We start from the raw sequence: 49,361 nt of genomic DNA, 5'->3' as shown, positions 1-49,361 counted from the left end.
GGCAACGACACACCCGGCAAAGGCCCGGCACCGTCACACCCCGATTCCGAAACCCCACCACCCCAGGGGACTTACCCCGTAATCGTCGGATCGTGTGTGGAAGTCCGTCAATGCCTAGACGCCGTACCCGCGCATCGGTATCGATGCAGTGGCATGCTAATTCGTCGATCGGGCAGCGCCAGCGGGCGATCATCGCGACGCCTCCGCGTGTCCGGCGTACCAGAACATCGCCGGCCGCATTGCCAGCATCCCGTAGGCTCCGTTTGGCATTTGTTCGATCCTTCCCTTTGTGCGCTCGCAGGGCGGTCGTATAGCTGCGCCTCGAACTTCGCTCGGCTGAGGGGGTGATTGGTTGTCGACTACCACGGTCGCCGTGCGTACAGCGCAAAACCATCACCCAGAGGGTGATGTTTACGGCCGGATGGATGCAGTACTAAACGGCCCCGAATTAAACGAGTCCGTCAATTAGAGCCGCGCATGAGCTGGGCCAACTGGGCGCGCGAAGTAATGCCCAACTTGGCGAAAGCGTTGTGTACGTGAGTTTTCACGGTGTGCGGAGACACGTGCAGCTCGGTGGCGACGTCGCGATTGGTCGCGCCATCTGCGATCAGGTTGATGACCTTGAGTTCGGCGTCGGTCAGGCTGTCCCAGCCAGTCTTTGCCCGTGGGTGCGTGACGATGCGCCGTTCCACGCCCAAGCGACGCAACGTGCGGCCGACCCGGCGGGCATCGGCGGTGGCGCCGCACTCGATGTAGGTGTCGAATGCCGCATTCAGCTGGTCGAGCGCCTCGACGTTGCGCTGTGCGCGACTCAGCTCGGCGCCGGCGTCTTCGGCGGCGCTTGCGTAAAGCAGCGGCCGCGCCAACGAGCGAAGCGACTTCGCTGCAGCCACCAATGCCTGGGCATCACGTTCGAGTATCCCGCGGGCATACCCGGCCACTCCCGCGAACAGCGGCGCGGCAGGCTGCTCGCACTCCAGCATTTCGATGGCCTGCAGGACCCGTGCGCGCAATCCGGCATCAGCAGCGACCGAAGCCACTTGCGCGCTCAAGATCAGCCGATCCAAGGCGTAGACCTGCAGGGGTGTTCCGAGTAAGGCGATGTCGCCGCCGAGCCAGCGCACCGCTTCATGGATGTCGTCGCGTTGCCATGCCGCCAGCGCGAGCGCATACGCCGCTCCGCGACGGATTGCAGGTGAGCCGGTGGAGTAGGCAAAATGTGCGTCATTGGCCACCTGCTGCAACATGTTTCGATCATCCGTGCGCACCGCCACCGAAGCCACAATCACGATGCGTAGCAAGTCCGGCTCGCTCACGCCCGTCGGCTCTGGGCGCGGGAGGGGGTCAGCTGCGTCGAGAGCGGCCGACAACCGGCCCGCAGCGAGGTGGAAAACCCCACCGATGACAGTCCACATATTGAGGACCATCGCGTTGCCTTCCCGGCGGGCCTGCCGCGCACCGTCGGCGACCCGGTCCGCCGCATCGTCCAACCGGCCGAACACTGCCAGCAGAATTGCGTAGTACATGGCGGCGTAGTGATGCGCGAGGGCGGCATCATTCGTGTAGCCCCGCGAGCAAAGCTGTTCGAAACGGCCGAGGGCGCGGACCCGATGTCCCTCACCAACGTCGAGCAAAGCGAGGGTGATCTCGGCCATGATCGTGGCCTCGAGATCACCTGTGGCTGCTGCTGAGGCGGCGGCTGCGCTTGCTGCGGTGCGCTGTTGCCCTTTTTTGTCCTGCAACACGAGGTTGTAGGCCAGCCATGCCAGGTGCCGTGCCCGGGTGACCTCGCTGATGTCGCTCAACTCGAGGGCTCGGCGATTCTCCTCCGCCCGCCGCTGGGTGCTGTGTTTGGTGTGAGCGGGGAGCCGAAGGCGGATTTCGGCCTCGACTTCGGGCGAGACGGCCTCTGAGAGCGCCGCGACGGCCAAGTGCTCGGCCTCGACGTGGCGGCCGGCCCGGTTGAGCCACTCCACCGTTTCGACGACCAGCGGTCCGCGCTGAGCGTCGTCGGCTGGCAGCAGCTCCAGTGCCTGCTTGCTCAGGTCCGCGGCGGCGCTCGCGTCGCTCCGGCCAACCGATCGGGCGGCTTGACGCAGCGCCTCGATCGCCTCCCGGTCGCCTGGTTCGGCGCTACGTGCTAGCTGGGTGGCCACCTCGGCCGGGCTCGCGCCGATACTCAGCATGACCGACGCGGACTGGCGCTCCATCGCCCGCCGCAACGACTGTGGCAACGACTGTCGGGTCGCCTCACGCAGCAAGTCGTGCCGAAACCTCAACTGCTCACCGTCTTCGACGAAAAGATCCGCGCGGACCGCCTCCTCCAGCGCCGATAGCAACGTCGTCGGCGGCCGGTCCAGCATCGCGGCCAGCAAGCCTGCCGAGAACCGATCCGGCAGCACACCTGCCACCCGCACCACCTCCGAAGCACTATCGGAGAGCAGATCCAGTCGCTGCTGCATACCCACGCCGAGACGTCGAGGCAGCGCATCTCCGGTGGCCACCGCGCGTCCGCCGCTAACGTTCAGTCGGTCTTCCTCGTCTAGACCCTGCACGAGCTCGCTGACCAAAAAAGGGTTTCCGTGAGCCTTGACGGCCAGATTCAAAAGAGACTCATCCGCGGTCGCCCGCACGGCGTCTTGGACCATGTCGGCGACGGCATCCGGCGTCATGGCAGCCAGTCGCAGAATTGTCGCGTTAGCGCGTTGCAGCACCGCCAACGTCTCTTGCACCGCCGAGCCGCCGGCCCCGGTGCGGGCAGTCAACACCCACAACACCGCCGCATCCGGCCGCGCGGTGGCCAGCGACCGCAGCGCCAGCAGCGTGCCGTTATCGGCCCAGTGAATGTCCTCCAAGAGAATCGCCAGCGGGGTCTGCACAGCCGCGGCATGAATCGCGTCGGCCAAATCGTGCACCACCCAGTAGCTCAGATCGGCCGAGCCACCTAGTTGGCGCAGCCCCTCGGCGTCTCCCACCGGGGGATCAGCGTTGAGCGTGGCCATGAACAACGAGAAGAACGGCACCGTCTGCTGGTACTCGAACGCCTCCCCGAACAAGGTGCGTGCTTTGCACTTCTCGGCCAGCACTAACACCTCGGTCAGCAACCGACTCTTCCCGATGCCGGGCGGCCCTTCGATGACTAGCACGCCCCCGCGCCCCTGGGCCAACGCGTCAATATGCGCGCCGATCGCTTTCAGCTCGTCTGCCCGCCCTCGAATCGGCGGAGTGACCAGGCGTTGGCCGCCGGCGTCAAATAGGCCGGTTGGAGGCCGCATCGGGTGTCCTGTCTAGAGCTCAATTACCGGACTGCCGTCGCAGTGCACGTCATTGTAGGCCGTGCACGGCGTCCAGCGGTTTTGCTGTCGACTATTCGGCGCCGCGGATGAGCTGGGTCAATTGGGCGCGGGACGCGATGCCGAGCTTGGCGAAGGCGTTGTGCACGTGGGTCTTCACCGTGTGGGGCGACAGGTGCAGTTGCGTGGCGACGGAGCGGTTGGTCGCGCCCTGTGCGATGAGGTTGACGATTTTGAGCTCGGAATCGGTGAGGCTGTCCCAGCCCGTTTTTGCGCGCGGGTGCATGACGATGCGGCGCTCCACGCCCAATCGGCGCAGTGCGCGGCCGACCCGGCGGGCATCGGCAATCGCTTCGCACTTGACGTAGGTGTCGAACGCCGCGTTCAGGTGCTCGAGCGCATCGGCGTTGCGCTCTGCGCGACTCAGCTCCACGCCGGCGTCCTCGGCGGCGCCTGCGTAAAGCAGCGGCCGCGCCGACGAACGAAGCGACTCCGCGGCAGCCACCAATGCCGAGGCGTCACGTTCGAGTATCCCGCGTGCATATCGGGCGACCCCCGAGAACAGCGGCACCGGTGGCTGTTCACGCTCCAGCGCCTGGGCATCCTGCAGGACACGTGCGCGCAAGCCGGCATCGCCAGCGGCCGACGCCACCCGGGCACCCAAGATCAGCAGATCTAAGACCTCAGGCGTGAGGGGCGTACTGATTAGCGCGATGTCGCCGAGCCAGCGCATCGCGTCGTGGACGTCGTCGCGCTGCCATGCCGCCAGTGCGAGCACCTGCGCCGCTGCCCGACGAACCATCGATGCGCCGGTGGGATAGGCATCTCGGGCGTCGTTAACCATTTGCTGCAGCAAGACCCGGTCATCGGTATGCACCGCCACTTCGGCCAGCAGCGCCATGCGGATTGTCTCGAGGTCAGTCGCGCTTGTCCGTTGTTGGTGTGGCAGGGATTCAACCTCGGAGCGGGCTGCGGACAACCGCCCCGCCGCGAGATGGACCCACCCGGCAATGTTGACCCATATATCAAGGGCCATAGCGTTGCGTTCCCGGCGGGCTTTTTCTACTCCGTTTTCGATCTGGGTCGCAGCGTCGTCTAACCGGCCGACCACCGCCAGGAGGTTCGCGTGGTGCGCTGCCAGCAAGTCATGCGCTGCGGTCGGGTCACTCGCGTGGGCGAGCGCGCAAGCCTCTTCGACGCGGAGGAGGGCGCGGCGGGCATGTCCTTCTGCACAGTCGAGACAGGCGACGGTGACGTCGGCGACGATCTTCGCCTCGAGGTCTCCTGTCGCCGCCGCGGCCGCGACGGCCTCGTCGGCTACGCGGCGATCTTGACCGCGTTGGTCGTAGAGCAGGTTGTACGCCAGCAAGGCCAGATGCCGCGCGCGGGTGACCTCGCTGATGCCGCCCAACTGCAGCGCCTGGCGGTTTTCCTCCACCCGCCGCTGGGCACTGTGGGTCTTGATCGTCGGGAGCCGGAGGCGAATCTCCGCCTCTTCTTCGGGCGAGGCCGCCTCCGAGAGCGCCGCGACGGCCACTTCTTCCGCCTCGCCATAGCGGCTTGCCCGGTTGAGTAACTCCACCGTTTCAGCAACCAGTGATCCGTGCTCGTCGTCATCGGCGGGCAGCAGCTCCAGTGCACGCTTGCACAAGTCCGCGGCCGCACCCGCATCGCCGCGGCCCACCGACTGAGCGGCCTCCCGCAGCGCGGCGATCGCCTCCCTGTCCCCGGGCTCTGCGCTTCGCGCGAGCTGGGTGGCCACCTCGGCGGGGGCCGCTCCCATGCCCAACATGACCGACGCCGATTGGCGCTCCATCGCTCGCCGCAGTGACTGGGGTAAGGACTGCTGAGTGGCCTCACGCAGCAGGTCATGCCTAAACCTCAGCCGCTCGCCATCTTCCACGAGCAGGTCCGCGCGCACTGCCTCCTCGAGCGCCGACAGCAACGACGCCGGTGGCCGATCCAGCATGGCGGCAAGCAAGCCGGCCGAAAACCGGTCGGGCAGTACGGCGGCTATCCGCACCAGTTCCGACGCCTCGCCGGAGAGCAGCTCCAGCCGTTGGTGCATCGTTGCGCCCAGACGCCGCGGCAACCCGTCTCCGGTGACCAACGCGCGGCCGCCGGAGAGATTGAGCCGGCCCTCCTCGCCGAGCCCCCCAACCAACTCGGTGACCAAAAACGGATTGCCGTGCGCCTTGGCGGCCAGATGCAAAAGCGGCGCATCCGCCCTCGCCCGCACCGCGTCGCAGACCATGTCGGCGACGGCCTCCGGCGTCATGGCCCCCAATCGGACGAATTTGGCGTTCGCGCGATTCAGCACCGACAACGTTTCCTGCACCGCCCGCCCGCCCGCCCCGGTGCGGGTGGTCAACACCCATAGAACAGGCACATCCGGGCCCGCCGTGGCGAGCGATCGCAGTGCCAGCAGGGTGGCGTTATCGGCCCAATGGATGTCCTCCAGCAGCACCGCGAGCGGGGTCTCCGCGGCCGCAGCACGAATCGCGTCGGCCAGATCGTGCACCACCCAGTAGCGCAGATCGGCAGACGTGCCCAAGCGGCGCAACGCCTCGGCATCACCGACTGGGGGATCCGCGCGCAGGGTGGCCATGAATAGCGAGAAAAACGGAACCGTCTGCTGGTACGCGAAAGCCTCGCCGAATAACGTCCGAACACCGGCATCCTCGGCGCGCGCCAAGACCTCGGTCAACAAGCGGCTCTTCCCAATGCCCGGCGGCCCTTCGATGACCAGTACGTCCCCGCGCCCCTGGGCCACTGCATCAACCAGCTCGCCGATCACTTTCAGCTCGGGTGCCCGCCCCCGGATCGGCGGGATGTGCACCTTCCCTGACGGCCTGGTCGTGTTCACGCGAAGCCCCGCCCGCTGCTGTGAAGAAGGCGGGCGGAAGACCTCACCATTGTGTCGTCCACAGTTCTCGCCACCGCTAGCGCTGAAAGCCAGTGTATGCGTTTTCCTTCGTCCGATTTGCTGGGGATCGCGTTCGACCATTTGTTGTGATGAACCCCGCACATTGTCTGGCCTGGGTGCGCGGGCACGATTCACGGGAACATACATGGCAGAAGCCGTTGGCTTGATGGTCATCGGAGCGTCCTTTGAGACGGGACGGTGTCGCCAATTCCACGCATGAACCACCCCGACGCAGAGTCGGCAGCGGGTCCAAAGCGACCGTCGATTGCGGCGACTGGACGCCATCGGAAAACTGCTTCCTTACGACCATCGATTCGCCGCAGGGGTTGCAATCGGCATAGGTGCCCGCGCCTGAAGCCACGTGGTCTTTTTGACAGGCGAGCAATAACAGCGGAGATTTCGGACCCCGATGTCATGCGGCCACCTGGACTTCCACAGCGAGGTAGGTCGCGATTTCATGCGTTGCAGGCCAGTCGCCATCGCGCACCGCTCGGCTGAGCAATTCCACCAATGGACTGCAGGCGCCCAACTCGGCCAGCCAAGAGGCCACCGTCGCCCCGACCTGATCTGTTTGGACGCGTACGGTACGGCCGTCGTGTAGGCGATCGGTTAGCTGATAGGTAGTCATTCTCGCCCCTTTCGCCGGATCATGTTGTGCTTGTCCCGTTGAACTTGCCGCTCGTGCCGTGGTGGCCGTCGCCGGATCGCTGGCAGTAGAGCCGCCGTTGCGTTCGACGATGTGCGCGGTTGCTTCCACGAGCTCACCTTCCGATCCGTCTGGTGCATTAGCTGACATGACCAATGACACCGCTGCGGGCGTATACTGAGCGTCTCAATCTGAGCAGGGTTGCGCGTCTCAATCTGAGACGCCGGCACTTGGGGGCAGCTGGGCCGTGCGGTCCGGGAGCGAGGTCCATGCATTCATGAGCTTGCGGGCCGACAGCCAAACCGATGTTCGCCGCCTCAGGGAACGGTTCTTGTGCGAGGTCACCTCGGAGGCGGAGGCCGACAGCGAACAGTTTCTGTCCGTCGAGACGCTTGGGCCGGTGCACTCAGCCGGTGAGGAAGACCTTCTGCAGCCCAGTGTCCTGGACTCCTGGCGCCGGTCGCAGACCCTTCGCGTGCACCCCGACCGGGTCGAGCTCCCGTACGTGCGGGAACCCAATACCGACTCGCGGTTGGCGCGTGCGGCCGCGCCGGTGCTGCAGCGCGTCACCGACGACCTGGCTGCCCAAGCGGTCAGCGTCATTCTGACATCTACGGACGGGGTGGTGGTTGAACGGACCGCCGCAGAGGTGTCCATCCTCAATGCGTTGGACACGGTGAGCCTCGTCCCGGGCTATAGCTTGGCTGAAGAAGTGGCTGGCACCAACGGGATTGGCACCGCGCTGGAGACCGGGCGGCCGGCGTTCATCCGTGGTGGCGAGCACTACGTCGCGATGTTCACCGGTTTCTCCTGTGCGGGGTCGCCGATACGAGATCCCCTCACGCACAGGGTAATCGGCGCCGTCAACCTGAGTTGCCCTGCCGACGAGTCCTATCCACTGTTGCTCGCGTTGGCAACCAGCGCCGGCCGCCAAATCGAGGATCGCATGCGCTCGGTGGCCCATGAGGGCGAGACGGCGCTGCTGGAGGCCTACCTACGGCACGCGCGACGGTCGTCGACTGGTGTCGTTGCGATGGGGGGGGACGTGGTGTTGATCAACCCCTATCTGCGTCGCACACTTCACGGCAACGATCAGACCGTGCTGCTCGAACACGCCTCGGATCTACTCAGCTCCACGCTCTCGGGCGCGACGCTGGCTGTTCTGCCAAGCGGGCACATCGCCAAAATCACTGTCGCCGACCGCTCCACGATACGCGCCGGCCGGACCAATGCCGTATTCCATGTTGACGTTTCCTCCCAGACACGCTCGCAAAGCGCGAACATCGCCCGCTCCGCGCGCGCTGACATCATCCCCGGATTGGCCGGTCGCGACGGCGCCTGGTTACGCTGCTGCCAACAGGTGCGGCAGTGCTGCAGCGACCGACACTGGGTGATGATCGAGGGAGAGAAAGGATCTGGTCGGGCGCGGCTGGGCCAGGCGGTGGGGCAGTACGTGGAACCGGGCCGCACCGTTCGGGTGCTGCGCGCCGAGACATTTCCCAGCGCGGCGCGTCTTGTCGCGGAGCTGGCGGCCGAGTCCGGCGATGAGGACTTCATGGTGGTGCTCGCCGACGTAGATGAAATCGATAACGACACAGTCGAATCGATCACCTCGATGCTGGCCACGCGCGCGGGCAGGGGCTGGATCGCGGCGACCAAGAGTTCCGCGCCTGCTTCGGCACCGATCAAGCAGCTGCTCCCACTGTTTACCCACACCGTCACAGTGCCGGCGCTGCGACACAGGATTGACGACCTCAAGGATCTGGTGCCGCTGTTGCTGCGCGATATCACCCGGGGTGCCGATGTTCAGCTGGCGCCCGAAGCTATGCGCCAACTCAGCAGGCTGCCGTGGCCGGGCAACGTCGCACAGCTGCGGCGGGTTTTGACCGAAACCGTTGCCCGCCAAAGATCGGGCATTATCGGCGCCGACAAGTTGCCACCGGAGTGCCGTTCCATCACGCGGCGGAAGCTGACCCAAATGGAAGCCCTCGAGCGGGATGCGATCGTTCGTAGCCTGCAAGACAACGGCGGCAACAAGCAAGAGGCGGCTCGCGCCCTGGGAATGTCGCGGGCGACGATCTACCGCAAGATAAGCGACTACGGCATCGCCTGAGACCAGTCGGGCCCTCGCGTCGACACATCGCAGTCCGATGCGACCGTCACCGCCTTCGGTGTCCTCACCCGGGTGATTGACGAGGCGGGGTGACGACAGCTCACCCTGGGGGCGGCCAGGATGCACGGAGTACCAGGTGATCCGGGAAGGGGACTGAGCTATGGGTCCCGTCGCCCTTCGGTTCGCCACCTCCGCCGGGCTGTCTTGAGCCGGCTTGGAAACCACTGCAACGTTGGAGCGCCATGACGATCTTCGATAAACGCCTTAGCCGCCGCGTGGGGTCGGTGCGCCAGTTGCCGCTCGGCCGACATCGGACCGCGGACGTCCCCGGCACCTTGCCATGAGGCATATCCTGCGGTGGGCGATCGTGTTCCTGGCATCGTGGGGGATCGGCATGCTGGCTGCGGCGTGGGTTGTTCCCGGAGTTTCGTTGTCGTTGCCGGGGTTCGCCGTGGGCGTGCTGACGTTCGCCGCATTGCAGGGGGGGTCGTCCTTCGCGATCTTGAAATTGCCCCGTGAGTACGCGTCCCTGCTCCTTGGGGCCGCCGGCTTCGCGTTGACGATCGTCGCGTTGGTCGTCGCGTCAATATCGACGCGCGGACTCACCATTAACGGCATGGCATCGTGGCTGGCCACGACGCTGGTGGTATGGCTGGTGACAACGATTGGGGCGATTACGCTGCCGGAGTTGCTCATGCGCGCCGGGTCCTGCGCGGCCTGACGAGCGCCAGGCTTGAACGGATGTACCGTGGCGGCCCGCGCGCAAAGATGCCGCGATGCGGCTCCCCCATCGACGAATTTTGAAATGTTGTCGGCCGACGAAGGGAGTGGTGATGGGAGACACGCATAACGATCCGACGGATCATTCCCGGACTACGCAACCGCACGCGGGTATCGCCGTGAAGGACAACTTCTTCTGGCCCGGCTTGGTCCTGCTGACCGTAGGCACGTTTGGGATGATCAGCACCGCGGCAGAAGCCGCGTATGAACATTACGAATGGCTTCCCACGTCAGTGCTCATCGCCGTTCTCGGTGTGGTCGCGGGAGTGCTTTGGCTCGTCATAGAGCTTCGCCGCGTCACCTGCATCGACGCGCAGTGGGACGCTGCGCACACAAATAGTAGGACGCGCCCGCGCACTCGCCAATCGCATTAGCCGAGCAGCCGGCCGGCGTCGTCCACGGACGCCCACAGGGAACCACTTCCACGCAGCTGTATCCTGTTATATTTCAGAATATTTCGCTATTTGCTTCGGAAATCGACATCCCAATCATTTTCAGTCGCAAAGAGATGGGCGACACTGGCGGTCCGTAGATGCGGCAGGGCGGCGTCGGACGCTTCTTCCCTGATCGTCATCGAGCACTAGCAAAGTTCGAGATCTCCCTCGGTGGTCGTAATGGCCACAACGCTGGCCGAATCGCCCGGGTGAATCAGTTTGCCGGGTGATGACCATTCATCCCGCGGCCATGAATGCTGGCTTGACGGTGGACAACCGTGCGGCCGACGACCGCGGACCACTGCCACAAGTTGGAGAAACCAGATGAAGCCTCGCCAAATTCAACCATCGCCTACCAAAGGCGGCTCGGTCGCCGCGCGAACACCCCGGATGCTGGATCGGATCCGGGAGGCCGCCGCCTTCGCCCGGCGTTGGGCGCATCGGAAAGGAGATACCGCGGTGGGCACTGTCCCGGCGATCGAGGATCAACTTCATGCGCTGCAGCCGGTCTGTAGTGCCCAGGGACTCTCGAATGGCTTCACCTGCGGTGCGCCGGCGGTGGCGGTCGCCGAAATCCACGCGGTCGACGGATGCGATCAGCTGGGACTCACCCCGGACGGCGACATTGTCGAGACGCTCTGCCAAACCTGCCTGGATATCGTCGAGTGGGCGATGGCGACTTACGTTGGAGACAAACGCGAGATGGCATCCCGGTGCGGCACCCACCCGGTGTGCGCTACCTGCGGACGTCCCACCGGATATTTGCGCAGCATCTTCGCAATGCGCCCGATCGGGCCCGGGGGCCTGGCATCGTGAGCCGACTACGGATTGCCACCCTGTTTATGGCTGTGGTTTCCGGGGATTACGCAGCCCTCAGGCTGATTTATGGTCAGCTAGCCGACTTCGGCGTCTCTGTCGCGGTATGCGCGGGATCCCTCGCCGCGGCGGGGTTGATCGCCCGTGCCGACAACCGGCGCCGCAATGCGATGGCGCGGGGACGCGCGGCCGTATGGGAACGCCGTGACCGGCAAGCGGCCGCCACCGGCCAGCAGTGCCCGTCATGCGGAGGTGCGGGCCAAAAACATAATGATTCACCAAATTTCGTTGACCGGCAGGTCGCGCGCCTGTGCCGAGCATGTGCGCCGGCCATTAACCCGGTTCGATGAGCCGGGTGCGGAAGTTCTGACATGAGCACGCCAGCCATCGTGCCGGGTTCAGCCCATTTAGGTCCGAGAGCGCCTGGGGCGCGGAAACCTCGACGGCACGCGTTCCGCCCGGAAGCCGCCGTGGACGTCATCCATGACCGTCCGAGCATGGCCGCGCGCATCGCCTTACTCGGCGCCCGGCTGACGATCCGGCCCGCGCTGAGCTTGGGCAGCTTCCTGCCATCGGCGCCGTGGCCCTGGGGCGTAGTCGATTTCAGCGCCCGCGCCGTGACACCGGCGCCCGGCACGGTGCGCATCGGCGTCGAGCTCAGGCACTGCACCGCGCAGCTGATCCGCGCCGCCGGTGTGCTACCAGCCGACGGTCGCCGTCGAGTTGTGCTTTATCTGCACGGCGGGGCGTTCTTGACCTGCGGCGCGTACTCACACGGGCGCCTAGCGAGCATGCTCTCCAGTTTCGCCGACAGCCCACTACTGGTCCCCACCTACCGCAAGCTTCCCAAGCATTCGATCGGTGATGCGATCGACGATTGTCACGACGGATACACGTGGTTGCGCCAAAAAGGCTATGCGCCCGAGCAGATCGTGCTGGCCGGTGATTCTGCCGGCGGCTATCTGGCCTTTGCGCTGGCCCAGCGTCTGCTCGAGTACGGTGAGCGGCCCGCCGCGCTGGTGGCGATGTCACCGCTGCTGCAACTGGCCACGCGACATAAAACGGCCCACCCGGGCATCGGCTCGGATGCGATGTTTCCGCCCAGAGCGTTCGCCGCCCTACATGGTTTGATCTCCCGCGCTGCGACACACCGCGACGCCAACGGTTATCCCGACTCGCTCTACGAGCCGCTCGACCACATCCAACCCGGATTGCCACCCACGTTGATACATGTGTCGGGCTGCGAGGCGTTGCTGCACGACGCAAAGCTGGCGGCTCACCGACTTGCCGCCGCCGCTGTACCGGTCGAGGTGCAAGTATGGCCGGGTCAAATACACGTATTCCAATTCGCCGCACCGATGATCCCCGAAGCCACCCGATCACTACGCCAAATCGGTGTGTACATCCGCGAAGCGACCCGATGACCAAGCGATCCAACCCTCATGGCCACCTCCCACTCCTGACGAGCGTCGTGGAGTCACTCACCCGGGTGAATCGGCCCGCGGGGTGATGACGACTCACCCCCCGTCGGTGAACGCTGAATCAGCAGCTGGCGAGCGGAGGTTTAAGTGCAGCCCACAAGGTACCGGATCTGCATTCGAGGCCGCGTCACCGAGCGGCTGGGATCCGCCTTGGAAGGGATGCGCCTCGAGTCCGGTGCGACCGAAAGCGGGTTCACAGGTGAAATCCGCGACCAGTCGCAGTTGTACGGGCTCCTCGACCGGGTCCGCGACCTAGGCCTTGAACTCGTCAGCGTGCAACCTCAGCCCGCGGCTGAGCCTACGACAACTCACATCGGGAAGGACCTGTAATGCAAGCCATCACAGTTTCAGATCGTGACGCCGGTGTCGCCGGCCTATCGCTGACGGAGCTGCCCTACCCACAGGCTGCCGACAACGATGTTGTCGTGCGGGTACACGCCGCCGGTTTCACACGCGGAGAGCTTGACTGGCCGCACACTTGGGTCGACCGCGCGGGTCATGACCGGACGCCGAGCGTCCCGGGCCACGAGTTGTCGGGCGTGGTGGTTGAGTTGGGCTATGGCACCACGCTTTTGAGCGTCGGCCAGCGGGTTTTCGGGCTCGCCGACTGGGCCCGCAACGGTTCGCTCGCCGAGTACGTCGCCGTGGAAGCGCGAAATCTCGCACCGCTGCCGATGGACATCGACCATACTGTGGCCGCGGCCCTCCCGATATCTGGATTGGCCGCCTGGCAGGGACTGTTCGACCACGGCCGCCTCGCAGCCGGGCAAACGGTCCTGATCCACGGCGCCGTGGGTGGGGTAGGGACGATCGCGGTGCAGCTCGCCCGCGAGCTCGGTGCGCGCGTCATTGGTACCGGCCGGACCGCAGATCGAGACCGCGCGGCGGAGCTCGGCGTGAACACCTTCCTCGACCTGGAGACCGAAAACCTCGAGGACGCCGGCGAAGTCGACGTGGTGTTCGACGTGATCGGCGGAGACATTCTCGCCCGCTCGGCGGCTCTGGTGCGGGCCGGTGGAACGCTCGTCACCATCGCGGAGCCGCCGAAGACTCTGCCACAGGATGGGCGGGCAATTTTCTTCCTGGTGGAAGCAGACCGCGCCCAACTCGCCGGCCTTGCCGCGCGAGTCAGGGATGGACGCCTCAAACCGGTCGTTGGAGCCGTATTGCCGCTCGCCGAGGCTGCCGCCGCGTTCGCTTCCAACAAACGCATTCCCGGCAAGACGATCCTTCGGGTAGCTGAAGACTGGGCAGGAGCGACCACAGAGCCCACCGCGGAAAGGAAGGGCAGGTAGAAATGGCATTGAAGTCGTCGCTCGTCGCACTTACCGTCGCCGTGATGCTTGCTCCACCGGCACATGCCGATCCGGTGCCACCAAACACACCTGAAAGGCCTTTTGTCCGAACGGTTTTCAACGATCCGAGCAATATCCCGGACAAATCGATCGAAGCAGTCGTCGTCAGCTATTCGCCCGGAGCTAAAAGCGCACCTCACCGCCACGCGAAATCGGCGTTCATCATGGCATACGTCATCTCTGGGGCGATCCGCAGCCAAGTCGAAGGCGAGCCTGGACGTGTCTATCACGCCGGTGAGACGTGGAGGGAGATCCCCGGTGCGCATCACACGGTGAGTGAAAATGCCAGTGCCACCGAACGTGCTGAGTTACTCGCGGTCTTCCTGGTCGATACCGGAGATGGCCCGCTCACGACCGACGACACCACCGAATAGAGCCGCCACGCCGGCGACGTGTTCACACGGTTTGACACCACAGCAATCAAAGGCATTGCCTTCGACCATAAACGACTCAACGGTAGGAGCCCCATGCACACGCCAAGCGCTGTTCGGGTTGTCCGGCCCGCATTACGCTTGTCGCTTGCCGCGGCGTTTCTGTCGGCTGTGGCCGACCGATTCGGCTGGTGGCAGCCGTTGGGGCAGGGGAGCTGGGGGAGCATGAGTGCCTTCGCCGACTACACCCACCAGCTTGTTCCCTTTGCTTCTGGATGGCTGTTGACGCTGGTTGTGTGGGCCGTGACCGGCGCCGAAGCGACCTTGGGAATCTTGCTTCTGGCCGGCTGGTGGCCGCGACTCGTCGGCGCGGCGGCTTGCCTGCTACTCACGGTATTTGGGACCGCTATGGCCATATCCATCGGCCTGGAAGCACCGCTCAGCTACAGTGTCTTCTCCGCGGCAAGCGCGGCCGCGGCCTACTCGGTGCTCGGCCCAATATCGTGGCCGCACACCAATGCCAACACACAGCGGCGGCGCCGGATCCAACTCGCGGACTCGAAGCACGCCGACGGCCAGCGCTACGGCCGCCCAGTGTCGCCGATCATCGGAAGTGACGGGAGATGAAGGCTGGCAAAGACTTCGACGTGATCGTCGTGGGCGGCGGGGTCGGCGGCATGGCCGCCGTGCGGAAGCTTGCGTCGGCGGGCTTTTCGGTCGCACTCGTCGAGGATCGTCTGGTCGGTGGGGAGTGTCATTACTGGGGCTGCAACCCGAGCAAAACATTGCTACGCCCGATCGAGGTGTTCAATCTCGCGAAAGCGGTACCCGGTGTGCGCGAGACGATTTCGGTCGACGAATTGGATATCGCCGCTGTCTTTGCGAAACGCGACGCGATCATCGAGTATCTCTCAGATCAAGACCGGCTGGCGTCCCTGCGGCAAGCCGGTGTAGCAGTGTTTCATGGGTTCGGCCGGTTGAGCGGCGAACGAACAGTGCGCGTGGCGCGTGCCGATCACGCGGACGCCGTATTGGAGGCACGCCACGCGGTCGTACTGGCCACCGGCACCCGGCCTAACGTGCCGGAGATACCCGGTTTGACGGACATGCACCCGTGGACCAATCGGGACTTAACAACCATGGCAGAAGTTCCATCTCGCGCGCTGGTGGTCGGCGGTGGCCCCGTAGGCGTGGAGTCCGCGACTATCCTGAACGGTTTGGGTTCAGCGGTAACACTTCTGGTACGGGGAAACGCCCTGCTTCCCGGCTGCGAACCTGAAGCCCGCGACTTGGTAGCGCAGTCACTGCGAAGCCGAGGCGTCATGATTTTTTTTGAGACGGGGTTGTCGGCCGTAGCCCGCCCAGTGGCGGGCGGGCCCGTCACCGCAACTTTCGGCCGCGAGACCATCGAGGTCGACGAGGTCGTCTTCGCGACAGGACGGCGTACCAACACCGACGACATCGGACTGGAAAACCTTGGTCTACCGCGCGGCGGGTTCGTTTCTGTCAACGACCATCTGCAGGCGGTCGGCGTCACAGGCGAGTGGCTCTACGCTTTGGGAGATACCACCGGGCGTGCTCGGCTGTCTCATATCTCCACCTACCATGGCCATCTCGCGGCCGAGATCATCATGGCCCGGGCCGCGGGACGAGAACTGAGGGCGGACGAGTTGGCGGCCCGTGATGCGGGGAGCCTCGCGCAGGTGATCTTCACCGAGCCTCAAGTCGTTAGGGTCGGGCGCACGGAAAGTCAGGCCCGAGCAGACGGGTTCGCGGTACGCACTCGAACTGCCCGCTACCCGGGAACCTTGTCGTTCCTGGCCCTATTCAGAGAGGGCTTCGAGGGATGGGCGAAGCTGATCATCGACGCCGAGGCCAACACATTGCTCGGAGCGACATTTGTCGGCCCGGAATTCTCGGAGCTTGCTCAAGCAGCCACCTTGGCCATCGTCGCTAAGGTCCCGGTCAGTCTCCTACGCCATGCTGTCGCGCCACACCCGACGGTCAATCAGGTTTGGGATCTATTGGTCGCCCAGGAGTCCGAACTCGCTTTCCTACCGATGGCCGAGGCGCGAGGAGCGCAGAAGAGCGCTTAAGCCCATCGAACCCGTCAAACCTCGATATCGAGAGGAACCACAATGAGTTACGCCCGGCCGGTCGTCGCGCTGTGACCATGGTGATAGCTGGGGTCCGCGCGTTCGGCGGCGAAGTCGAGACCATCGAGGTGGGCGAGGCGCGGCCATTGGCGGCTGACGAGGCCCTCATCAAAGTTTACAGTGCCGGGATTGGCAACTGGGACGACATCATTCGCACCGGCGGTTGGGACGTTGGCGCGACGCCACCGATGGCGCTCGGCGTCGAGGCTGCCGGTGTCATCAAGGCCGTTGGCGCCCACCCGAACGGATTCGGTGTGGGCGATGAGGTGCTGTGCCACCCGGTGCCGCTGCGCGCCCAGGGCGCGTGGGCGCCGTATGTGATCGCGCCCGTGGGATCGCTGGCCCACAAACCGCACGCGATGTCGTGGGCGACTGCGGCGATCTTTCCCGTCCCCGCGTTGACCGCCGAGCAGGTGGTGGGCGAGGCGCTGGACCTGCACGGTGGAGAAACGTTGCTCGTTCATGGCGCTGGTGGAATCACCGGTGGGCTCCTTGTTCAGCTGGCCGCCCTGCGCGGGGTCGATGTGATCGCCACGGCCAGCCCCCGCAGCGCCGATCGACTCCGCTCGAATGGCGCCCGTGAAGTGATCGACTATCGCAATCCGACCTGGCCACAACGCGCAAGGGCATTGGCGAAAGGCTCCATCAACGCGGCCGCCAACGCCGCCCCCGGGGGTGCGGCTGCGGCGATGACCGTGCTTGCCGACGGCGGCCGCCTGGCCACCATCACCCCGAGCCCACCCGCATCGACCCGCGACATCGGCGTGACCGCGGTTTACGTCCGCTCGGACGGCGCGCGACTCGAACGTCTGGCCGCGCTGCTCGATTCCGGTCGGTTGAGCATGCCGACGCCGCGTACCTGCAGCCTGGGTCAGGCCGGCCATGCCCTCGCGCAAGTCGTCGCGGGCCACGAGCCCAACGGCGTGGCCATCACGAAAGGCATCTAAAGACATTGCCGTCACACGCCGAAGAAATGTCACACCACAAAGGAATCTCGAGATGACCGCGATTAGCCGGATTCGTACCGGAGCGGCCGATCACATCGGCGGGTACACCGATGCTGTCGCCGTATCCGGGCGCGGCACACAGATTTTCGTCTCCAAAACACCCGGTGTGCGTGACGACGGCACCCTGCCGCAAAGACTTCACCGACGAAGCCCGGCAGTGCCCATGAGCGATTACCCCATCCTCGGCGATTGCGACGACACCGGCCCGACGCCCGCGATAGGTTACCGGTCATCGTCGGCCACCGGACGGCCCGGGCGGTGACGTTACGGGACGCGGCACCGACCAGCCGCGCGATGGTGGTCGCGGTGGCGGTGTCAGTGGTCGCGTTCCTCGACTCCACGGTGATCAACCTGGCTTTGCCGGCCATCGAGAACGACCTCGGCGGCGGCCTGGCGCTGCAGCAATGGATCGTCGATGGCTACCTGTTGGCAATGGCGGCCGCGATTCTCCCGGGCGGATCCATATCGGATCTGTTCGGCCGCGTTCCGGTGATGAGGTTCGGGCTGTTGACGTTCGGGGCCGGGTCGATCCTGGCGGCGGCTGCCACCGCGCCGGCGATGCTGATCACCGCGCGCCTCATCCAGGGCCTGGGTGCGGCGTTTCTCGTTCCGGGCTCGCTAGCACTGATCAACACGGTGTTCGGCAAAGCACACCGGTCCGCGGCCATCGGCGTCTGGACGGGATGGACGGGAACCGCCTTTGCGTTGGGTCCCCTGCTGGGCGGCCTGTGCGTCGATTTGCTTGGCTGGCGTTGGATTTTCGTGTTGTCAGCGATCCCCATGGCGGCCGGATATGTGCTGACCTTCTGGCTGTGCCCGCTGTCGGGGCGAGTCGAAGGCGCCCGTGTAGATTCCGCCGGGGTGGGCCTGTCGGCGCTAGGGCTGGGTGCCGGCGTGTATGCGTTGATCGAATCGCAACGGGACGGCTGGACACGCCCGATGGTCATCGCATCGTCGGTGCTGGGGATCGCCGCCCTGGCCGGCTTCGTGGCCTGGCAGCATCGCAGTACGTGCCCGATGCTTCCGTTGCCGCTGTTCACCTTCCGCAACTTCGCTGCCGCCAACCTGGTCACGGCCTTTGTCTATGGTGCGTTGACGCTGGGGTCGCTGGCCATCGCCCTCTACACCCAAGAAATCGCCCACTACTCAGCCACCGCCGCCGGACTGGCCACGCTGCCGATCCCGGTGCTGTCGTTCGTCTTCGCGCGTCATGTCGGCCACATTGCCGCGCGGGTGGGGCCACGCGCGTTCCTCATCGCCGGCCCCGCCCTGGCCGGGACCGGATTGATGCTGATCCGCCCGAAACACGATGGATTCCACGCGATTACCGACCTGGTCCCCGGGATAACCGTGCTGGCGATCGGGCTGGTCGCGACGATCACACCTCTGACAACCGTGACGCTGGCATCGGTGCCGATCGAACACAGCGGCCTCGCGTCGGCCATCAACAACGGCGTCTCGCGGCTGGCCGCGCTGATGTCGATCGGAGCAATTGGCCTGGTCAGCGCCGGGACGGCGAGTGCCATCGGATTCGCCCACGCGTTAGAGGTGAGCGCAGCACTATTCGCCCTGGGCGCGCTGTGCGCCGCGCTGCTGATAACAAACCCCCCTACCGGACGCCAAACCGCGCCCTGCGACATCGCGGCGCTGTGCCGCGACCGGCCCGGTGTGCAACCCTCCGTCGCCAGCCGGGGTGAACCCATCGGATGATGGCCCGTGGTCCGAATCCCGTTCTGTCCAGGCAACGTCGGCTGAAACAAGCCAGCCACACGGTTGAAGCGGAAGAAGTCACCAACCAAAGGCAACTCTGAAAGGGTTCATCATGAAGATCGTAGTCATTGGCGGGCGTGGGCTGATCGGCTCCAAAGTAGCGTCCAAGCTCAGCGCGCAGGGACATGACGTGATCCCCGCCTCTCGTCGATCGGGCGTCGATTCGCTCACGGGTGAGGGTCTCGCCGACGCCGTCGCCGGCGCGGACGTGCTTGTCGATGTCGCCGATTCACCAGAGTTCGACGACGAACCTGTGATGCACTTCTTCACCACCGCGACCACCAATCTTCTCTCCGCCGAACGGGAAGCGGGAGTCAAACACCACGTCGCGCTGTCAGTGGTGGGCGCGCAGATCATGCCGGACAGCGGCTACAACACCGCCAAAGCGGCTCAGGAAAGGCTGATCAAGGAGTCGGGCCGGCCGTATTCGATCGTGCGGGCCACTCCATTCTACGAATTCGCCGTTGGCTTAGCCGATTCCGCCACCGACGGGGACATCGTCAGGTTGCCCCCCGCGTTGTTCCGTCCTATCGCCGCCGACGATGTCGCCACCGCAGTGGTCGACGCGGCTGTCGGGCGCCCCACCAACGGAGTGAAGGAGATCGCCGGACCAGAAGCAATCGGGATGGACGACTTCGTCCGCATAGGTCTTGCCGCCATTGGTGATCGACGCCGGGTCGTGACGGACGCCCAGGCGCCGTACTTCGGCGCGCTGATCGACGATCACACCCTTGCGCCCGACGAGAGCGCCACCATCTTCACCACTCGATACTCCGACTGGATCGATGCACACTGCAGCGGCCGCTGGGCGCCTGAGCCGTGAGCCTTTGGTAAACGGCCCGTCACATGCGAGGCTGCTGACATGGTCATCGAGATCGCCCGCCCCAAGCTCGAGGGAAACGTCGCCGTCGGCGAGGACCGCCAGATCGGCTTCGCCGAATTCGGCGACCCGCAGGGGCGCGCGATGTTCTGGCTGCACGGCACGCCCGGCGCCCGCCGACAGATCCCGGTCGAGGCGCGGGTCTACGCCGAGAACCACGGCATTCGGCTGATCGGCCTCGACCGTCCCGGCATCGGCTCGTCGACGCCGCACCGGTACGAGAACATCCGCGCTTTCGGCGACGACCTGCGCACCATCGCGGACACGCTCGGCATCGACAAGATGGCCGTCATCGGCCTGTCCGGCGGCGGGCCGTACGCGCTGGCGTCCGCCGCCGTGCTGTCCGATCGGGTCGTCGCGCTCGGCGTGCTCGGCGGCGTCGCGCCCTTCTTCGGCGACGAGGGCATCACCAGCGGCCTGATGAACCTGGGCAAGCGGGTGGCACCCCTGCTGAAACTCGGCGGTGACCCGCTGCGGATCGGTGCCAGCCTGGTGGTCCGGATGATCCGGCCGGTCGCCAATCCCGCCCTGTATCTGTATGCCGCGATATCGCCCGAGGGCGACCGGCGCCTGCTGACCCGCCCGGAGTTCGGCGCCATGTTCCTCGACGACCTGCTCAACGGCAGCCGCAAGCAACTGGCGGCCCCGTTCAACGACATCATCCTGTTCACTCAGGACTGGGGGTTCCGGCTCGACGAGGTCAAGGTCCCGGTCCGCTGGTGGCACGGCGACAGCGACCACATCGTGCCGTTCGCGCACGGCGAGCACGTCGTGTCCCTGCTGCCCGACTGCGAGCTGATCGTGCTCCCGGGCGAAAGCCACCTCGGCGGCCTGGGCCGCGGCGAGGAGATCCTGTCCACCCTGACCAAGATCTGGGACGAGCAGAACTGACGCCGTGACCTCCGGGTAGCCTGCTGACGTGCTGCTGGCGTCCCTGAATCCCGCGGCGGTCACCGCCACCGACATCCCCGACGCGGTACGCGTCGACGGCGTCGTCTTGAGCCGCAGCGACCTGGTCGGCGCCGCCACGTCGGTGGCCGAGCGGGTCGCCGGCGCGGACCGGGTGGCGATCCTGGCCACGCCCACCGCGGCGACGGTGCTCGCGGTGACCGGTTGCCTGATCGCCGGCGTCCCCTTCGTCCCGGTGCCCGCCGACGTCGGTGCGGCCGAACGCCGGCACATGCTCACCGATTCGGCGGCGCAGGCCTGGCTCGGCCCCGTCCCGGACGAGGCGGAGGGGCTGCCGCACATCCCGGTGCGGCTGCACGCCCGATCGTGGCACCGCTACTCCGAGCCGCCGCCCGACGCCACCGCGATGATCATCTACACCTCCGGCACCACCGGGCTGCCCAAGGGCGTGGTGCTCAGCCGCCGTGCGATCGCCGCCGACCTCGACGCCCTGGCGCAGGCCTGGCAGTGGACGGCCGACGACGTGTTGGTGCACGGCCTGCCGCTGTTTCACGTGCACGGGCTGGTGCTGGGCCTGCTCGGGTCGCTGCGGGTGGGGAATCGCTTCGTGCACACCGGGAAACCGACGCCGGCGGGTTACGCGCAGGCCTGTTCCGAGGCCGGTGGCACGCTGTACTTCGGCGTCCCCACGGTGTGGTCGCGGGTGGTGGCCGACGAGGCCGCGGCCCGGGCGCTTCGCCCGGCGCGGCTGCTGGTCTCCGGAAGCGCGCCGCTGCCCGTGCCCGTCTTCGACGGGCTGGCCCGGCTCACCGGCCATCAGCCCATCGAACGGTACGGCGCCTCCGAATCGCTGATCACGCTGTCCACCCGCGCCGACGGCGAGCGCCGACCCGGTTGGGTGGGGCTGCCGCTCACCGGCGTGCAGACCAGGCTGCTCGACGACGCCGGCGCCCCGGTCCCGTACGACGGGGAAACCGTTGGGCGCCTTGAGGTTCGGGGCCCGATGATGTTCGACGGCTACCTGAACCGTCCCGACGCCACCGCCGAGGCGTTCGACGACGACGGTTGGTATCGCACCGGTGATGTCGCGGTGGTCGACGCCGAAGGCATGCACCGCATCGTGGGCCGTGAGTCGGTCGACCTGATCAAGTCGGGCGGCTACCGGATCGGCGCCGGCGAAATCGAGACGGCGCTGCTCGGCCACCCCGGGGTGACCGAGGCCGCCGTCGTCGGCATGCCGGATCAGGACCTGGGTCAGCGGATCGTCGCGTTCGTGGTCGGTGCGCCGGAGTTGAACGCCGACGACTTGATCGACCACGTCGCCCAAGAGCTTTCGGTGCACAAGCGGCCCCGCGAGGTGCGCCTGGTCGATGCGCTGCCGCGCAACGCGATGGGGAAGGTCCTCAAGAAGGAGTTGCTGTCCGGCGGCTGACCCACGGGCACGCAGCCGGACACGCAGCAAATTGCCAGCCGGCGCGGCGAGCGTGACCGTGCGGCTTCACCTACCGTCGTAACCGTGTGTCGATGCGACCGGACAGCGAGCGGCCAGCGTGGGTGAGCCGACTCGGTCCGTCACCCCCATGCGGCGGATCGCCGCCGCCTGTCTCGTCGGCTCGGCCATCGAGTTCTACGACTTCCTGATCTACGGGACCGCGGCCGCGCTGGTGTTTCCCACGGTGTTCTTCCCGCGCCTCGGCCCGACGCTGGCCACCGTCGCCTCCATGGCGACCTTCGCGACTGCGTTCCTGTCCCGCCCCTTGGGCGCGGCCGTCTTCGGATACTTCGGGGACCGGCTGGGCCGCAAGAAGACGCTGGTCGCCACGCTGTTGATCATGGGGGCGTCGACGGTCAGCGTGGGCCTGGTCCCCAGCACGGCGTCGATCGGCATCGCGGCGCCGTTGATCCTCATCGTCCTGCGGTTGTTGCAGGGGTTCGCGGTCGGCGGCGAGTGGGCGGGCTCGGTGTTGCTGAGCGCCGAGTACGCCCCTACCGGCAAACGCGGCTGGTACGGCATGTTCACCCTGCTCGGCGGTGGCACCGCGGGAATCCTGGCCAGCCTGACCTTTCTCGCCGTCAACCTCACCATGGGGGAGAAAAGCCCCGCGTTCATGGACTGGGGATGGCGGGTTCCGTTCCTGATCAGCAGCGGCCTGATCGGCATCGCCCTCTATGTGCGGCTGAACATCGACGAGACCCCGCTGTTCGTGGAGGAGAAGGCCCGTCACCTGGTGCCCAAGGCGCCGCTTGCCGAGCTGGTGCGGTTCCAGCGGAGGGAGATCGTGCTCGTCGCGGGCAGCTTCCTGGGCGGGATGGGCTACGTCTACCTGGGCAACACGTTCCTGGTCATGTACGCCCACAACCACCTGGGCTATTCGCGGAGTTTCATCTGGGGCATCGGCGCGCTGGGCGGGCTGACCAGCATGGTTTGCGTGTCGTTCTCGGCGTGGATCTCCGATCGGGTCGGGCGGCGAAAGGTGATGTTGTGCGGCCTCGCGGCGTGCCTGCCCTGGGCGTTCGCGGTCATCCCGCTGTTGGACACCCGCAAACCGGTGCTGTACGCGGTCGGCGTCCTCGGCATGTTCGCCGCCGCGGCGGTGGCCAACGGGCCCACGGGGGCGTTCGTTCCCGAACTGTTCGCCACCCGCTATCGCTACAGCGGTGCGGCGGTGGCGATGAACCTCGCCGGCATCCTCGGCGCGGCCGTGCCGCCGCTGATCGCGGGCACGCTGCTGGCGAGCTACGGCAGCTGGGCGGTCGGGCTGATGATGGCCGGCCTGGTCGTGGCCAGCTTCGTGTCCGTTTATCTGTTGCCCGAAACCCGGGGGACCGCGCTGCGCGCCGCCCCGACCGACGAGAAGGTCGCCGCCGGCCTGTACTAGTTGGCGTGCAGGTCCTCGTTGAGGGCGATGCCCTGACCGCCGCGCGCGACCACCTCGACGGCCCCGCTGACCGAATTGCGGCGAAACAGCAGATTGTTGCCGCCGGACAGCTCCGAGGCCTTCAGCACCTGGCCGTCGGGCGTGGCGACCTTGGTGCCCGCGGTGACGTACAGGCCGGCCTCGACGACGCAGTCGTCGCCCAGCGAGATGCCCAGGCCGGCGTTCGCGCCGAGCAGGCACCGCTTGCCGATCGAAATCACTTCCGTGCCGCCGCCGGACAGCGTGCCCATGATCGAGGCGCCGCCCCCGACGTCCGACCCGTCGCCCACCACCACGCCGGCCGAGATGCGGCCCTCGACCATCGAAGCCCCGAGGGTGCCGGCGTTGTAGTTGACGAAGCCCTCGTGCATCACGGTCGTCCCCGGCGCCAGGTGGGCCCCCAGCCGCACCCGGTCGGCGTCGGCGATGCGCACCCCCGTGGGGACCACATAGTCGACCATCCGGGGGAACTTGTCGATGCCGAAGACGGTGACCGGGCCGTGCCGGCGCAGCCGCGCGCGGACAGCCTCGAACCCTTCGATCGCGCACGGCCCGCGGTTAGTCCACACGACATTGGTCAATACCCCGAACAAGCCGCCGGCGTTCAGCCCGTGCGGCGCCACCAATCGATGCGACAGCAGATGCAGCCGCAGGTAGGCGTCGTAGGCGTCGGCGGCCACGTCGTCGAGCGAGCCGATGACGGTCCGCACCGCGATGGTCTCGGTGCCACGGTCGTCGTCGCGGCCGACCAGCGGGGCCAGCTCCGGCGGGACATCCGAGAGCGCCAGGCGCGACGTACCGGCGGTCCCCGATTCGGTCAGTTCCGGTGCGGGAAACCACGTGTCGAGAATCGATCCGTCGGCGGCCAGCGTCGCCAGCCCGATGCCTACAGCTCCAGTCACGGCGGTCAGGTTACTTGGGCCGCCGAGCAGACGCAGAATCGCATCCCAAGGCGGCTGACAGTGCGATTTTGCGACTGCTCGCCGCACGGCGGCGACCCGTTACCCTTGGGGGCGTGCTGGACTTGCGCGGGGACCCGATCGAGTTGACCGCGGCGTTGGTCGACATCCCCAGCGAATCCCGGGATGAGGCGCGCCTGGCCGACGAGGTGGAGGCCGCGCTGCGGGCCCAGACGTCCGGATTCGAGATCGTCCGCAACGGCAATGCCGTCCTGGCGCGCACCCGTCGCCAGCGGCCGTCGCGGGTCCTGCTGGCCGGGCACCTGGACACCGTTCCGGTCGCCGACAACCTGCCCAGCCGCCGCCAGGGCGGCGACCTGTACGGATGCGGCGCCGCTGACATGAAATCGGGCGACGCGGTCTTCCTGCATCTGGCCGCCACCGTGGCCGAGCCCGTCCACGACCTGACGCTGGTGATGTACGACTGCGAGGAAATCGACGCGGCCGCAAACGGTTTGGGCCGCATCGAGCGTGAGTTGCCGGACTGGCTGGCCGCCGACGTGGCCATCCTGGGCGAGCCCACCGGCGGCTACATCGAGGCGGGCTGCCAGGGCACGCTGCGGGTCGTGATCAGCGCCGCCGGAACGCGCGCCCACTCGGCGCGGCCGTGGTTGGGGGACAACGCTATTCACAAGCTGGGTGCGGTGCTGGACCGGCTGGCCGCCTACCGCGCGCGCACCGTGGACATCGACGGCTGCGAGTATCGCGAGGGCCTGTCCGCGGTGCGCATCGACGGCGGCGTCGCGGGCAACGTGATCCCCGACGCGGCCGCGGTGACGGTGAACTTCCGCTTCGCCCCGGACCGGTCGGTCACCGCGGCGCTGGAGCACGTGCACGAGGTGTTCGACGGGCTCGACGTGCGCATCGAGCAGACCGACGCCGCCGCGGGCGCGCTGCCCGGGCTGTCCCAGCCCGCCGCCAAGGCCCTGGTCGAGGCCGCCGGGGGACAGGTGCGGGCGAAGTACGGCTGGACCGACGTCGCGCGTTTCGCCGCGCTGGGCATCCCGGCGGTCAACTTCGGGCCCGGCGACCCCAACCTGGCGCACCGGCGCGACGAGAGCGTCCCGGTCGCCAACATCACCGCCGCGGTGGCGATGCTGCGCGGCTACTTGGGCGGCTAGTTTCGCCCGTTCGCTCCCCGAGCGTCACGCCAGCGTGACGCGCCGCGCCGAGCGTCACGCCAGCGTGGCGCGCGTGACGCCGCGCGCCGAGTGTCACGCCAGCGTGGCGCGGGTGGGCCCGGCGCCCCCGACTCGATCGCCTTCAGCCCCCGCAGCGCTGCGCCTGCGCGGCGGCGTCCGCTGCCGCCGCGCCCATCCCCACCGCGGCCAGCTCGCCCGACACCGCCCGCAGCGTCGCGGCGTCGCCGCCAGCCAGCGCCTGGGCATGGGAAAGCGCGAGTTTTCCTGCCACACAATCTATTTCGCCGCACAGCCGGGACAGCGGATCGGCCGCGCGGGTGTCGCCGAGCCGCACGGCCTCGTGCCAGGCCCGCACCGCGACGGCCCGCTGCCCGCCGCGCTCGGCCATCCGGGCGGCGTCGCGGGCCGCGGCCACCGCGCCGTGCGAATCGCGCATCGATGCCAGCCGCCACGCCCGGGCGACGCCCAGCTCCGGGGCGAACAGTGCCGATTTCGTCCCGTGCCGGGACTCGGCCCTGCCCAACGACTTTCCCGCGGCGGCGATGTCTCCCTGCTGGGCCAGCGCGGTGGCCAGCAGCGTCAGCGATAGCGGCCCCCACGAATAGCCGGTGCGTTCCAGCGTCGCGGCGGCCGGGCCGAGCAGTGCTGCCGCTCGGGCGAATTCACCGTCGGCCAGCAGCACGTGGGCCAGCAGCACCTCGCCGATCGCGCGCCCCGGCTGCTGCAACTCGGCGAAATCGGTGAACTGCTGGGCCAGTTCGCGGGCCGCGTCCAGCCGGCCCGCCATCAACAACGCGGTGGTCTGCCCCAACCCGATCGTGAAGCGCAGCAGCCCGGGATGCTCGGCGGAAAGGGCACGCTGGGCCAGCGGCTCGACGTCGTCGAAGCGGCCCTGCCGGGCCGCGCACAGCGCCGCCGCGCTGGCCGCCCACGCCACCGCCTGGTCGTCGGCGCCGGGCGCGGCCAGCACCTCGCCCGCGACCTTCACGGCGTAGCCCACGTTGCCGGCGTTCATCGCGAACGTGGCGCTCAGCGCGTCGAGCGTGGTCCGCGCACCCGCGTCCGACACGCGCTGGCGGGTGGTGCGCAGAAACGCGGTCGCCCGCTCGGGTTCGCTGAGCATCCAGAACTGGTTGGCCGCCCGCAGCAGCGCCCAGTCCATCAGGGCGTCCTCGGTCAACGCTCCGGGGTCCAGGCTGCCCAGCACCGCGTCGGCCTCGCGGCCGCGGCCCTGCCACGCCAGCGCGTGCGCCAGCGCCAGCCGCGCCGCCAGCCCACCGGACCGCTCCAGCGCCGAGCGGGCCAGCCGTTCGCCCAGCCCGAGGTCGCCGAGCCGCAGCGCCTGCTGCGCGGCGGCGACGACCTCGGCCGTCGGCTGGGGGGCGTCGCTGTCCAGGGCCAGCGACGCCAACCGCAACCGGTCGCTGAGGTGGTCCGGCAAATGCTGGGACAGCAGCCGCACCAATTCGGTGCGTCGCTGCCGCGCGCCGTCGCCCCCCAGCGCGGCGCGCGCTCGCTCGGCGAACAACGGGTGCGCCGTGTACACCACCGGATCGTCCGAGGCTCCGCCGCGCGTCCGCGTTTCCACCGCCCCGCGCTCGGCCGCCTCGCCGATCGCGTCCGCGCCGGTGAGGGCGCTCAGGTCGGCCAGCGACAGTGGCTCCGCGACGGCGAGATAATCCAGCACCGACCTGGCGCCGGCGGGCATCTCGGCGAGGAACGCGTCGACCTCGACCGGCGTGTCACCCCCGCCGGGCGCTTCGATGTCGATCCGGCGGAGCAGGCCGTCGGCCCACAGCGCCGCGACGGCCTCGGGAGAAGATTCGGCGCGGCCGGTGACGATCATCCTGGCCGCGCCCGCCAGCGCCAACTGGTACACCAGCGTGGCCGACAGGATGTCCAGGTCGTGGGCGTCGTCGACCACGAGCAGCAGGTCGGCCCCGTCGAGCGAGGATCGGGCCGCACGCAACAGCGCGGCCGGCTTGCCGATGTCGGCGATCTGCACCAGGTGGCTGAAGGCCCCGAACGGAACCGCGCGTTCGGTGGGGGTGCCGGTGACCCAGCGGATCCGCGTGCCGGGGTGTTGGCGCCCGAACTCCTCGGCGGCCAGCCGGGCCAACGTGGATTTCCCGCAGCCGTCCGGCCCGAGAACGACGGCACCCCGCCCCACCGCCAGTGCCTCGTCCAGCCGCTCCTGGGCCGACGCGTGCTGGGGGACGTTCCATCGAATCGGCATCGCCGGATTTTATTGCGCGCGGTGTGCGGGCGTAAGCACGCTTGGTCTACCTTTCGTTGTATGCGCGACTGGGCGGTGTGCGTGTACTGCGCGTCCGGGCCGGAACATCCCGAATTGCTCGCGCTCGCCGCCGAACTCGGCGAGGCGATCGCCGAGCGCGGCTGGACCCTGGTGTGGGGCGGCGGCCGGGTCTCGGCGATGGGCGCGGTGGCGACCGCGGCGCGCGCCCGCGGCGGCCGGACCGTCGGCGTCATCCCCCAAGTCCTGATGCGGGTCGAGATCGCCGACACCGATGCCGACGAGCTGATCGTCACCGAGACCATGCACGAGCGAAAGCACGTCATGGAAGAGCGCGCCGACGCGTTCGTCGTGCTCCCCGGCGGCGTCGGCACCCTGGACGAGTTGCTCGACTCGTGGACCACGGGCTACCTCGGCCTGCACCGCAAACCGATCGTCATGCTGGATCCGCTGGGCCACTACGAAGGCCTGTGGACCTGGCTGTGCGGGCTGCTCGACAGCGGGTACATCTCGCAACCGGCGATGGACCGGTTGTTGCTGGTCGACAAGGTGAGTGCCGCGGTGGAGGCGTGCACACCCGATTGAGCGCGCCGGCCCGCCGCGCACCCCTACTAGGCTGTCGGCCGAGTTGTTTACGCAGAATCGAGGGATGACGTGGCCGATCACGACGGGGGAGCGCGCACGGCGGTCAAGCTGACCGATATCGCATCTCGGGCGCCGGGCCTGCTGGCCGACATGCCGGTGATCGTGCGCGGGGCGATGACCGGGCTGCTGGCCCAACCGGGCTCGAAGAAATCGATCGGCACGGTGTTCCAGGACCGGGCCGCCCGCTACGGCGACCGGGTCTTCCTGCGGTTCGGCGATCAGGAGCTGACCTACCGCGACGCCAACGCCGCCGCCAACAGGTACGCCGCGGTGCTGGCCGCGCACGGCGTCGGCCACGGCGACGTCGTCGCGATCATGCTGCGCAACTCGCCCAACGCGGTGCTGGTGATGCTCGCCGCGGTCAAATGCGGCGCGGTCGCCGGGATGCTGAACTACCACCAGCGCGGCGAGGTGCTGGCGCACAGCCTGGGCCTGCTGAAGGCCCGGGTGTTGATCGCGGAGAGCGACCTGGTCAGCGCGGTGGCCGAGTGCGGCGGGGCGGGCGACACCGAGACCATGACGGTCGAAGACCTGGAGCGATTCGCCGTCAGCGCCCCGGCAACCAACCCGGCCTCGGTGACGGCCGTGCAGGCCAGGGACACCGCGTTCTACATCTTCACCTCGGGCACAACGGGATTCCCGAAGGCCAGCGTGATGACCCACCTGCGGTGGCTGAAGGCACTGGCGGCGTTCGGCGGCATCGGGCTGCGGCTGAAGAGCTCCGACACGCTGTACAGCTGCCTGCCGCTCTACCACAACAACGCCCTGACGGTCGCGCTGTCGTCGGTGATCAACTCGGGCGCGACGCTGGCGTTGGGCAAGTCGTTCTCGGCGTCGAAGTTCTGGGAAGAGGTGATCGCCGCCGAGGCCACCGCGTTCATCTACATCGGCGAGATCTGCCGATACCTGCTCAACCAGCCGCGCAAGGCCACCGACCGCGCGCACCGGGTGCGCGTGATCGCCGGCAACGGGCTGCGACCGGAGATCTGGGACGAGTTCACCAATCGGTTCGACATCAACCGCGTCTGCGAGTTCTACGCCTCCAGCGAGGGCAACACCGCGTTCATCAACGTGTTCAACGTGCCCCGCACGACCGGCGTCTTCCCGATGCCGTTGGCCTACGTGGAGTACGACCCCGACACGGGCGCCCCGCTGCGCGACGAGAACGGGCGGGTGCGCCGGGTACCGCCCGGGGAGGCCGGCCTGCTGCTCAGCCCCGTCAACCGGCTGCAGCCGTTCGACGGTTACACCGACAAGGAGTCGAGCGAGAAGAAGTTGGTCCGCAACGCGTTCCGCGAGGGTGACGTCTGGTTCAACTCCGGTGACGTGATGAGCCCGCAGGGCATGGGGCACGCCGCGTTCGTCGACCGGCTCGGCGACACGTTCCGGTGGAAGGGCGAGAACGTCGCCACCACGCAGGTGGAGGCCGCGCTGGCGTCCGACGAGTCCGTCGAGGAATGCACGGTGTTCGGGGTCGAGATTCCCCGTACCGGCGGCCGCGCCGGCATGGCCGCGGTCAAGTTGCGCGACGGCGCGGAGTTCGACGGCACGGCGCTGGCGCGCGCGGTGTACGGCCAGCTGCCGGTCTACGCGTTGCCGCTGTTCGTGCGGGTGGTCGAGTCGCTCGAGCACACCACGACGTTCAAAAGCCGCAAGGTCGAGCTGCGCGAGCAGGCCTACGGCTCCGACGTGCGCGATCCGCTGTACGTGCTGGCCGGCCGCGACGAGGGCTACGTGCCGTACTACGACGAATACCCCGAGGAAGTGGCCGACGGTAAGCGGCCGAAGGGCTAGACGGCCGTCTCCGCCGCGTGTGCGCCTGGCCGCACGTTCGGCGTCGGGTGTGCGACTGGCCGCACACCCGGTCCCCAAAGCCGCGCCCGGCGCGGCGACCGGGCACCATAGACGTGTGCATTCGACCTTCTGCGGCCGCCCGGTCGCGGGCGATCGGCCGCTGATCATGGCGATCGTCAACCGCACCCCCGACTCGTTCTACGACAAGGGTGCGACCTTCAGCGACGAGGCGGCCAGGGACGCCGCGCACCGGGCGATCGCCGAGGGCGCCGACGTCATCGACGTCGGCGGGGTCAAGGCCGGGCCCGGGCAGGAGGTCGACGCGGACACCGAGATCGCCCGGCTGATCCCCTTCATCGAATGGCTTCGCGGCGCCTATCCCGACCAGCTGATCAGCGTCGACACCTGGCGTTCCGAGGTGGCCAAGGTGGCCTGCGCGGCGGGTGCCGACCTGATCAACGACACCTGGGGCGGCGTCGACCCCGCCCTGGCCGAGGTCGCCGCGGAGTTCGGCGCGGGCCTGGTGTGCTCGCACACCGGCGGCGCGCTGCCCCGCACCCGCCCGTTCCGGGTGAGCTACGGCACCACCACGCGCGGCGTGGTCGACGACGTCATCCGCCAGGTCACCGCCGGCGCCGAGCGGGCGGTCGCCTGCGGCGTGGCCCGCGACCGGGTGCTGATCGACCCGGCCCACGACTTCGGGAAGAACACCTTTCACGGGCTGCTGCTGTTGCGCCACCTGAGCGATCTTGTTAGTACCGGATGGCCCGTGCTGATGGCTTTGAGTAACAAGGACTTCGTCGGGGAGACTTTGGGTGTGGAATTGACCGAGCGGCTCGAGGGGACGTTGGCGGCCACCGCGCTGGCCGCCGCCGCCGGGGCGCGCATGTTTCGGGTGCACCAGGTCGCCGAGACCCGCCGGGTGCTGGAGATGGTGGCCTCGATCCAGGGCATCCGGCCGCCCGCGCGCACGGTGAGGGGGCTGGCATGACGGCATCCGACCTGTTCGCGGGCGACGTCGCCGGCGACACCTGGCTGGCCAATCGCAGCTGGAACCGGCCGAGCTGGACCGTGGCCGAACTGGAGGCCGCGAAGGCCGGGCGGACCATCTCGGTGGTGCTGCCCGCCCTCAACGAGGAAGAAACCATCGAATCGGTGGTCGGCAGCATCTCACCGCTGGTCCGGGACTCCGGGGGGCTGGTCGACGAGCTGATCGTGCTGGACTCCGGTTCGACCGACGACACCGAGATCCGCGCCGTCGCCGCCGGCGCCCGGGTCGTCAGCCGTGAGCAGGCCCTGCCCGAGGTGCCGATCCTGCCGGGCAAGGGGGAGGCGCTGTGGCGCTCGCTGGCGGCGACCAGCGGCGACATCGTCGTGTTCGTCGACTCCGACCTGATCAACCCGCACCCGATGTTCGTGCCGTGGCTGGTGGGCCCGCTGCTCACCGGCGACGGAATCCACCTGGTCAAGAGCTTTTACCGGCGACCGCTCCAGGTCGGCGACGTGGGCGGCGCCGCCGGTGCCACCGGCGGCGGGCGGGTCACCGAGCTGGTGGCCAGGCCCCTGCTCGCCGCGCTGCGCCCGGAGCTGGGCGGCATCCTGCAGCCGCTCGGCGGGGAGTACGCGGCCACCCGCGAACTGCTGACATCCGTGCCGTTCGCGCCGGGCTACGGCGTGGAGATCGGCCTGCTGCTGGACACCTTCGACCGGCTGGGCGCCGACGCGATCGCCCAGGTCAATCTGGGTGTGCGCGCGCACCGCAACCGGCCGTTGGCCGAGCTGGGCGCAATGAGCCGCCAGGTCATCGCGACCCTGCTGTCGCGCTGCGGGGTTCCCGATTCGGGGGTGGGCTTGACGCAGTTCTTCGCCGACGGCGCCGAGGACTCCGGCATTGAGGGCTATAAGCAGCACACCTCGCCGGTGTCGTTGGCCGACCGTCCGCCCATGAAGGTCTTGCGGCCGCGCTGAACGCCACGCTGGTGCGTCGCGGTGTCGGCGGCATAAGGCAGGATCGACGACGTGGCGTTGGTGTTGCTTTACCTGGTGGTTCTGGTGCTGGTGGCGATCGTGCTGTTCGGCGCGGCGAGTCTGCTGTTCGGTCGGGGTGAGCAGCTGCCGCCCCTGCCGCGGGGCACGACCGCGACGGTATTGCCCGCCTACGGTGTGACCGGCGCGGACGTCGACGCCGTCAAGTTCACCCAGGTGCTGCGCGGATACAAGACCAGCGAGGTGGACTGGGTGCTGGACCGGCTCGCCCGCGAGCTCGAGGCGCTGCGCGGTCAGCTGGCCGCGGTGCATGCCCCCGCGGCGGCAGAAGACGACGCCAAAGCCGTGGAACCCGGGGACGGCGAGGATCGTCAGGACTAGATGTGAGCGATGACGGGCTGGTTCGGTGCAGCTGGGCGGCCATTCGGCCCGGACCTGATTTCGAGATGTACCGGGACTACCACGACCAGGAGTGGGGCCGCCCGGTGCACGACGGGGTGGCCCTGTTCGAGCGGATGAGCCTGGAGGCATTTCAGAGCGGGTTGTCGTGGCTCATCATCCTGCGCAAACGGGAGAACTTCCGGCGCGCGTTCGCCGGCTTCGACTTCGAGAAGGTCGCCGGCTACACCGACGCCGACGTGCAGCGGCTGATGGCGGATACGGGAATCGTCCGCAACCGGGCCAAGATCGACGCGACCATCGCCAACGCGCGCGCCGCCGCAGAGCTGGGAACTCCGGCGGACCTGTCGAAGCTGCTGTGGTCGTTTGCGCCCGAACCGCGCCCACGGCCCGCTGACGGATCCGAAATTCCCGCGACCACCACGGAATCAAAGGCCATGGCGCGGGAGCTCAAGCGGCGCGGGTTCCGCTTCGTCGGGCCGACCACCGCCTATGCGCTGATGCAGGCGACCGGAATGGTCGATGACCATGTCCGCAATTGCTGGGTGCCTTCCGCCCGGTGACGATGTGGGCCGCGCTTTGGTTTCGGCGGCCCGCTGAGGAACCGGGCGATCGGGTTGCGCCCGGTGACGATGTGGGCCGCGCTTTGGTTTCGGCGGCCCGCTAAGCCCGAGAACCGGGTCTTTGTACAACTCGTGACCTCGATAGGGAACAATAGAAGGGTGATTTGGCAGTTCGATGTCGGGTATGGCTGGAAAATCGCTGGCGGGGCATGCTCGGCGCCGACCAGGTCCGCAAAGGCGGGCCAGCTCGAACCTGGAGGGAGCACTCGATGGCGGCGATGAAGCCCCGGACCGGCGACGGTCCTCTGGAAGCAACCAAGGAGGGGCGCGGCATCGTGATGCGGGTACCACTTGAGGGAGGCGGTCGACTGGTCGTCGAGCTGACGCCCGACGAAGCCGCGGCTCTCGGTGACGAACTCAAGGGTGTCACGAGCTCCAGCTGAGCCGCGCCGGCGGACGGCTGCCGCCAGCGTTACGCACACACCTTCCGGTAGATGTCCAGGGTCTGCTCGGCGACGCGGGCCCAGGAAAAATCCTCGACGCAGCGTTGGCGTCCCGCCTGCCCATAGCGCTTCGCCCTGTCGGGGTCGGCGACGAGCTCGTTGACCGCTCGGGCCAACCGGGCCTGGTAGCCGGCCGGGTCGTCGGCGTCGTAGTGCACCAGCGAACCCGTCACCCCGTCGACGACAACCTCGGGTATCCCGCCGACATCGGACGCCACCACTGCCGTCGCGCAGGCCATCGCCTCCAGGTTCACGATGCCCAGCGGCTCGTACACCGAGGGGCACACGAAAACCGTTGCGGCCGAGAGTATTTCGCGTAGCTCGCCAATGGGCAGCATTTCTCTGATCCAGAACACGCCGTTTCGGCTCTGGGCCAGCCGCGCCACCGCTGACCGAATCTCGTCGGCGATCTCCGGGGTGTCGGGGGCGCCGGCACACAACACCACCTGCGCCTCGGGGTCGAAGTGATGCGCCGCCGCCACCAAGTGGGCGACGCCTTTCTGCCGGGTGATCCGGCCGACGAACGCCACGGTGGGCCGGTGCGGGTCGACGCCGAGTTCGGCCAGCAACGACCCGGTCTGCGTCGGTCCGGACGGATGCCAGACGTCGGTGTCCACCCCGTTGCGGACGACGTGCACCCCGCCGGGATCCAGTGCGGGATAGACCCGCAGGATGTCGTCGCGCATCGCGGAGCTGACGGCGATGACGGCGTCGGCGGCCTGCACGGCGGTGTGCTCGACCCACGTCGACACGCGGTAGCCGCCGCCGAGTTGTTCGGCCTTCCACGGCCGCAACGGCTCGAGCGAATGCGCGGTCAGGACGTGGGGGACGCCATAGAGCAGCGCGGCCAGATGCCCGGCCATGCCGGTGTACCAGGTGTGCGAATGCACGACGGTGGCCGCCGACGCGGCGTTGGCCATCAGCAGGTCCGACGACAACGTCGACAGCGCCGGGTTGGCGCCCTGCAAGCGCGGATCGGGCTGGTGCACGAACGCGTTCGGCCGCGGCGCACCCATGCAGTGCACGTCGACCGCGCACAATCGGCGCAGTTGCGCGACCAGTTCGGTGACATGCACACCGGCTCCCCCGTAGACCTCCGGTGGGTACTCCCGAGTCATCATCGCCACCCGCATACCCGCACGGTAGTTCGGTGTCGACCGGGCCCGCGAGTCGGGCCGGGCAGTCGGCGGCCGGCCGAGGGGACCAAATACCTTGACACAGCCGCACAGAACGCCGCGAATAGCGCGGTCCCTCTGGCAGCGTCTCGCCACGGCCGATAGGTTTGAACCATGAGGGAAGCGCCACACGTGCTGGGCATTGTCCTGGCCGGCGGTGAGGGCAAGCGGCTTTATCCGCTGACCGCGGATCGGGCCAAGCCCGCGGTTCCCTTTGGGGGCGCCTACCGGCTCATCGACTTCGTGCTGTCCAACCTCGTCAACGCCCGGTATTTGCGGATCTGCGTTCTCACTCAGTACAAGTCGCATTCACTCGACCGTCACATTTCGCAGAACTGGCGGCTGTCCGGCCTGGCCGGTGAGTACATCACCCCGGTGCCCGCCCAGCAGCGCCTCGGCCCGCGCTGGTACACCGGTTCCGCCGACGCCATCTACCAGTCGCTCAACCTCATCTACGACGAAGACCCCGACTACATAGTGGTTTTCGGCGCCGACCACGTGTACCGGATGGACCCCGAGCAGATGGTCCGGTTCCACATCGACAGCGGGGCGGGCGCGACGGTGGCCGGTATCCGGGTTCCGCGCGGCGAGGCGACCGCCTTCGGCTGCATCGACGCCGACGAGTCCGGCCGCATCCGCGACTTCGTCGAGAAACCCCTGAATCCCCCGGGAACGCCGGACGACCCGGCCTCGACGTTCGTGTCGATGGGCAACTACATCTTCACGACCAAGGTGCTCATCGACGCGATTCGTGCCGACGCCGACGACGACCATTCGGACCACGACATGGGCGGCGACATCATCCCCCGACTGGTGGCCGACGGGATGGCCGCCGTCTACGACTTCAAGGACAACGAGGTGCCCGGCGCCACCGACCGCGACCGGGGGTACTGGCGCGACGTGGGAACCCTCGACGCGTTCTACGACGCGCACATGGACCTGGTGTCGGTGCACCCGGTTTTCAACCTCTACAACAAGCGGTGGCCGATTCGCGGCGAGTCCGAGAACCTGGCACCGGCCAAGTTCGTCAACGGCGGCTCGGCGCAGGAATCGGTCGTCGGGGCGGGCAGCATCATTTCGGCCGCCTCGGTGCGCAACTCCGTGCTGTCGTCCAACGTCGTCGTCGACGACGGCGCGATCGTGGAGGGCAGCGTGATCATGCCGGGCGCCCGGGTCGGCCGCGGCGCCGTGGTGCGCCACGCCATCCTGGACAAGAACGTCGTCGTCGGGCCGGGCGAGATGGTCGGGGTGGATCTAGAGAAGGACAAAGAGCGCTTCGCGATCAGCGCCGGCGGGGTGGTCGCGGTGGGCAAGGGCGTCTGGATCTAGCCCTGGCGCCGCGAGCAGTCACAAAATCGCACGGGCGGCCGGTGCGACATGCGATTTTGCGTCTGCTCGCCGGCGGTGCGGGGCGCTCGCCGGGCCGGGGGCTCCAGGTCGTAGGTCTGCCGCGTGCCGCGCCCCACGATCCGCGACCACATTCGGGTGGAGTCCTCCTCCCGAACGCCGCCCGGAAACGTCAGGTCGCGGTAGGCGTCGGTGCAGCCTGCCCGCGGGCAGATGGCCCTCAGCGCCGCGACGGCCTACTGGCTGATCGCCACCTACGACACCCCGAGCATGACGACCCGAACGTCGCTCCACGGTTGCCCGGCGATTCACCGCACCGCGTCGTGGGCGTCCCCGGCCTCCGGCGCGACAACGATTTCTCGGTTCCCTCGGAGGGCCCGCAGCCGCGAGAGTCGGTATTCACCACGACGAAGTCCCGCGCCGTCCACCACGCGGGATCGGGCGCTCCCACCCGGTGAGCGCCGAGAAGGTCGCCGGTCGCGGCTGGCGCAGCATGCGGTATGCACGGAGAACGTCCACGTGTTGCCGCGGCGCCGCGGCAGATTGCCCTCGCCGTAGGGATGGATGCTCGGAATGACCGGTCGGGCCCCCGCATCGGTATGCCGGAAATCGTTGACCTGCAGGACGATTCCGTCGCGGGTCGGCGCGGCGACGTCACGTTCGGCGTGCAGTCCGGTCGGTGGATCGGTCACCGTGACGGGAGGCTTGGCGACGCCGCGTATCCGGCCCAACGCATACCGGAGGCCCCCCACAGCCGATCCCGGGCGGGCGGGATTGGGGCCACTGAGAACACCGTAAGCGGCCCGACTAGGCCGTCACCAGATGTATGGCACCAAGCGATAGCGCACGCGCTGCCGGTATTCGCCGTATCCGGCCAGCTCCTGGGTGAGCAACTTCTCCTCGTCGAGGATGCGCAGCGCGAGCATCACGCCGCCCGGAAGCACGAAGAGCAGCCCCCAGTAGGAGCCGAGCGCCAGAGGCATGCCGACCATCATGATCACGTTCCCGACGTACATCGGGTGACGCACGAATCGATAGAGACCGTCGGACACCAGCGTCTGCCCCGACTCCACTGTGACGGTGGCTGCGGCATAAGCGTTTTGGACGATGACCAGCATGGCGATCCCGAGCCCCGTGGCCACCAGCACGTCGCCCAGCACGGACAGCCACGGCGGCACCGGCGACCAGCCGAACCGGTGGTCGAGCGCGCTGACCACCATCGTCGCGAACAGGCTCAGGAACGAGCCGGTGATGATGAATTTCTGCGCGGCACGGGGTTCGGCGCGGGGTCCCGCATTCATGCGTCGCTGCAGGGCCGCGGGGTTGTTCCGCGCCAGGTAGATGACGGGGACGATCGTTGCCGCCATGAACACGGCGATGAAAACCCATGCCTGCCAATAGCGCAGCGTCCCGGCCGGTAGGAAGAGGATCAAGCCGAACGACAGGACTCCCCACAGGGAGGTCACCGTGACGCGAAGACCGGTTTTCACGACGTTGCTAGCTACGCAGATCGCGGCGTCGGAAGGCCATGACACCGAGGGTAATCAGTCCGGCGTCGAAGGCCAACAGCCACAGCAAAGGCACGCCGGTGAAAGCCGCGCCGACGCGGGGAATGTGGGCAAAGGGTTCCAGGTCGAGCAACCATTGCGGGAACCCGGCCAACGAACCGATCAGGTAGAGGGCGATGAAGCCGACCAGCACGCCCCAGGCCATCGGCGTGAATCGCGGTGTCAGACCGAAGAGGGCGACTGTCACCGCGGACAACAGCCAGACCGCGGGCAGTTGGACGGCCGCGCTTGCCAGCACGAGCGCCACCTTGCCGCCGACGTCGCCGGCGGCTGCCCCGTAGACGAGCCCCCCGGCCACACCGCTGAGGAGCATCGCGGCCGAGGACCCGGCCAATGCCGCCACCAGGTGGCTGGCCAGCCAGCGGATTCGCGACACCGCGCCGGCCAGCGTCGTTTCGGCTCGTTGGCCCGTCTCCTCCTGGTGCAATCGCAACGTCAGCGAGACGGCGAACGCGGCGGCCACCATGCCCATCATCGTGAACGCGACGGCGATGAATGCGTCCTCCAAAGCACTGGTGCCGCCCATCCGGACGACGATGTCGCGGGCGGCGTTGCTGCCGCCGAGCTCGTCGCCGATGCCATGCACCACGCTGCCCATCAGCACGCCATAGAGGCACAGGCCCACCGTCCAGAGCAGCAGCGCTCCGCGGTCCAGCCGCCACGCCAGCCCGAAGGCGTTGCCCAGCGCGGGCGCCGCGGAGCCGGGCCCGGGCCGCTCGGCGAAGAGCCCGGCGCCGACGTCGCGGCCGGCGAGCAGCCGATATGCCACCGCGGTGAGCGCGACGGTCGTCGCCAGATGCAGTGCCAGTACCGGCCAGTGGTCGCCCGCGTAGGGCCGGACTTGCAGTGACCAGCCCAGCGGCGAGAGCCACGACAGCGCGCCGGAACCGGCATCGCCGACGGCGCGCAGCGTGAAGGCGGCCGCGAGGACCGCGAACGCGGCACCGCGGGCAACGCGCGCGCTCGGCGACAACTGCGCGGCCACGGCGGCGACGGCGGTGAACACCAGGCCCGAGCAGGCCAGCGCCGCGCCGAAGGCGAGCGACCCGCCGGGCGGGACGTCGATGGTGAGCAGTCCCGCCGCGCCGATTGCTCCGGTGGCGACGCTGGCCCCGAACGACAGCAGCAGCGCGGCGCTCAGGCTGGCGTAGCGGCCCACGGCGGTCGAGTCCACGAGCTCGGTCCGGCCGGCCTCCTCGTCGGCGCGGGTGTGGCGGATGACGGTCAGGATGACGGCCACCGCGATCAGCAGGTGGAACATGCCGGCCTTCCAGATGCCGACGGCGCCGAGGCTGTCGTTGTAGACCTGCCCGTAGAGCGCCCGCTGCGCGGGGCTCGCCATGATGGAAGCCGCGAATCCCGCCCGGGCGGCCTGGGTGGGGTAGACTTTCTCGATGCTGCCGACGTACACCGTTGCCAACGGCACCGACAGCAGCAGCACCCACAGCGGCAGCGAGATGCGGTCGCGGCGCAGGTAGAGACGCAGCATCCCGAGCGTCCCGGAAAAGTTCGGTCGAAGCTGCGCCGCGGGCCGGGCGGGACGGGACGGGCGATCCAGCGTGGCGGTGCTCATGACGCGGACACCTTCTCCGCGATGTCGTAGTGGCGCAGGAACAGTTCCTCGAGCGTCGGCGGCTGGCTGATCAGACTGCGCACGCCGGCGTCACCCAGCGCACGGATCAGCTCCCCGAGGCTCTCGCCGTCCACCTGCGCGCGCACGGTGTTGCCGTCGACGCTGACGTCCTCGACTCCTTTGATTCGGGTGAGATCGCCGGGGTCGCCCGTCATTTCGGCTTTGATAGAGGTGCGGCTGAGGTGGCGCATGGAATTCAGCGAACCACTCTCGACGGTCTTGCCGGCCCGGATGATCGTCACCCTTTCGCACAGCGCTTCGGTCTCGGCGAGGATGTGACTGGACAGCAGGACCGTCGCACCGCGATCGCGCGCCTCGGCGACACACTGCTGAAAGACGTTCTCCATCAACGGGTCCAGCCCGCTGCTGGGCTCGTCCAGCAGCAGCAGGCGGGCTCTCGAGGAGAACGCGGAGATCAACGAGACCTTTTGCCGGTTGCCCTTCGAGTAGGTCCGAGCCTTCTTGTGTGGATCGAGGTCGAAGCGCTCGATGAGCTCGGCCCGACGCTTGCGGTCGATACCGCCGCGCATGCGGGCCAGCAGGTCGATCGTTTCGCCGCCGGTCAGCGTCGGCCACAGCGTGACATCGCCGGGCACGTAGGCGATCTGGCGGTGCAGGGCGACCGCGTCGGTCCACGGGTCGCCACCCAGTAGCCGCACGCTGCCGGCGTCCGCCTTCACGAGGCCCAGCAGGATGCGAATGGTCGTCGATTTTCCGGCGCCGTTGGGACCGAGGAAGCCGTGCACTTCACCCGGACGCACGGTGAGATCCAGGCCGTCAAGCGCTCGCACCTCTCCGAAGTTCTTTGTCAACCCACGGATTTCGATGGGAGCTACGTTGTCAGCTGGCATGGGTTTCTCCTCGATCCTCGGCGGCCAGGAATGCGTCGTACATGGTGCGGTCGACCATGAGTCCTTCGGTGTAGATCTCCAGCGCGGGCAGCACCATCTCGCGGGCGTAGTCCCGGAGCACCGCGCGAATGTCCGTCGGTGTCTCGTGCATCTGTAGATAGAGCAAAAAGCCGCCGCCGCCGGTGATGCCCAGATACCGGGCTCGGGCGCGGGGGTCGCGACTCGGCTTTATGGTGCCGGCCCGAACGCCCTCGTCCAGGTACTCTTCGGCGTTGTCGATCATCCTGCGCCACAACATATTTGCCAGTTCACCGCCGGACTGCATGCTGCGAACCAGGTAGGCCATCATCGGTGCGTACGACTCGATCTCGGCCATCTGCGCGAACCAGGTGGCGGGGTCTTTCGACTGCAGCGCCTCGGACTTGCTGTTGCGGATCTCTTCGGCGATGTAGTCGTCACACGCCTTGCGCAAGCCCTCCTTGGAGCCGAAGTGGTGGATGACCAACGCGGCGCTCACCCCCGCCGCCTCGGCGATCGCGCGCAGCCCCACGCCGAACCCCTGCTCGCCGAACTGCTCGATGGCCGCGTCCCGGATCCGGGCTGCGGCGGTCAGGTCGGCTGAACGCATGTTCAGTATGCTAAACGCATGTTCAGCGCTCGTCAAGAGCCTTCGTCGAGAGCGGGACGGAAAAGGGTCGGGCCGCCGCGTGGGGCCCCCACAAACTGGGTATCTGGCGTCGGGGAGCTGCGCGGCCTGGGTGAACACCTCAGCGGCGTCGCAGCCCGTAAGGAATCCACGCCTTCGCCACGCGTAACCCTGGCTGGGATCGCTCGCTGACCGGGTGAACCCGAACGACTGGTGGATTGGCCCCGGTAACAGGAGGAATGCATTGGCGATAGCGGAGGGGAAACCCAAATCACGCCCGCACGGCAAAGCCATCGCCGGACTCGCTTTGGGCGTGCTGGCCGGCATCGGGGGTTTTGTCGATACCGGCGGCGTGATCACGGCGACCGACGCCGGGGCCAGCTTTCACTACTCGCTGGCCTGGACGGTCGTCTTCGGCATGATCGGCTTCGCCCTGTTCGCCGAGATGTCCGGGCGGGTCGCGATGTCCTCGACACAGCCCACCTGGGACGTGATGCGTACCCGGCTCGGTCCCAAGATCGGCGCGATACCGCTCGTCATCAGCCTGGTGATCCACGTGCTGACGCTGGCGGTCGACCTGGTCGGTATGGGACTGGCGCTGCAGCTGCTCTTGGGGGTGTCTTACCGGGTGTGGGTCGCGGCGGTTGCCCTCGTACTGATCGTCGCGCTGTGGCGGTTCAACTTCACCGCGATCGATACGGGTGCCGCGCTTCTGGGGCTACTCATGTTGGTCGCCGTGGCTGCGATGATCAAGCTGTCCCCCGACTGGGGTGCGATGGCCAAGGGACTCATCACCCCGCAGGTGCACGAGGCACCCTCGAATGCGAAGTACCTGTTCGGTATCGCGGCGCTACTCGGAGCATTCATGACGCCCTACCAGTTCGACTTCTACTCGTCGGGTGTCATCGAGGAGCGCTGGGCGGAGCGGGATCTCATGCGCAACCGGGTGGTGGCAATCACCGGCACCGCGTTCGGCGCCGTCGTGACGCTCGGATTGATGGCCGCGGGAGGGAAGGCACTGTACAACCGTGACGTGCCCGTCGACACGATCCGCCATGCGGCGTCGCCGACCGCCGAAGCCTTCGGACACACGGGCCTGTACCTGTTCATCATCGGGGTGCTCGCGGTATCGCTCGCCGCATCGATCGAGCTGTGCCTGTCCGGCGGTTACGCGATGTGTCAGTACTATGGCTGGGATTGGGGCAAAAGCGCGCCGGCGCGAAAAGCCCCGGCTTTCAACCTCATCTACGTCGCGATGATTCTGGTCGCCGCGGTCATCGTGCTGTTGCCGGTCAACCCGATCAGTTTCACGACTGTCACCATGGCTTTGGGCGCGGCCGCCTTACCCTTCACCTTCATTCCCCTGCTGCTGATCGCAAACGACCGCCGTGTGATGGGTCGGCAGCGAAATACCCGCGCCACCAACGTATTGGCGATCATCGTGCTGTCGGTCTTGGTGTGCATCACTGTCATGACAGTGCCGCTTCTGGTGATTACTCATGGCTCGTTCTGAACCGTGCGACGACGGCGACGCCCGCGACGAGCGGGGCTTGCGCGTCAGCCAGGTCATCGACCGCGCGATCATCGACGTGCGCGGGCGCCGGGCGGGCCGAGTGGATGACCTGTTGCTGGAGCTGACATCGTCCGCCGGGGACGGTAGTCGCCTGGCGCTGACGGCGATCGTCTCGGGACCGATGGCACGCCCGATGCGGCGCCCGGTGCGTGCGGTGGCTCGTCGGTGCTACCGGCTGTTGGGGGTGTTCGATCCCCGCCCGGCGGTGATCAGTTGGCGGCACGTCGTGGGAATCAACGCGCTGGTGCACCTCGATGTCGACGGCGACGATGCCGGGCTGCGCACGGTCGACAACGCCGTGCGGCGGTATGTGACACGGGACAGGCAGAGCAGCAAGGCGTTCACCCAATGAGCGTGGAATTCTCGCGGCTGAGGGGCCAAGCCGTGCGCGCGGGCGAAGCAACGCTCGGGCGGATCGCTGATATCACGCTGCGACCCGACGGGGACGATCTTGTGGCGGATCAACTCGTACTCGTCCCGAATCGGTGGCGGTTGGCGTGGGCTCGGCTGCATCCGGACTCCGCGACGACCATGGTCCCCGCGGCCGACATCGTCGCGATCACGCGACGAGGGGTGCTCCTCGCGACAGGCTCCGGCGATGACGGCTGAGACACTCATATCGTGGGCCGTGACGGCGCTGGTCGTGGTTTCGATCGTCGGCTTTGTCGCCTACCTGATCAGCCTGCGGCACCTGCCCAGCGACGAACGACCTTGTGTCCCAACCTATGACCGCCACGGAGCGCGTATCGGCGAGTATCCCAACCCCGGCCCCGACATTGCGCCCGGACGCCCCGGCGACAACCGCTTCATCCGATAGCCTCCGCCGGGCGGCGGGGCGCCACCATCGGGCTCAATCGCGTACCGCGGCCAAAATGCCGTCGCCGAGCGGCACCAGGGCGGGGGTGAGCCGCTCGTCCTCGGCGATGAGGCGCGCCGCCTCCCGCACCGCGGCCACCTCGGCGTCGCGGGCGGCGGGATCGCCGGCCCGCCCGCCCAGGGCGGCCCGGTGGACGACGATGACGCCGCCGGATCGCAGCAACCGCACCCCCTCCACGACGTAGTCCGGCTGGTCAACCGGGTCGGCGTCGACGAACACCAGGTCGTAGGACTCGTCGGCGAGCCGCGTGAGGACCTCCTGGGCCCGGCCACCGATCAGCCGGGTGCGCGATGGCCCGATGCCGGCCTCGGAGAAGGCCTGTTTGGCGAGCCGCAAATACTCGGGCTCGATGTCGATCGTCGTCAAGACGCCGTCGTCGCTCATGCCGGACAACAACCACAGGCCGCTGACCCCCGCGCCGGTGCCGACCTCAGCGACGGCCTTGCCGCCGCTGAGCTTGGTCAGCAGGCTCAACAGCGCGCCCACCGCCGGCGTCACCGCGCCCGCGCCGATGTCCACGGCGCGTTCGCGGGCGGCCGCCAACAGGGCGTCCTCCGAAATCGAGCCCTCCGCATGCGCGAAGAGGGATTCGGCTCGACTGGGCGCCGGCTGGCCGGGGGTTTCTGCGTCGGTGCCGTCCATGCCCGCAGCGTATTCCACTTCGCTGCGGGCCCCGGCATGGCGCGCCTAAGCCGCGCCGTTACGACACGCCCGGCAACGCCGCCGCGTTTAACTTCACCCTGCTGCGGATATCACCTGCACAGCGCTGGTAACGATCCGGTTTCTCAGCCTGAGCTCAGACTGTTCATATATCGCACATACGCCGATACGCGACGGTGTCCCTATGGATCGCGGAGCGCGTTGGCACGGGAATACGGACTGGCGGCCGCGTGTTGCCGCCGGTGACGACTTGTCGCTTTTTGGCAGGACGGATTCGGAGGATTCGATCATCACCACGCTTTTGGGCCCGACCAGCATGTCCCACGCACAGGACTGTCCCGCGGACGAGTGGGTGGAGCCGTCCGACGGTTTGCAGGGCACCGCGGTTTTCGACGCGACCGGGGACAAGTCCACGATGCCGTCCTGGGACGAGCTGGTGCGTCAGCATGCCGACCGGGTGTACCGGCTGGCTTACCGCCTCTCGGGCAACCAGCACGACGCGGAGGACCTCACCCAGGAGACGTTCATCCGGGTTTTTCGCTCGGTGCAGAACTATCAGCCCGGAACGTTCGAGGGCTGGTTGCACCGCATCACCACCAACCTCTTCCTGGACATGGTCCGCCGGCGCGCCCGCATCCGGATGGAGGCGCTGCCCGACGATTACGAGCGGGTGCCCGCCGACGAACCCAACCCCGAGCAGATCTACCACGATGCACGGCTCGGGCCGGACCTGCAGGCGGCCCTGGACTCGCTGCCGCCGGAGTTCCGCGCGGCCGTCGTGCTGTGTGACATCGAGGGCCTGTCCTATGAGGAGATCGGCGCGACGCTGGGCGTGAAGCTGGGCACCGTGCGCAGCCGCATCCACCGCGGCCGCCAGGCGTTGCGGGATTACCTGGCCGCGCACCCCCAACGGGGCGCCGGCGGGGAGATCGCGCACGCAGAGTCGGCTTAGGCCGGCGATCGGCCGAAACGCCGCGCCGCGTGGCCGACGAGCCAGCGGATTTGCGGTCATTAGCCGCGGTATTGTGCACCGCCTCGCGCTACATTCGAGGGGTAGGCGCAACGAAAGGACCCGGTGATGGCCGATCGAGGACATGTCTTCCGCCGCGCGTTCTCCTGGCTTCCCGCACAGTTCGCCTCTCAGAGCGATGCGCCCGTCGGCGCCCCCCGCCAGTTCGGTTCGACCGAGCATTTGTCGGTCGAGGCCATCGCCGCCTTCGTCGACGGTGAGCTGCGGATGAACGCGCACCTGCGGGCCGCGCATCATTTGTCGTTGTGCCCGCAGTGCGCGGCGGAGGTCGACGACCAGAGCCGGGCGCGTGCCGCGCTGCGGGACTCCCACCCGATCCGCATCCCGAGCACGCTGCTCGGCATGCTCGCCGAGATTCCGTACGACTCTCCCGACGACTCGACCCCCCGGACGCCGGAGCGTTTTGCTGACCGCGACGCCCGTGAGCAGCGCAAGCGCCGCTAGCTCGACACCTTCTCGCCCAAATCCGCATGGCTGACCGCGCCGAATTTTGCGCGCCCCGGCCGTGCGCTCATGGGCGAGGTGCGCAGAACCGTGGATACTAGGGTGGACACGGCCACGCCGGTGTCGGGTATATCGCCCGGTGAAGGGCCCGTCTCGAGCGCTCAAGAAGAGGATCCAAAGGGGTAACGTGACCTCCGATCAAGGCTTCGACCAACGGCAGGACGGCGGCAAGAACAGCGGCAACCGGTTGGCGCCGCGGCCCATCTCCCGTCCGCCGGTCGACCCGGCATCGCGGCAACTGTTCAGCCGTCCCGACGGGCTGCGCGGTTCCTTCGTCGCCGAACGTGTCCGCCCGCAGAAGTATCGGGACCAGGCCGAGTTCTCCCCGCACGATGAGCCGGCCGATCCGGTTCTCCAGGAGGCGTTCAGCCGGCCGGTCGGCAGCCCCGAATCGCTGCAGCGACACCCCGTCGACGCCGGGGCACTGGCGGCCGAGAAGGACGGCGCCGAGCCGGACGAGCCCGACGACCCCTGGCGAGACCCGTCGGCGGCCGCGGCGTTGGGCACTCCGGCGGTCGCCCCGGCCGGACCGCGCGGGCCGCAGGGCTACGGCGGCAAGCTCGGCGTGCGCGACGTGCTCTTCGGCGGCAAGGTGTCCTACCTGGCGTTGCTGGTCCTGCTGCTGATCGCGCTGCTCATCGGCGTGATCGGCGGGGTGGTCGGCCGCAAGACGGCCGAGGTCGCCGAGGCGTTCACCACCTCGAAGGTGACGCTGTCGACCGACGGCAACGGCGAAGGGCCGGCCGGCCGGTTCGCCAAGGTGGCGGCCGCGACCGCCAACGCGGTGGTGACCATCGAGTCCAAGAGCGACCAGGAGGGCCTGCAGGGTTCCGGCGTGGTGATCGACGGCCGCGGCTACATCGTCACCAACAACCACGTGATCTCCGAGGCCGCCAACAACCCCAGCCAGTTCAAGACGACCGTGGTGTTCAACGACGGCAAGGAGGTGCCCGCCAACCTGGTCGGGCGCGACCCGAAGACCGACCTGGCCGTGCTCAAGGTCGACAACGTCGACAACCTGAGCGTGGCCCGGTTCGGGGACTCGGACAAGGTGCGCGTCGGCGACGAGGTCCTCGCGGCGGGCGCCCCCCTGGGGCTGCGCAGCACCGTGACCCACGGCATCATCAGCGCGTTGCACCGGCCGGTGCCGTTGTCGGGGGAGGGCTCGGACACCGACACGGTCATCGACGCCCTGCAGACCGACGCGTCGATCAACCACGGCAACTCCGGTGGCCCGCTCATCGACATGGATTCGCAGGTGATCGGCATCAACACCGCGGGTAAGTCGTTGTCCGACAGCGCAAGTGGGCTGGGTTTCGCCATCCCGATCAACGAGGCGAAGATGGTGGCCCAGACGCTGATCAAGGACGGCAAGATCGTGCACCCGACGCTGGGCATCAGCACGCGGTCGGTGAGCAACGCGATCGCTTCCGGCGCCCAGGTCGCCAACGTCAAGGCGGGAAGCCCCGCGCAAAAGGGCGGGATCCTCGAGAACGACGTCATCGTCAAGGTCGGCAACCGCACCGTCGCCGACGCCGACGAGTTCGTCGTCGCCGTGCGCCTATTGACCATCGGCCAGGACGCGCCGATCGAAGTGGTCCGCGACGGTCGGCACGTCACCCTGACGGTCAAGCCCGATCCCGACGGCAGCTAGATGTTCGGCAGCCTGAGCTGGGAACACATCCTGGTCCTCGTCGTGGTCGGGTTGGTGGTCCTCGGCCCCGAGCGGCTACCGGGTGCGATCCGTTGGACGTCGAACGCGCTGCGGCAGGCGCGCGACTATCTCAGTGGGGTGACGACTCAGCTGCGCGAAGATCTGGGGCCGGAGTTCGACGACCTGCGCGTTCCGCTCAGCGAATTGCAGCGACTGCGCGGTATGACGCCGCGTGCGGCGCTGACCAAGCACCTACTCGACGGCGACGATTCGTTTTTCACCGGGAACTTCGACCGGCCGGCCAGCGGGCCGGCGGTCGCCCCGTCGGAGGCGTCGACACCCGGGCAGCCCGGAATGCCGCCCGCGGGCGGGGGACACTCCCCGGGACCGACGCCGTTCGACGCCGACGCGACCTGAGCCAGGCCTAGCGTCGCGTCGGGTCCAGCCCGAGCGACACGCCCGCCAATCCGCGCCGCCGCGACGACAGGGTGTCGGCCACGCCGCGCAGTTGCTTGCCCGCGGGCGAGTCGGGTGCGCTCAGCACGATCGGGGTGCCGGAATCGCCGGCGGCCACCAGCGCGGGGTCGAGCGGGATCTGCCCCAGCAGCGGCACATCGGCGCCGACTGCGCGCGACAGACGCTCGGCCACTTGCCGGCCACCGCCCTCGCCGAACACCTGCATCGTCGAACCGTCCGGCAGGGTGAGGCCGGACATGTTCTCCACCACGCCGGCGATGCGCTGACGGGTTTGCATCGCGATGCTGCCCGCCCGCTCGGCGACCTCGGCCGCGGCCAGCTGGGGCGTCGTCACCACCATGATCTCCGCGCTCGGGATCAGCTGAGCCACCGAGATGGCGATGTCGCCGGTGCCCGGCGGCAGGTCCAGCAGCAGGATGTCCAGGTCCCCCCAGTAGACGTCGGCCAGGAACTGCTGCAACGCCCGGTGCAGCATCGGCCCACGCCACACCACCGGCGTATTGCCCTCGGTGAATTGGGCGATCGAGATGACCTTCACCTCGTGGGCGATGGGCGGCAGGATCATCGACTCGACCTGGGTGGGCCGGTCGGTGGTGCCCATCATCCTGGGGATGGAGTGGCCGTGGATGTCGGCGTCGAGTACGCCGACCGACAGGCCGCGGGCCGCCATCGCCGCGGCCAGGTTGACCGTGACGGTGGACTTGCCGACGCCGCCCTTGCCCGAGGCGACCGCATAGACCCGCGTCAGCGAGTTCGGCTGGGCGAAGGGGATCACGGGCTCGCGGGCGTCGCCGCGCAACTGCCTGCGCAGTTCGGTGCGCTGCTCGTCGTTCATCACGTCCAGGGTGACCTTCACGGCGCCCGTGCCCGGCACGTCGGACACCGCCTGGGTGACCCGCTCGCTGATTTCGGTCTTCTTCGGGCAGGCGGCGGTGGTCAGGTAGATCGCTACGTGCACCCCGCCGTCGGGCTCGGTGTCGATGCTCTTGACCATGCCGAGTTCGGTGATGGGGCGCCGCAGCTCGGGGTCGATCACTTTCCCCAGTGCGGTGCGGATTGCTGCGCTCAAGTCGGCGCCGTCGTGATCAGACATCACCGCCGAGTGTAGGCGCGCGACGAGAAGGGACGGTCAGCCGCCCGCAACGGGGCCCGGCTGCCTCGGCGCCACGCTCGGCGGGCCGGCCGGTTTCGGCGCCGGCGGCGCGGCCGCCTGCGGGTCGGGAGGCGGCGGGGCCATCGGCGGGGGGGCCATCGGCGGTGGTGGCG

At 68.0% G+C, this 49,361-nt stretch carries 44 protein-coding genes and 2 pseudogenes; 33 read left to right on the top strand and 13 right to left on the bottom strand.

The features are described 5' to 3' along the window. Positions 1-461: 461 nt before the first annotated feature. The 3 genes from BST44_RS22655 to BST44_RS31725 form a co-directional block, all read right to left on the bottom strand. Positions 462-3,275 (bottom strand): helix-turn-helix transcriptional regulator, encoded by a 2,814-nt coding sequence (locus BST44_RS22655; protein ID WP_083179322.1) that lies wholly within the window; start codon positions 3,273-3,275, stop codon positions 462-464. A 91-nt stretch (positions 3,276-3,366) separates the two neighbouring features. Continuing rightward, on the bottom strand, positions 3,367-6,159 hold the full coding sequence (locus BST44_RS22650) for a helix-turn-helix transcriptional regulator (RefSeq protein ID WP_439330748.1): 2,793 nt from the start codon (positions 6,157-6,159) through the stop codon (positions 3,367-3,369). Between the two features lie 472 nt (positions 6,160-6,631). Then, positions 6,632-6,976, bottom strand: a complete 345-nt coding sequence (locus BST44_RS31725; protein ID WP_439330747.1) for an Rv2628 protein family — start codon at positions 6,974-6,976, stop codon at positions 6,632-6,634. Positions 6,977-7,142: 166 nt separating this feature from the next. Here BST44_RS31725 and BST44_RS22640 point away from each other — a divergent pair, with 166 nt between their 5' ends. The 16 genes and pseudogenes from BST44_RS22640 (at position 7,143) to BST44_RS22560 (ending at position 23,816) form a co-directional block, all read left to right on the top strand. Beyond that, positions 7,143-8,978, top strand: a complete 1,836-nt coding sequence (locus tag BST44_RS22640; RefSeq protein WP_083179319.1) for a sigma-54-dependent Fis family transcriptional regulator — start codon at positions 7,143-7,145, stop codon at positions 8,976-8,978. Positions 8,979-9,318: 340 nt separating this feature from the next. Then, positions 9,319-9,699, top strand: coding sequence for a hypothetical protein (locus tag BST44_RS22635; RefSeq protein WP_083179318.1), 381 nt, complete (start codon positions 9,319-9,321; stop codon positions 9,697-9,699). A 55-nt stretch (positions 9,700-9,754) separates the two neighbouring features. After that, the gene (gene usfY / locus BST44_RS31360; RefSeq protein WP_341865322.1) at positions 9,755-10,132 is read left to right on the top strand and encodes a protein UsfY; all 378 of its coding nucleotides are present in this window, start codon (positions 9,755-9,757) and stop codon (positions 10,130-10,132) included. A 519-nt stretch (positions 10,133-10,651) separates the two neighbouring features. After that, a complete protein-coding gene (locus BST44_RS22625) occupies positions 10,652-11,008 on the top strand; it encodes a phosphoenolpyruvate carboxylase (protein ID WP_244184902.1) in 357 nt (118 codons plus the stop codon). A gap of 371 nt (positions 11,009-11,379) precedes the next feature. Further along, complete coding sequence (locus BST44_RS22620; protein ID WP_083179316.1) at positions 11,380-12,432, top strand: alpha/beta hydrolase fold domain-containing protein; 1,053 nt, start codon at positions 11,380-11,382, stop codon at positions 12,430-12,432. Positions 12,433-12,576: 144 nt separating this feature from the next. Continuing rightward, on the top strand, positions 12,577-12,819 hold the full coding sequence (locus BST44_RS31795; RefSeq protein ID WP_083179315.1) for a DUF8691 family protein: 243 nt from the start codon (positions 12,577-12,579) through the stop codon (positions 12,817-12,819). Next, positions 12,819-13,784: an NADP-dependent oxidoreductase gene (locus BST44_RS22610; protein ID WP_083179314.1), complete on the top strand. Its 966-nt coding sequence runs from the start codon at positions 12,819-12,821 to the stop codon at positions 13,782-13,784. The genes BST44_RS31795 and BST44_RS22610 overlap by 1 nt, the downstream gene beginning before the upstream one ends. A gap of 2 nt (positions 13,785-13,786) precedes the next feature. Then, positions 13,787-14,253, top strand: a pseudogene (locus BST44_RS22605) (cupin domain-containing protein). Positions 14,254-14,311: 58 nt separating this feature from the next. Further along, on the top strand, positions 14,312-14,842 hold the full coding sequence (locus tag BST44_RS22600; RefSeq protein ID WP_244184904.1) for a hypothetical protein: 531 nt from the start codon (positions 14,312-14,314) through the stop codon (positions 14,840-14,842). Beyond that, entirely contained in the window at positions 14,839-16,311 is a 1,473-nt protein-coding gene (locus tag BST44_RS22595; protein ID WP_083179312.1) for a dihydrolipoyl dehydrogenase family protein, read from the top strand. Before BST44_RS22600 ends, BST44_RS22595 begins: the two co-directional genes overlap by 4 nt. A 146-nt stretch (positions 16,312-16,457) precedes the next feature. After that, a complete protein-coding gene (locus BST44_RS22590; RefSeq protein ID WP_244184901.1) occupies positions 16,458-17,318 on the top strand; it encodes an NADP-dependent oxidoreductase in 861 nt (286 codons plus the stop codon). Between the two features lie 318 nt (positions 17,319-17,636). Next, positions 17,637-19,088, top strand: a complete 1,452-nt coding sequence (locus BST44_RS22580) for an MFS transporter (RefSeq protein ID WP_244184900.1) — start codon at positions 17,637-17,639, stop codon at positions 19,086-19,088. 112 nt (positions 19,089-19,200) lie between these two features. Beyond that, a complete protein-coding gene (locus tag BST44_RS22575; RefSeq protein ID WP_083179310.1) occupies positions 19,201-19,971 on the top strand; it encodes an SDR family oxidoreductase in 771 nt (256 codons plus the stop codon). A 39-nt stretch (positions 19,972-20,010) separates the two neighbouring features. Further along, a complete protein-coding gene (locus tag BST44_RS22570; protein ID WP_083179309.1) occupies positions 20,011-20,919 on the top strand; it encodes an alpha/beta fold hydrolase in 909 nt (302 codons plus the stop codon). 28 nt (positions 20,920-20,947) lie between these two features. Further along, complete coding sequence (locus BST44_RS22565) at positions 20,948-22,369, top strand: acyl-CoA synthetase (protein ID WP_083179308.1); 1,422 nt, start codon at positions 20,948-20,950, stop codon at positions 22,367-22,369. Positions 22,370-22,517: 148 nt separating this feature from the next. Further along, on the top strand, positions 22,518-23,816 hold the full coding sequence (locus BST44_RS22560; RefSeq protein WP_142274650.1) for an MFS transporter: 1,299 nt from the start codon (positions 22,518-22,520) through the stop codon (positions 23,814-23,816). Here the strand turns inward: BST44_RS22560 and dapD are convergent. Beyond that, entirely contained in the window at positions 23,813-24,766 is a 954-nt protein-coding gene (gene dapD, locus BST44_RS22555; RefSeq protein WP_142274649.1) for a 2,3,4,5-tetrahydropyridine-2,6-dicarboxylate N-succinyltransferase, read from the bottom strand. The genes BST44_RS22560 and dapD overlap by 4 nt on opposite strands. A 104-nt stretch (positions 24,767-24,870) precedes the next feature. On the opposite strand from dapD, the gene dapE reads away from it, so the two are divergent. Beyond that, positions 24,871-25,935 (top strand): succinyl-diaminopimelate desuccinylase, encoded by a 1,065-nt coding sequence (gene dapE / locus BST44_RS22550; protein ID WP_083179305.1) that lies wholly within the window; start codon positions 24,871-24,873, stop codon positions 25,933-25,935. A 142-nt stretch (positions 25,936-26,077) separates the two neighbouring features. Here dapE and BST44_RS22545 read toward each other — a convergent pair whose 3' ends face one another. Beyond that, positions 26,078-28,192, bottom strand: a complete 2,115-nt coding sequence (locus BST44_RS22545) for an AAA family ATPase (protein WP_083179304.1) — start codon at positions 28,190-28,192, stop codon at positions 26,078-26,080. Positions 28,193-28,252: 60 nt separating this feature from the next. On the opposite strand from BST44_RS22545, the gene log reads away from it, so the two are divergent. The 7 genes from log (at position 28,253) to BST44_RS22510 (ending at position 34,040) form a co-directional block, all read left to right on the top strand. After that, positions 28,253-28,795, top strand: a complete 543-nt coding sequence (gene log, locus BST44_RS22540) for a cytokinin riboside 5'-monophosphate phosphoribohydrolase (protein ID WP_083179303.1) — start codon at positions 28,253-28,255, stop codon at positions 28,793-28,795. A 69-nt stretch (positions 28,796-28,864) separates the two neighbouring features. After that, positions 28,865-30,649 (top strand): long-chain-acyl-CoA synthetase FadD6, encoded by a 1,785-nt coding sequence (fadD6, locus tag BST44_RS22535; RefSeq protein WP_083179302.1) that lies wholly within the window; start codon positions 28,865-28,867, stop codon positions 30,647-30,649. 115 nt (positions 30,650-30,764) lie between these two features. Then, positions 30,765-31,640, top strand: coding sequence for a dihydropteroate synthase (gene folP / locus BST44_RS22530; RefSeq protein ID WP_083179301.1), 876 nt, complete (start codon positions 30,765-30,767; stop codon positions 31,638-31,640). Next, positions 31,637-32,617 carry a glucosyl-3-phosphoglycerate synthase gene (locus tag BST44_RS22525; protein WP_083179300.1) on the top strand — a complete coding sequence of 327 codons (981 nt, stop codon included), beginning with the start codon at positions 31,637-31,639 and terminating at the stop codon, positions 32,615-32,617. The genes folP and BST44_RS22525 overlap by 4 nt, the downstream gene beginning before the upstream one ends. A gap of 51 nt (positions 32,618-32,668) precedes the next feature. Then, a complete protein-coding gene (locus BST44_RS22520; RefSeq protein WP_083179299.1) occupies positions 32,669-33,016 on the top strand; it encodes a DivIVA domain-containing protein in 348 nt (115 codons plus the stop codon). 2 nt (positions 33,017-33,018) lie between these two features. Beyond that, positions 33,019-33,597 carry a DNA-3-methyladenine glycosylase I gene (locus BST44_RS22515; RefSeq protein ID WP_083179298.1) on the top strand — a complete coding sequence of 193 codons (579 nt, stop codon included), beginning with the start codon at positions 33,019-33,021 and terminating at the stop codon, positions 33,595-33,597. Between the two features lie 269 nt (positions 33,598-33,866). After that, positions 33,867-34,040 (top strand): DUF3117 domain-containing protein, encoded by a 174-nt coding sequence (locus tag BST44_RS22510; protein ID WP_003878471.1) that lies wholly within the window; start codon positions 33,867-33,869, stop codon positions 34,038-34,040. A gap of 29 nt (positions 34,041-34,069) precedes the next feature. Here BST44_RS22510 and glgA read toward each other — a convergent pair whose 3' ends face one another. Next, positions 34,070-35,233, bottom strand: a complete 1,164-nt coding sequence (glgA, locus tag BST44_RS22505) for a glycogen synthase (protein ID WP_083179297.1) — start codon at positions 35,231-35,233, stop codon at positions 34,070-34,072. Positions 35,234-35,389: 156 nt separating this feature from the next. Between glgA and glgC the strand changes: the two genes are divergently transcribed. Further along, complete coding sequence (gene glgC / locus BST44_RS22500; RefSeq protein WP_007169147.1) at positions 35,390-36,604, top strand: glucose-1-phosphate adenylyltransferase; 1,215 nt, start codon at positions 35,390-35,392, stop codon at positions 36,602-36,604. Positions 36,605-36,705: 101 nt separating this feature from the next. Here glgC and BST44_RS22495 read toward each other — a convergent pair. The 5 genes and pseudogenes from BST44_RS22495 to BST44_RS22475 form a co-directional block, all read right to left on the bottom strand. Further along, positions 36,706-37,374, bottom strand: a pseudogene (locus BST44_RS22495) (CocE/NonD family hydrolase); the annotation flags it as partial. 63 nt (positions 37,375-37,437) lie between these two features. Then, a complete protein-coding gene (locus BST44_RS22490) occupies positions 37,438-38,112 on the bottom strand; it encodes a methyltransferase family protein (RefSeq protein ID WP_083179296.1) in 675 nt (224 codons plus the stop codon). A 7-nt stretch (positions 38,113-38,119) separates the two neighbouring features. Then, positions 38,120-39,763 (bottom strand): ABC transporter permease, encoded by a 1,644-nt coding sequence (locus BST44_RS22485; RefSeq protein WP_142274648.1) that lies wholly within the window; start codon positions 39,761-39,763, stop codon positions 38,120-38,122. After that, complete coding sequence (locus BST44_RS22480) at positions 39,760-40,674, bottom strand: ABC transporter ATP-binding protein (RefSeq protein WP_083179294.1); 915 nt, start codon at positions 40,672-40,674, stop codon at positions 39,760-39,762. The genes BST44_RS22485 and BST44_RS22480 overlap by 4 nt, the downstream gene beginning before the upstream one ends. Continuing rightward, complete coding sequence (locus BST44_RS22475) at positions 40,664-41,302, bottom strand: TetR/AcrR family transcriptional regulator (RefSeq protein ID WP_083179293.1); 639 nt, start codon at positions 41,300-41,302, stop codon at positions 40,664-40,666. Before BST44_RS22475 ends, BST44_RS22480 begins: the two co-directional genes overlap by 11 nt. 214 nt (positions 41,303-41,516) lie before the next feature. Here BST44_RS22475 and BST44_RS22470 point away from each other — a divergent pair, with 214 nt between their 5' ends. From BST44_RS22470 to BST44_RS22455, 4 genes are read left to right on the top strand one after another with little or no spacing between them, the layout of a single operon-like run. Beyond that, positions 41,517-42,833 (top strand): NRAMP family divalent metal transporter, encoded by a 1,317-nt coding sequence (locus tag BST44_RS22470; RefSeq protein ID WP_158086672.1) that lies wholly within the window; start codon positions 41,517-41,519, stop codon positions 42,831-42,833. Continuing rightward, positions 42,820-43,245 carry a hypothetical protein gene (locus tag BST44_RS22465; protein ID WP_083179291.1) on the top strand — a complete coding sequence of 142 codons (426 nt, stop codon included), beginning with the start codon at positions 42,820-42,822 and terminating at the stop codon, positions 43,243-43,245. Before BST44_RS22470 ends, BST44_RS22465 begins: the two co-directional genes overlap by 14 nt. Beyond that, positions 43,242-43,502 (top strand): hypothetical protein, encoded by a 261-nt coding sequence (locus tag BST44_RS22460; RefSeq protein WP_083179290.1) that lies wholly within the window; start codon positions 43,242-43,244, stop codon positions 43,500-43,502. The genes BST44_RS22465 and BST44_RS22460 overlap by 4 nt, the downstream gene beginning before the upstream one ends. After that, the gene (locus BST44_RS22455) at positions 43,492-43,710 is read left to right on the top strand and encodes a hypothetical protein (protein WP_142274647.1); all 219 of its coding nucleotides are present in this window, start codon (positions 43,492-43,494) and stop codon (positions 43,708-43,710) included. The genes BST44_RS22460 and BST44_RS22455 overlap by 11 nt, the downstream gene beginning before the upstream one ends. A 33-nt stretch (positions 43,711-43,743) precedes the next feature. Here the strand turns inward: BST44_RS22455 and BST44_RS22450 are convergent, their stop codons facing one another. After that, positions 43,744-44,412 carry an O-methyltransferase gene (locus BST44_RS22450; protein WP_083179288.1) on the bottom strand — a complete coding sequence of 223 codons (669 nt, stop codon included), beginning with the start codon at positions 44,410-44,412 and terminating at the stop codon, positions 43,744-43,746. A 202-nt stretch (positions 44,413-44,614) separates the two neighbouring features. Between BST44_RS22450 and sigE the strand changes: the two genes are divergently transcribed. The 4 genes from sigE to tatB all read left to right on the top strand — a co-directional run bounded on the left by sigE (position 44,615) and on the right by tatB (position 48,035). Continuing rightward, positions 44,615-45,382 (top strand): RNA polymerase sigma factor SigE, encoded by a 768-nt coding sequence (gene sigE / locus BST44_RS22445; protein ID WP_083179287.1) that lies wholly within the window; start codon positions 44,615-44,617, stop codon positions 45,380-45,382. Between the two features lie 126 nt (positions 45,383-45,508). Beyond that, positions 45,509-45,904 (top strand): anti-sigma E factor RseA, encoded by a 396-nt coding sequence (gene rseA, locus BST44_RS22440; RefSeq protein WP_083179286.1) that lies wholly within the window; start codon positions 45,509-45,511, stop codon positions 45,902-45,904. A gap of 187 nt (positions 45,905-46,091) precedes the next feature. Then, positions 46,092-47,618 (top strand): serine protease HtrA, encoded by a 1,527-nt coding sequence (gene htrA, locus BST44_RS22435; RefSeq protein ID WP_083179285.1) that lies wholly within the window; start codon positions 46,092-46,094, stop codon positions 47,616-47,618. Beyond that, positions 47,619-48,035 carry a Sec-independent protein translocase protein TatB gene (gene tatB / locus BST44_RS22430; protein ID WP_083179284.1) on the top strand — a complete coding sequence of 139 codons (417 nt, stop codon included), beginning with the start codon at positions 47,619-47,621 and terminating at the stop codon, positions 48,033-48,035. A gap of 7 nt (positions 48,036-48,042) precedes the next feature. On the opposite strand, the gene BST44_RS22425 is transcribed toward tatB, so the two are convergent. Then, positions 48,043-49,188: an Mrp/NBP35 family ATP-binding protein gene (locus BST44_RS22425; RefSeq protein ID WP_142274646.1), complete on the bottom strand. Its 1,146-nt coding sequence runs from the start codon at positions 49,186-49,188 to the stop codon at positions 48,043-48,045. Positions 49,189-49,361 lie beyond the last annotated feature (173 nt).

It is taken from the genome of Mycobacterium scrofulaceum, assembly GCF_002086735.1.
GTDB classification, from domain to species: domain Bacteria; phylum Actinomycetota; class Actinomycetes; order Mycobacteriales; family Mycobacteriaceae; genus Mycobacterium; species Mycobacterium scrofulaceum.
Note: the sequence above shows the minus strand (reverse complement) of the source record. Positions and strands in the feature narration are given on the sequence as shown.

Bases quoted from the DNA above. Each gene is read 5' to 3' on its own strand.
- tatB (WP_083179284.1), top strand. From the start codon at position 47,619: ATGTTCGGCAGCCTGAGCTGGGAACACATCCTGGTCCTCGTCGTGGTC.
- BST44_RS22640 (WP_083179319.1), top strand. From the start codon at position 7,143: ATGAGCTTGCGGGCCGACAGCCAAACCGATGTTCGCCGCCTCAGGGAA.
- BST44_RS22655 (WP_083179322.1), bottom strand. From the start codon at position 3,275: ATGCGGCCTCCAACCGGCCTATTTGACGCCGGCGGCCAACGCCTGGTC.
- BST44_RS22480 (WP_083179294.1), bottom strand. From the start codon at position 40,674: ATGCCAGCTGACAACGTAGCTCCCATCGAAATCCGTGGGTTGACAAAG.
- BST44_RS22600 (WP_244184904.1), top strand. From the start codon at position 14,312: ATGCACACGCCAAGCGCTGTTCGGGTTGTCCGGCCCGCATTACGCTTG.
- BST44_RS22560 (WP_142274650.1), top strand. From the start codon at position 22,518: ATGCGGCGGATCGCCGCCGCCTGTCTCGTCGGCTCGGCCATCGAGTTC.
- BST44_RS22570 (WP_083179309.1), top strand. From the start codon at position 20,011: ATGGTCATCGAGATCGCCCGCCCCAAGCTCGAGGGAAACGTCGCCGTC.
- BST44_RS22425 (WP_142274646.1), bottom strand. From the start codon at position 49,188: ATGTCTGATCACGACGGCGCCGACTTGAGCGCAGCAATCCGCACCGCA.
- BST44_RS22460 (WP_083179290.1), top strand. From the start codon at position 43,242: ATGAGCGTGGAATTCTCGCGGCTGAGGGGCCAAGCCGTGCGCGCGGGC.
- log (WP_083179303.1), top strand. From the start codon at position 28,253: ATGCGCGACTGGGCGGTGTGCGTGTACTGCGCGTCCGGGCCGGAACAT.
- BST44_RS22465 (WP_083179291.1), top strand. From the start codon at position 42,820: ATGGCTCGTTCTGAACCGTGCGACGACGGCGACGCCCGCGACGAGCGG.
- rseA (WP_083179286.1), top strand. From the start codon at position 45,509: ATGGCCGATCGAGGACATGTCTTCCGCCGCGCGTTCTCCTGGCTTCCC.
- BST44_RS22545 (WP_083179304.1), bottom strand. From the start codon at position 28,192: ATGCCGATTCGATGGAACGTCCCCCAGCACGCGTCGGCCCAGGAGCGG.
- BST44_RS22610 (WP_083179314.1), top strand. From the start codon at position 12,819: ATGCAAGCCATCACAGTTTCAGATCGTGACGCCGGTGTCGCCGGCCTA.
- sigE (WP_083179287.1), top strand. From the start codon at position 44,615: ATGGATCGCGGAGCGCGTTGGCACGGGAATACGGACTGGCGGCCGCGT.
- glgA (WP_083179297.1), bottom strand. From the start codon at position 35,233: ATGCGGGTGGCGATGATGACTCGGGAGTACCCACCGGAGGTCTACGGG.
- glgC (WP_007169147.1), top strand. From the start codon at position 35,390: ATGAGGGAAGCGCCACACGTGCTGGGCATTGTCCTGGCCGGCGGTGAG.
- BST44_RS22475 (WP_083179293.1), bottom strand. From the start codon at position 41,302: ATGCGTTCAGCCGACCTGACCGCCGCAGCCCGGATCCGGGACGCGGCC.
- usfY (WP_341865322.1), top strand. From the start codon at position 9,755: ATGCGGCTCCCCCATCGACGAATTTTGAAATGTTGTCGGCCGACGAAG.
- BST44_RS22450 (WP_083179288.1), bottom strand. From the start codon at position 44,412: ATGGACGGCACCGACGCAGAAACCCCCGGCCAGCCGGCGCCCAGTCGA.
- BST44_RS22595 (WP_083179312.1), top strand. From the start codon at position 14,839: ATGAAGGCTGGCAAAGACTTCGACGTGATCGTCGTGGGCGGCGGGGTC.
- BST44_RS22510 (WP_003878471.1), top strand. From the start codon at position 33,867: ATGGCGGCGATGAAGCCCCGGACCGGCGACGGTCCTCTGGAAGCAACC.
- BST44_RS22455 (WP_142274647.1), top strand. From the start codon at position 43,492: ATGACGGCTGAGACACTCATATCGTGGGCCGTGACGGCGCTGGTCGTG.
- BST44_RS22620 (WP_083179316.1), top strand. From the start codon at position 11,380: ATGAGCACGCCAGCCATCGTGCCGGGTTCAGCCCATTTAGGTCCGAGA.
- BST44_RS22635 (WP_083179318.1), top strand. From the start codon at position 9,319: ATGAGGCATATCCTGCGGTGGGCGATCGTGTTCCTGGCATCGTGGGGG.
- BST44_RS22525 (WP_083179300.1), top strand. From the start codon at position 31,637: ATGACGGCATCCGACCTGTTCGCGGGCGACGTCGCCGGCGACACCTGG.
- BST44_RS22485 (WP_142274648.1), bottom strand. From the start codon at position 39,763: ATGAGCACCGCCACGCTGGATCGCCCGTCCCGTCCCGCCCGGCCCGCG.
- BST44_RS22575 (WP_083179310.1), top strand. From the start codon at position 19,201: ATGAAGATCGTAGTCATTGGCGGGCGTGGGCTGATCGGCTCCAAAGTA.